This window comes from Arthrobacter sp. SIMBA_036, assembly GCF_046535135.1.
Lineage (GTDB): Bacteria > Actinomycetota > Actinomycetes > Actinomycetales > Micrococcaceae > Arthrobacter.
In genome coordinates, this window is sequence record NZ_JAWRXG010000002.1 from 115344 (window position 1) to 173014 (window position 57671).

General features: G+C 63.5%; 47 protein-coding genes and 1 tRNA gene (2 of these 48 cut by a window edge). 21 read left to right on the forward strand and 27 right to left on the reverse strand.

The annotated features are described in order from the left end of the window. Positions 1-680, forward strand: partial view of a LysM peptidoglycan-binding domain-containing protein gene (locus SB659_RS03260; RefSeq protein ID WP_410549467.1) — the 3' portion only. Its footprint begins 523 nt before the window's first position; the window shows 680 of its 1203 coding nt (coding positions 524-1203); the start codon falls outside the window, past its left edge; it ends in the stop codon at positions 678-680. Positions 681-693: 13 nt separating this feature from the next. Continuing rightward, positions 694-1155: a MepB family protein gene (locus SB659_RS03265; protein WP_410549468.1), complete on the forward strand. Its 462-nt coding sequence runs from the start codon at positions 694-696 to the stop codon at positions 1153-1155. Positions 1156-1216: 61 nt separating this feature from the next. Here SB659_RS03265 and SB659_RS03270 read toward each other — a convergent pair whose 3' ends face one another. From SB659_RS03270 to SB659_RS03300, 7 genes are all read right to left on the reverse strand, one after another. Then, entirely contained in the window at positions 1217-4018 is a 2802-nt protein-coding gene (locus SB659_RS03270) for a helix-turn-helix transcriptional regulator (RefSeq protein ID WP_410549469.1), read from the reverse strand. Between the two features lie 41 nt (positions 4019-4059). Then, positions 4060-6792, reverse strand: coding sequence for a LuxR C-terminal-related transcriptional regulator (locus SB659_RS03275; RefSeq protein ID WP_410549470.1), 2733 nt, complete (start codon positions 6790-6792; stop codon positions 4060-4062). Between the two features lie 172 nt (positions 6793-6964). Beyond that, positions 6965-7549, reverse strand: a complete 585-nt coding sequence (gene pth, locus SB659_RS03280) for an aminoacyl-tRNA hydrolase (RefSeq protein ID WP_410549471.1) — start codon at positions 7547-7549, stop codon at positions 6965-6967. A gap of 123 nt (positions 7550-7672) precedes the next feature. After that, positions 7673-8248: a 50S ribosomal protein L25/general stress protein Ctc gene (locus SB659_RS03285; protein ID WP_284977697.1), complete on the reverse strand. Its 576-nt coding sequence runs from the start codon at positions 8246-8248 to the stop codon at positions 7673-7675. Between the two features lie 332 nt (positions 8249-8580). Further along, positions 8581-9561: a ribose-phosphate diphosphokinase gene (locus tag SB659_RS03290; protein ID WP_011774071.1), complete on the reverse strand. Its 981-nt coding sequence runs from the start codon at positions 9559-9561 to the stop codon at positions 8581-8583. Further along, entirely contained in the window at positions 9558-11057 is a 1500-nt protein-coding gene (glmU, locus tag SB659_RS03295) for a bifunctional UDP-N-acetylglucosamine diphosphorylase/glucosamine-1-phosphate N-acetyltransferase GlmU (RefSeq protein ID WP_284977696.1), read from the reverse strand. The genes SB659_RS03290 and glmU overlap by 4 nt, the downstream gene beginning before the upstream one ends. A 121-nt stretch (positions 11058-11178) precedes the next feature. Continuing rightward, positions 11179-11250 (reverse strand) — tRNA-Gln (locus SB659_RS03300). A gap of 288 nt (positions 11251-11538) precedes the next feature. Here SB659_RS03300 and SB659_RS03305 point away from each other — a divergent pair. After that, complete coding sequence (locus tag SB659_RS03305; RefSeq protein WP_410549674.1) at positions 11539-12138, forward strand: TetR/AcrR family transcriptional regulator; 600 nt, start codon at positions 11539-11541, stop codon at positions 12136-12138. A 33-nt stretch (positions 12139-12171) separates the two neighbouring features. Here SB659_RS03305 and SB659_RS03310 read toward each other — a convergent pair whose 3' ends face one another. From SB659_RS03310 to SB659_RS03330, 5 genes are all read right to left on the reverse strand, one after another. Next, on the reverse strand, positions 12172-14010 hold the full coding sequence (locus tag SB659_RS03310; protein ID WP_284977695.1) for an ABC-F family ATP-binding cassette domain-containing protein: 1839 nt from the start codon (positions 14008-14010) through the stop codon (positions 12172-12174). Positions 14011-14045: 35 nt separating this feature from the next. Next, on the reverse strand, positions 14046-15038 hold the full coding sequence (locus tag SB659_RS03315; RefSeq protein WP_410549472.1) for a 4-(cytidine 5'-diphospho)-2-C-methyl-D-erythritol kinase: 993 nt from the start codon (positions 15036-15038) through the stop codon (positions 14046-14048). Continuing rightward, positions 15035-15916: a 16S rRNA (adenine(1518)-N(6)/adenine(1519)-N(6))-dimethyltransferase RsmA gene (gene rsmA / locus SB659_RS03320; RefSeq protein ID WP_410549473.1), complete on the reverse strand. Its 882-nt coding sequence runs from the start codon at positions 15914-15916 to the stop codon at positions 15035-15037. The genes SB659_RS03315 and rsmA overlap by 4 nt, the downstream gene beginning before the upstream one ends. A gap of 57 nt (positions 15917-15973) precedes the next feature. Beyond that, positions 15974-17137, reverse strand: a complete 1164-nt coding sequence (locus SB659_RS03325) for a transglycosylase family protein (protein ID WP_410549474.1) — start codon at positions 17135-17137, stop codon at positions 15974-15976. 304 nt (positions 17138-17441) lie between these two features. Then, complete coding sequence (locus SB659_RS03330; RefSeq protein WP_410549475.1) at positions 17442-18353, reverse strand: TatD family hydrolase; 912 nt, start codon at positions 18351-18353, stop codon at positions 17442-17444. 142 nt (positions 18354-18495) lie between these two features. Here SB659_RS03330 and SB659_RS03335 point away from each other — a divergent pair, with 142 nt between their 5' ends. Genes SB659_RS03335 through SB659_RS03345 form a run of 3 tightly spaced genes read left to right on the forward strand, consistent with a single transcriptional unit; the run spans position 18496 to position 23579 of the window. Further along, positions 18496-19599 carry an AAA family ATPase gene (locus tag SB659_RS03335; RefSeq protein WP_410549476.1) on the forward strand — a complete coding sequence of 368 codons (1104 nt, stop codon included), beginning with the start codon at positions 18496-18498 and terminating at the stop codon, positions 19597-19599. Between the two features lie 12 nt (positions 19600-19611). After that, the gene (locus SB659_RS03340; RefSeq protein ID WP_410549477.1) at positions 19612-21033 is read left to right on the forward strand and encodes a DUF58 domain-containing protein; all 1422 of its coding nucleotides are present in this window, start codon (positions 19612-19614) and stop codon (positions 21031-21033) included. After that, positions 21030-23579, forward strand: a complete 2550-nt coding sequence (locus SB659_RS03345) for a transglutaminaseTgpA domain-containing protein (protein ID WP_410549478.1) — start codon at positions 21030-21032, stop codon at positions 23577-23579. The genes SB659_RS03340 and SB659_RS03345 overlap by 4 nt, the downstream gene beginning before the upstream one ends. Before the next feature lie 139 nt (positions 23580-23718). On the opposite strand, the gene SB659_RS03350 is transcribed toward SB659_RS03345, so the two are convergent. After that, on the reverse strand, positions 23719-25200 hold the full coding sequence (locus SB659_RS03350; protein WP_410549479.1) for an NAD-dependent succinate-semialdehyde dehydrogenase: 1482 nt from the start codon (positions 25198-25200) through the stop codon (positions 23719-23721). Between the two features lie 161 nt (positions 25201-25361). Further along, positions 25362-26192 (reverse strand): 16S rRNA (cytidine(1402)-2'-O)-methyltransferase, encoded by an 831-nt coding sequence (rsmI, locus tag SB659_RS03355; protein ID WP_350224858.1) that lies wholly within the window; start codon positions 26190-26192, stop codon positions 25362-25364. Between the two features lie 195 nt (positions 26193-26387). Here rsmI and SB659_RS03360 point away from each other — a divergent pair, with 195 nt between their 5' ends. Together SB659_RS03360 and SB659_RS03365 are read left to right on the forward strand one after the other, a co-directional pair. After that, on the forward strand, positions 26388-28133 hold the full coding sequence (locus tag SB659_RS03360) for a dolichyl-phosphate-mannose--protein mannosyltransferase (RefSeq protein WP_410549480.1): 1746 nt from the start codon (positions 26388-26390) through the stop codon (positions 28131-28133). Positions 28134-28143: 10 nt separating this feature from the next. After that, entirely contained in the window at positions 28144-29976 is a 1833-nt protein-coding gene (locus SB659_RS03365) for an AMP-dependent synthetase/ligase (protein ID WP_410549481.1), read from the forward strand. A gap of 4 nt (positions 29977-29980) precedes the next feature. Here SB659_RS03365 and SB659_RS03370 read toward each other — a convergent pair whose 3' ends face one another. The 4 genes from SB659_RS03370 to SB659_RS03385 form a co-directional block, all read right to left on the reverse strand. Next, positions 29981-31366, reverse strand: coding sequence for a TIGR01906 family membrane protein (locus tag SB659_RS03370; RefSeq protein ID WP_410549482.1), 1386 nt, complete (start codon positions 31364-31366; stop codon positions 29981-29983). Positions 31367-31581: 215 nt separating this feature from the next. Beyond that, positions 31582-33060: an adenosylhomocysteinase gene (ahcY, locus tag SB659_RS03375; RefSeq protein WP_410549483.1), complete on the reverse strand. Its 1479-nt coding sequence runs from the start codon at positions 33058-33060 to the stop codon at positions 31582-31584. Between the two features lie 50 nt (positions 33061-33110). After that, a complete protein-coding gene (locus SB659_RS03380; protein WP_284977682.1) occupies positions 33111-33329 on the reverse strand; it encodes a Trm112 family protein in 219 nt (72 codons plus the stop codon). A 184-nt stretch (positions 33330-33513) separates the two neighbouring features. After that, a complete protein-coding gene (locus SB659_RS03385; RefSeq protein WP_284977681.1) occupies positions 33514-33891 on the reverse strand; it encodes a DUF3499 domain-containing protein in 378 nt (125 codons plus the stop codon). 142 nt (positions 33892-34033) lie between these two features. Here SB659_RS03385 and SB659_RS03390 point away from each other — a divergent pair, with 142 nt between their 5' ends. After that, positions 34034-34564 (forward strand): metallopeptidase family protein, encoded by a 531-nt coding sequence (locus SB659_RS03390; protein WP_284977680.1) that lies wholly within the window; start codon positions 34034-34036, stop codon positions 34562-34564. Here the strand turns inward: SB659_RS03390 and SB659_RS03395 are convergent. The 3 genes from SB659_RS03395 to SB659_RS03405 are packed head-to-tail and all read right to left on the reverse strand — an operon-like array spanning position 34558 to position 40206. Next, positions 34558-36315: a DUF5719 family protein gene (locus tag SB659_RS03395; protein WP_410549484.1), complete on the reverse strand. Its 1758-nt coding sequence runs from the start codon at positions 36313-36315 to the stop codon at positions 34558-34560. The genes SB659_RS03390 and SB659_RS03395 overlap by 7 nt on opposite strands. After that, on the reverse strand, positions 36308-39631 hold the full coding sequence (locus SB659_RS03400; protein WP_410549485.1) for a glycosyltransferase family 2 protein: 3324 nt from the start codon (positions 39629-39631) through the stop codon (positions 36308-36310). Before SB659_RS03400 ends, SB659_RS03395 begins: the two co-directional genes overlap by 8 nt. 29 nt (positions 39632-39660) lie before the next feature. Beyond that, the gene (locus tag SB659_RS03405; protein WP_284974398.1) at positions 39661-40206 is read right to left on the reverse strand and encodes a WhiB family transcriptional regulator; all 546 of its coding nucleotides are present in this window, start codon (positions 40204-40206) and stop codon (positions 39661-39663) included. Between the two features lie 452 nt (positions 40207-40658). On the opposite strand from SB659_RS03405, the gene SB659_RS03410 reads away from it, so the two are divergent. Further along, positions 40659-41351, forward strand: a complete 693-nt coding sequence (locus SB659_RS03410) for a TIGR03089 family protein (protein WP_410549486.1) — start codon at positions 40659-40661, stop codon at positions 41349-41351. A 60-nt stretch (positions 41352-41411) separates the two neighbouring features. Here the strand turns inward: SB659_RS03410 and SB659_RS03415 are convergent, their stop codons facing one another. Next, positions 41412-41957 carry a GtrA family protein gene (locus SB659_RS03415; RefSeq protein ID WP_284974396.1) on the reverse strand — a complete coding sequence of 182 codons (546 nt, stop codon included), beginning with the start codon at positions 41955-41957 and terminating at the stop codon, positions 41412-41414. A gap of 180 nt (positions 41958-42137) precedes the next feature. On the opposite strand from SB659_RS03415, the gene SB659_RS03420 reads away from it, so the two are divergent. The 5 genes from SB659_RS03420 to SB659_RS03440 all read left to right on the forward strand — a co-directional run bounded on the left by SB659_RS03420 (position 42138) and on the right by SB659_RS03440 (position 47804). Next, a complete protein-coding gene (locus tag SB659_RS03420; protein WP_410549487.1) occupies positions 42138-43325 on the forward strand; it encodes a 5-(carboxyamino)imidazole ribonucleotide synthase in 1188 nt (395 codons plus the stop codon). 35 nt (positions 43326-43360) lie between these two features. Beyond that, a complete protein-coding gene (purE, locus tag SB659_RS03425) occupies positions 43361-43885 on the forward strand; it encodes a 5-(carboxyamino)imidazole ribonucleotide mutase (protein WP_284977851.1) in 525 nt (174 codons plus the stop codon). A gap of 11 nt (positions 43886-43896) precedes the next feature. Next, complete coding sequence (locus SB659_RS03430; RefSeq protein WP_410549488.1) at positions 43897-45546, forward strand: LCP family protein; 1650 nt, start codon at positions 43897-43899, stop codon at positions 45544-45546. A gap of 66 nt (positions 45547-45612) precedes the next feature. Next, on the forward strand, positions 45613-46863 hold the full coding sequence (manA, locus tag SB659_RS03435) for a mannose-6-phosphate isomerase, class I (RefSeq protein ID WP_410549489.1): 1251 nt from the start codon (positions 45613-45615) through the stop codon (positions 46861-46863). 2 nt (positions 46864-46865) lie between these two features. Next, positions 46866-47804, forward strand: coding sequence for a lipid II:glycine glycyltransferase FemX (locus SB659_RS03440; RefSeq protein ID WP_284977674.1), 939 nt, complete (start codon positions 46866-46868; stop codon positions 47802-47804). A 160-nt stretch (positions 47805-47964) separates the two neighbouring features. On the opposite strand, the gene glpX is transcribed toward SB659_RS03440, so the two are convergent. After that, the gene (gene glpX, locus SB659_RS03445) at positions 47965-48987 is read right to left on the reverse strand and encodes a class II fructose-bisphosphatase (RefSeq protein WP_284974391.1); all 1023 of its coding nucleotides are present in this window, start codon (positions 48985-48987) and stop codon (positions 47965-47967) included. A gap of 199 nt (positions 48988-49186) precedes the next feature. Here glpX and SB659_RS03450 point away from each other — a divergent pair, with 199 nt between their 5' ends. From SB659_RS03450 to SB659_RS03460, 3 genes are all read left to right on the forward strand, one after another. Further along, complete coding sequence (locus tag SB659_RS03450) at positions 49187-49870, forward strand: DUF4245 domain-containing protein (RefSeq protein ID WP_284977673.1); 684 nt, start codon at positions 49187-49189, stop codon at positions 49868-49870. A 49-nt stretch (positions 49871-49919) separates the two neighbouring features. Further along, on the forward strand, positions 49920-50534 hold the full coding sequence (locus SB659_RS03455) for a carbonic anhydrase (RefSeq protein ID WP_284977672.1): 615 nt from the start codon (positions 49920-49922) through the stop codon (positions 50532-50534). A gap of 86 nt (positions 50535-50620) precedes the next feature. After that, positions 50621-52042, forward strand: a complete 1422-nt coding sequence (locus SB659_RS03460) for a class II fumarate hydratase (protein WP_284977671.1) — start codon at positions 50621-50623, stop codon at positions 52040-52042. A 93-nt stretch (positions 52043-52135) separates the two neighbouring features. On the opposite strand, the gene SB659_RS03465 is transcribed toward SB659_RS03460, so the two are convergent. Beyond that, on the reverse strand, positions 52136-52612 hold the full coding sequence (locus tag SB659_RS03465; protein WP_410549490.1) for an NUDIX hydrolase: 477 nt from the start codon (positions 52610-52612) through the stop codon (positions 52136-52138). Between the two features lie 66 nt (positions 52613-52678). Beyond that, the gene (locus SB659_RS03470) at positions 52679-53230 is read right to left on the reverse strand and encodes a prepilin peptidase (RefSeq protein WP_410549491.1); all 552 of its coding nucleotides are present in this window, start codon (positions 53228-53230) and stop codon (positions 52679-52681) included. Between the two features lie 62 nt (positions 53231-53292). Between SB659_RS03470 and SB659_RS03475 the strand changes: the two genes are divergently transcribed. Next, positions 53293-54072 carry a hypothetical protein gene (locus SB659_RS03475; RefSeq protein WP_410549492.1) on the forward strand — a complete coding sequence of 260 codons (780 nt, stop codon included), beginning with the start codon at positions 53293-53295 and terminating at the stop codon, positions 54070-54072. A 99-nt stretch (positions 54073-54171) separates the two neighbouring features. Continuing rightward, positions 54172-54816 carry a GNAT family N-acetyltransferase gene (locus SB659_RS03480; RefSeq protein WP_410549493.1) on the forward strand — a complete coding sequence of 215 codons (645 nt, stop codon included), beginning with the start codon at positions 54172-54174 and terminating at the stop codon, positions 54814-54816. 113 nt (positions 54817-54929) lie between these two features. On the opposite strand, the gene SB659_RS03485 is transcribed toward SB659_RS03480, so the two are convergent. Beyond that, positions 54930-56324, reverse strand: coding sequence for a PhoH family protein (locus tag SB659_RS03485; protein ID WP_410549494.1), 1395 nt, complete (start codon positions 56322-56324; stop codon positions 54930-54932). Between the two features lie 235 nt (positions 56325-56559). Then, positions 56560-57321 (reverse strand): isoprenyl transferase, encoded by a 762-nt coding sequence (locus SB659_RS03490; protein WP_284977666.1) that lies wholly within the window; start codon positions 57319-57321, stop codon positions 56560-56562. 178 nt (positions 57322-57499) lie between these two features. On the opposite strand from SB659_RS03490, the gene trhA reads away from it, so the two are divergent. Then, positions 57500-57671, forward strand: partial view of a PAQR family membrane homeostasis protein TrhA gene (trhA, locus tag SB659_RS03495; protein ID WP_284977665.1) — the beginning only. Its footprint extends 470 nt past the window's final position; the window shows 172 of its 642 coding nt (coding positions 1-172); the start codon lies at positions 57500-57502; its stop codon lies off the right edge, out of view.

Here is a 57671-nt window from a genome sequence, read left to right on the forward strand (position 1 = left end):
GTCCGATCAAGGGCGCAAAAGGGACGGCTAACGTCGACGGGAACGGCATCCCCACCAGTTACACCATTGAACCTGACGATACCCTCGACGGGATCACATACCGCTTCGGAATTACCGCCGAGCAACTGGCCGAAGCAAACAAAGTCCCGTACGTGTACACAAAGGGAACCACCTACTTTGTCCGTGCAGGGAACCATATCCAACTACAGAAAAATCCCGTCGACAGTACATCCGGTACCGGAACAGCGGTCAACAATTCGTTCGGCCGGACCATCTTCTACACCACGGTCGCCGGCGATTCATTCGACAGCATCGGTTACAAATTCAGGAGTACGACCGCGCAGCTGCTGCAGTACAACCCGTCCCTGGCCGCGGACCGGCCCATCCCAGTTGGAACCAAGGTCAACCTGATACCCGGACAGCTGAAGATCGACGGCGCCCAAGGCACCTTCACCGCAGACACCGACGGGATCCCCCAGACCTACACCACCGCGCCCGGAGACACCGAAGCCCAGATCACCTTCCGGTTCGGCCTATCAGACGAGGCAAATCTCGAATGGGCGAACCACCCCCTCACAGGAACAGACCGCGTCTGGTACGCCTTCACAGACATGCGCACCGGGGAATTGGCCCCGGGCCAGACCATCAGCCTCAACGTAACCAAACCCCTCCACAAGTAAGGGCAGTTTGAGGGTGAATTTCCACGCATTCGAGCGCTTCATCGCCCTTGCGCCCGCTCCTGCCGATGCACACCCTGTCATCCAGGTTGAAGAACAGAACAGCGACTACGAATCTGGGGTCGCGCGCATCGGGAAGGAGCAGTGGCGAATCCGCACCGCCCGAATCACACCGACAAAGCCTGGCGCCTTCGTCGCTGTCTGGAAGCGTGACGAAGGCGGATCAACCAGGCCCTTCACGGCTGACGAATCGATGTCTGGACTGCTCGTCTTCGTACAGGAGCACGAAAGGTTCGGGGTGTTCCAATTCACCACGGCGCACCTGCTCTCACTCGGATACGTCAGCTCCGACCTGATTCCCGGCAAACGCGGATTCCGCGTCTATCCGGCGTGGTGCACCGACCTTAATCCTCAAGCGTCACGCACTCAGCGCGCGCAGGGCGCTGCATTCGACGAACTTTTCCAGGCACGCGAGTAGCTGAACAGGATCGCGACGTCCGAAAATGACGAGTGCAGCAGACTTCCAAACACCAACGCTGTCACTCGTGGACTGCAGCTCCGAGGTCTTCCCGGCGGCGGATGCCCAGCTTGGCATAGCTGCGGTACAAGTGGCCCTCGACGGTACGCACCGAAACCATGAGCTTCTGGGCGATCTGCCGGTCCGTCAGGCCAGCAACGGCCAGGGCAATGATGTCCCGTTCACGCCGCGTCAACGGCACCGTTCGGTCGACGTCGGAATGGGCGTTTGGAAGCAGAGCAGTACCCAGGTTAGCCTCGCTGACATCGCGCAGCACCGCTGCTTGGCGTGCCTCCGGGCGTTTGCCTTCGGCGTCGAACGTCACGGCCGCCTTTTCGAAGGCAAGGGCAGCGGGCCCGGGCATTCCTGCGGCCGCGAGCTCGTTCCCTGCGCTGACGAATCCTTGGCCCGCCCCTGACAGATGCGCATCCGCCAAGGAGCGCCAGCCTGCTACCCATGCGCCCTCGACAGTTCGCGCGGTTTCCCGGACCGACTCCATGGCAGCCTGGTCCCCCAATTCGACACGAAGGACAACGTTCTGGAATTTCACTCCCGGCAGCCGGTCCAACCGTCCGGAACTCTCCAGTTCCTGCAGTTGCCGCAGTCCGGAAGTCCCTTCCGCGCCGCGCCTCGAGGATACCCCGCTTTGGGACGGCGCGCGGTCGTCGGAGTACATGGAGCTTGCCGACTTGGCACGGTGCTCCAAATGCGCCTGGCCCGCGATCCGAAAAAGCCCGGCTAGTGCCTCGACATAGGCGCTCCCGCCAGTCGTGAATTCCCGAGTGGGTCCTTCACCTGCGAGTCGTTCAGCGACGGCGGTGTCCCCGGAAGCGGCAGCCGCATAGAACGCAAGAGCGTCTCCAAAGCCGCCGAGCCGGAGCGGGTCAGCGACGCGAAGAGCCTCCACAGCTGGCGTCAATACCTTGCTGGCTTGCTCCACGCGGCCCTGCCGCAGGAGGGAAAGACCGGTGAGCGCATGCGTGCCGCCACCGAAAACAACTGGTCCCGCTACTGAGCCGGGCGCAAAGTCTGCCATGGCCGCCTCCGCGGAGTCCCAGTCCCCCGATTCCAGTGCGGCAAGGGCATACCGGATCAGGACAAAGTCACCGAGGAACAGGACGTCATCCTGGCGTTCCTCTACCATGGACAAAGCCTCCCGTCCGGCTTCCTGCGCAGCCACGGGCCGGCCCTGCGCTATCAAGGCTTCACAGCGCATGGCCAGCAGGAAAAGCCCCTCCGCCCCGCGGTCGGTTGACTCCGTTTCGGCGTTGCCTTGGAACGTCTCCAGGCTGGCCGCGAGGTCCTCAAACCTGCCTTCACGGGCAAGCTCGGCCAACTCGAGCGCCTCGATGCACTTCCGGAGGCGCCGCACGACGGGATCCGACTCTGCCCGTCCGGCTACGAGGTTGCCCACGGTAGCCCGTGCGTCGGCCAGTATGTCCTTCGAGGCATGGCCCAAAGCTGCCCTGGATGCCGCCCAGAGGAGGCAAACATCCAAGAGCCCGGCGTGTAAGCCCACCCCCACAGCATCAGCAGCAGCGCCGTCGACGTCGTCCGCAGCGTCGCCCTGGAGGAAACCGCAGTCCGCCCCCAGCACGTCAACGGCACTGCGGTAATCACCGTCGTTGTAATGGACCATGGCCATCACTGCGCGTGCGCGGGGCTGAAGGGCCTCCGAGCGGACTTGGCGCGCGGCCGCCAGTGCCAACGGATTCTCCAGCCGTTTGGCAGCGTGGAAGGCTGCTTGGAGCAGCGTATCGTCGTCGACGTCGGCACCACAGTCCAACGCCCAGCTCACCCTACGGAGCAATCCTTCCATAGGGAGTTCCCCGGCAAGGTCTGGGGCCAGGCGTTCGCGGATGTGAAGGCTCCGCGGCGGCGAGATGAAGTGTCGGAGGGCCTCGCCGTACAGCGGATGCCAGATGCGGAGGGGCCCGCCGGCGCCGTCCGTGGCAAGCACGAGTCGGTTCTCCGTCAGGGAACGGATGGTGTCCTTGCCCACGTATGGTTCCAGCATCCCTGCGGGTACGGGCTCGGCGAGGGCAATCGCGAACATTGCGTCACGTTCGGACTGGCTGGCGCGTAATACCAGGTTGCGGGCTGCCTCCGCGAGCAACTCACCGCCTCCCGTAAGTGGCCGGGCCAGGAGCCAGACACCGTTGCGGCGCACCAACTGACCCTCAGCGCGCGAGTCAGCCAACAGGCACTGGAGCAACAGAGGATTGCCCTCAGAGACGGCATGGAGCACGTCTACGACGCTGGCCATGACCGTTCCGCCGAGCTTCTTGGCAGCCAACTCCGCCACGCCGTCTTTGTCCAACGGGCGGAGCTCCAAGCGCTCAGCCAATCCGTCGTACCACAGCTGCACCAAGGCCGCGGGCAAGCCGGGCCTGGGCCGGCTGGTGGCGACCAGCCGGGCCCACCCGGCAGTCACAAGCTCTGCAACGATCTGTGTACTGTGGTCGTCCAGCTCATGGGCATCGTCTATCACCAGGACCAGGCGCGATCCAGCTTCCCCCCGGCGCTTTTCGAACTGGGACCAAAACTCGCGGAGGATCGAGACTGGCGAAGTCGCCTGCCCAACGGGCAGGTCCTCGAGGTACGGCGCTAGTACGCCGTAAGGTACCCCGGACAGCGCAGGACTTCCGTGGATTTGCATCACCACCATGTCCGGCTCCAGGCGCGCGGCTATCTCAGCAGCCATGGCTGACTTGCCGACGCCGGACTCGCCCAGCAGGAGAACGGCAGTGGCACCGTCCTGCCGCAATATGTCAAGGGCCAGCCCCAGCTCCCCGTCCCTGCCAACAAGGTACTCAGCCCGCATGGGCGCCCAGGCACGTGAGAATTGAAACTACTCCGTAGGCCTCATAACAGCTCTTGGAGTTCGCCGCGGGATGTAACGCCGAGCTTGGTAAACACTTGGTATAGGTGACCCTCCACCGTCCGCACTGATACCCCAATATCCATGGCGATTTCACGGTTGCTGACACCTTTCCCTGCGAGTTTGGCAATCTGGCGTTCACGCTCGGTCAGAACAGGAGCGTCGCTGCGTGGATGGATCGGCAGCGCGGAGACCAAATGTTCCAGCCGCTCAAGCCTCAACTGTGCCGTCCGGGCTGTGGTACTTTCGCCGGCGTCGCGGGCATAGTCCAGAGCCATAGCGACGCATCGTGCCTCTACCACCAACAGGTCCATGCTGGCCGCGGCATTTGCCGCAGCAAGCAACGCATTGGCGTTCTTGTGGAGGGCTCCCCGGGCCAAATCTCCTGAAATTCGAGCCAGTGGACCCTGCCTGCGCGCAGCAATGTCTTCAAGCAGGCGATATTCGTCGTCGCTTCCTTCTACCGTGGCGCCGAACAGACAGATGCCTGCCGGCGTCAAGCGCTGATTGTCGACGTCGTCATGGACCCTCATGAGAAGCCGCTGCTTGACGTCGGGGTCACCCATCCAACGTCCGGCCATCTCAGCGCAAAACTCCGCTATGGATTCGGCGATGTAAGTGCCCACACCACGGGATGTCCTATAGAGGTCGAGGTAGCGGCCTGCTTCTGCGGAGTTCCCTATTTGGGCATAGGCGAACGCAGTGGCCGCGTAAGCGACTTTGATCAGGTTCATGCTGGGCCGAAGTTCCAGATGGGCAACCGCGGAGCGAAGGGGCTCGATGGCGCTGGCCGGCTTCCCGGCATACGTGAAGGCAAGCCCCCGGCCCAGTTCGGGCAGGGCGCCACGGTACTGCAAGCGTGCCGGGTGGGAAGGAGTCCGGCTCAGGAGCCCCACGCATTTGCGCCATTGGCCGGACATCAGCAACGTCAGGAAAAGCGGTAATACAAAAGCCTCTTCAAGCTGCGGCGACCGGGCCATGCCTTCCACATGGCGGGACATTGTGCGTGCAAGCTCTTGCGCCTCCAACTCCCGGCCCAAGATGCATCGCGCTTCCATCAGGTAGAAGCACGCCCTCATCCAATAGTCATAGTCCTCGCCAGGCCCGTTCGCGAACTCGTCTTCCAAGGACTCCACCACGGACGCATAATCGCCAATGAAGGTCCTGTACTCGTAGCGACTCAGCTGTAGCCGGTGACGGGCCTTGGCGATGTTTGTCGCTGGATGGCCCTCCGACCGGTTCTCCAGGACAGCGACCGCTTGGTCGAGAACGTCCGGAATCGTGCCACAGCGGCCGTCTATCCAGAGCATGGCCTGGCATTGTGCCGCAACAAGGTGGGCAAACTCCAGTGGGTCCAGCGCCGCAGCCCTGTCCGGGGGCACCTCGTCCAACGTCCGGGCTGCGTGCAGCGGCAGATCCAACATCAAGTAAGCGGCCGCTTTGACACGTTGGCCCGGCACCCACTCGTCGTCCTTGGGATCCAGTGACTCGATGGACGTGATGGCGAAGGCGGGGTCGAAGGCGTCCAGTGCCGCGCGTCCGGCAGCCAGTGCGTAGGCGGCCGAGGGAGCAGTATCATCCTCACAGGCTTGGATCCACCTGGCGTAGGCCAGGACATCCTGCGAAGCCAGACCCTCCAGGCTAGGTTCCTTGGGTCCGAGGAGCATTAACCGCAACTCGCGACGACGACGGGTGCTCAGCCATCCGCCGACGACTTCCCCGATAAAGGAGTCCCTGAGACAGACCCAGTGCTCGGCGCAGCGATCAACAGTGAGTAGGCCAGCGTCCTCCATTTCCACCACGACCTCGGTACCTACGATGGCGGCCAACTCAACGAGCCTGACCCGCTTCGCGCAGGACAAGAGCTCGACGACGGTTCGATGGGCTTGGGATTCCCGGGCCAACTTTGACCGAACGAAATCCTCCACCACCGGAGCACCGACGAGCTTGATCTGCTCCCGCAACGTCCACACCGAATCGTTGAGCACCAGGTTGCCGGAATGCCGCTGCTCCTCAAGGAGGGCATGCAGCAACATCGGGTTTCCACCCACGGCCGAGTGCAGCGAACCAACCAGCGTTGCGGAAACATAATGGCCTAAAACCGAACCGAGTACCTGTTTGGTCTGCTCTTCGCTCAGCATTTCGAGGTGGACTTCGCCCAACTGTCCTTCCAGGACCAAGCGGTGGAAGTCGGGAGGAAGATCACTGGCATGTTGGACCGTGGCGATCACTTTGGCGGTGCCTGTTGCCATAAGGTTCAACAGCACTCCCGCGCTCATGGGGTCCATGCCCCCGGCACTATCCACGATCACCACCGTGTCCCGGCCCGCGGCTTCAGATTGAATCAGCCTCGTGATGCCGTGGAGGATGCCCGTAGGGGTGGCCACCGCGTCGGAAGGCAGGCGGGCCAACAAGAAACCCAAGCACCCGTACGGTGTTTCCGAACCAGCTACCGTGTTCCGTAGTTGAAGGCTCTGGACCTTAGGGCCAAGCGAGGACACCAGTGCCCTGGCCAATCCAGATTTACCGATGCCACGTTGCCCGGTCAGGACCACTCCATAGGAGCCCGGTGATTCAAGCTGCATGGCGGCCTTGGATAAATCGCGGCTCCTGGCCAAGAGGGACCACGTTTGCCGGTCTGCCGCGCTGCCAACGAGATCCGGAGCCGCAGCACTAGCTGCGCCTCGCCCACCGCTGCTTAGCAACTCCGCCGACATCTGCATCCTTAGCTACACATCCGCGGTGGTCCCCTGCCTCGTACCGCGTACCATGCACACTACCGTTGGGCGCCGACACTGTGTAGGGCTTGAACTGCTCCGAACTGTCAGGCTTTGATCAGGCTTCCCTCAAGATTGGCTCAAGGTTCGGCGTCGCTACAGCCCGCGTCGCTCACGTTTTGGCGGGGTGGTGCTTCTGTTGTGCAGCCAGAAGGCCTTCGGCCATGAGAAGCTCCACCGCATCGGCGGCCTCATCCACGAGGAAGGGCAACTCCTTCTTTTCCGTCGTGGCAAAATCGCGCAGGACATAATCGGCGGTCTCCATCCGGCCCGGCGGGCGCCCCACCCCAACCCGGACCCGGAGGTAATCCTTGGTTGCGAGTGCTTTGGAGATGTCGCGCAGCCCGTTGTGGCCGCCCTCGCCCCCACCGAGTTTTAACTTCACTGTGTTAAAAGCTATGTCGATTTCGTCATGAACAGCAATGACATGATCGGGAGCAATGTCGAAGAACTGGGCCAAGCCGGACACTGGTCCGCCTGAAGTGTTCATGTACGTCATGGGCTTGGCCAACACCACGCGCGGGCCGCCAATGCCCAGCCGCCCCTCCACTACCTGGGCGCGGGACTTGTGAACCTTGAATTTCCCGCCCATGCGGGAGGCCAACTCGTCCAACACCATCTGGCCCACGTTGTGCCTGTTGTTGCTGTACTCTGCGCCGGGATTGCCAAGGCCGACAATCAGCCACGTCTCTGTCATGGTTTCATCCTAGGAAATGGTCTGGTCATCGTCAGGCGGGCATCGCCGGGCCGGGCAAAGCAAGTGGCCGGGACCCAAAGGTACCCGGCCACTCAACGGCATGCGACTCAAGCAGTTAAACGACTACTCTGCAGCTGCTTCGCCGGACTCTTCTTCTTCCGAACCTGCAGCTTCAGCGATGCGGACCACGAGGGTGTCGCCTTCGGTGAGCAACGTGGAACCCTTGGGAAGGTCGAGGTCTGCGGCGTGGATGTTCTGGCCGGCCTTGAGGCCCTCAATGCTGACCTCGACGGCGGTGGGAACGTGGGTTGCCTCGGACTCGAGGGAAACCGTGGTTGCTTCGAGGCTGGCAACAGCACCGGGAGCAACTTCGCCGCTCACGTGGATGGCGATGTCAACCGTAACCTTTTCGCCGGCCTGGACGGTCTGCAGGTCAACGTGCTCGATGATCTGCTTTACGGGATCGCGCTGGATGTCCTTGACGAGCGTGAGGTGCTGCTGGCCGTCGACGTCGATCGCCAAGAGGGCGTTGGAGACGCGGACTGCCAGCGTGGTGGCGCGGCCCGGCAGGTTGATGTGGATGGGCTCTGCACCGTGGCCGTAGATGACAGCCGGGATCTGGCCGGCCATGCGTGCACGGCGGGCAAAACCCTTGCCGAATTCGGTGCGCAGTTCTGCGGTGAGCTTCTGCTCAGACATGAGTACTCCTTGATTACTGTGGCGTCCGGAATGTTCCGGACTGGTCTATCAGCAAGGGCGGAGGTCTGGAGACCTTCTACGCCCGGCCGAGACCAGCTGCAGTGCAGCCGTTCCGCCTGTGTTGAAGGAGGTGCAGACCCAGTCGATAACGGAGACCCGCAACCCAGGTCCACTAACGCGAACCGGATGTGCTCTCCCTCGCCAAGGTATCCCCGAGAGTTTATCAGTGGACCGCCTGATTACTGAAAACGGACAAACGAAACGGGCCAGCCGCACACCCGAAGGCGGCGACTGACCCGTCCTGCTTCAGCGGTTGTTTCAGTACGCCAAGGCTACGCTTTGCCGTCGAACAGGCTGGTGACCGAACCGTCGTCGAACACTTCGCGGATGGCGCGGGCAATCAGCGGCGCGATGGACAACACCGTCAGGGACGGGAAACGCTTCTCGGCCGGGATGGGCAACGTGTTGGTGACGACGACTTCGCGGGCACCGGAATCAGCCAGGCGCTGGGCTGCGGGATCGGAGAACACGGCGTGCGTGCAGGCGATGATGACGTCCTTGGCACCGGCGTTCTTCAACACCTGGACGGCGCCGGAGATGGTTCCACCGGTGTCGATCATGTCATCGATCAGCACGCATGTCCGGCCTTCAACCTGGCCAACAACGGTCTTGGAGACGGCCTGGTTGGGGACCGTGAGGTCACGGCTCTTGTGGACGAACGCCAGCGGGGCACCGCCCAAGCGCTCGGCCCACTGCTCTGCGACGCGGACGCGGCCGGTGTCAGGGGAAACAACGGTGATGTTGTCCGCTTCGACCTTGGTGCGAATGTAATCGGCAAGCAACGGAATCGCCATCAGGTGGTCCACCGGGCCATCGAAGAAGCCCTGGATCTGCGAGGTGTGCAGGTCCACGGACATGATGCGGTCCGCGCCGGCCGTCTTGTAGAGGTCAGCCACGAGGCGGGCCGAGATGGGCTCGCGGCCACGGCCCTTCTTGTCCTGGCGGGAGTACGGGTAGAACGGCGAAACAACAGTGATCCTCTTGGCAGAGGCGCGCTTCAGGGAGTCGATCATGATCAACTGCTCCATGAGCCAGTTGTTCAGTGGAGCCGGGTGGGCCTGGATGACGAAGGCATCGGTGCCTCGAACGCTCTCGGCCGAACGGACGTAAATTTCCCCATTGGCGAAGTCATAAGCGTCGATAGGAAGGAGTTCCGTCTCCAGCTCCTTCGCGATTTCCTGCGCCAGTTCCGGATGCGCCCGTCCGGCGGCGAGAATCAGTTTCTTCTCGCCGTGTGCGGTAATTTCGCTCATGCCTGTGTGCCCTCTTCTGTTGTTGCCGGAGATTCTGGGGAAGTGGAGGCGGAGGCGGTTGCCTGCGCATTCTGTGCCAAGTCGGCCGACGCCGTGCCCGGTCGGTTGGCGATGACCCAACCCTCTGCGTTGCGCTGCGAGGCGACGCTCAAGGCCAGGGCGCCGGCGGGGACGTCCTTCCGGATGATGGCTCCGGCCCCGCTGTAGGCACCATCGCCAACTGTCACGGGGGCAACGAATACCGTGTTGGATCCGGTACGGACCCCCGAGCCGATGACCGTACGGTGCTTCTTCTCGCCGTCGTAATTTGCCGTGATGTTCCCGCAGCCGATGTTGGTGTCCTCGCCGATCTCGGCGTCGCCGGCGTAGCCAAGGTGGGAAAGCTTGGAGCCACGGCCGATCGTCACGTTCTTGGTCTCATAGAACGCACCGATCTTGCCCGTCTCCCCCAGCACCGTTCCGGGGCGGAGGTATGTGAACGGTCCAACGCTTGCCTTGGCACCAATCGTCGAACCGGAGCCGTGCGTGCGGGTCACCTTGGCGCCCTCGCCCACCTTGACATCGGTCAGCGTGGTATCGGGGCCGACGACGGCGTCGCGCGCCACCGTGGTGGTGCCGTGAAGTTGCGTGTTGGGCAACAGCCGGACGTCCTCGTCCAGTGTGACGGTGGAGTCGATCCACGTGGTGGAAGGGTCCACCACGGTGACGCCCGCCCGCATCCAGGACTCGACGATGCGGCGATTGTGCTCCGCACCAAGGGCCGAGAGCTGAATGCGATCGTTGGCGCCCTCAACCTGCCAGCGGTCTTCGGTCACGACGGCGGCAACCCGGCCGCCGGCGTCGCGCGCCAGGCCCAAGACGTCAGTCAAGTACATCTCGCCTTGGGCATTATCGGTGGTCACTTTGGCCAACGCAGTCCGGAGCACTGCGGCGTCGAAAGCGTAAATTCCGGAGTTGATCTCACGGATGCTGCGCTCAGCGTCGCTTGCATCCTTGTGCTCCCGGATGCCTGTCACTGTTCCGTCCTCGGCGCGGAGGATGCGGCCATAACCCGTGGCGTCATCCAGGACAGCGGTGAGGACGGTAACAGCGTTGCCTTCGTCCTCGTGCGCGGCCACGAGCTCGCCGAGAAGTTCGCCAGTGAGAAGGGGGACATCGCCATAGGTCACTACCACGGTGCCGGTGACATCGGCTTGGGCGTCAAGGGCGCTGAGGGCAACTTCCACCGCGCGTCCGGTGCCGGGAACCTCGTCTTGGTCAACAATCAGGGCATCCGCGTCCAAAGCTGCGACATGCTCGGCCACGCGGTCCCGCTCATGGCGGACCACCAGGGCAAGCTTCCGCGGTTCGATGGATCGGGCCGCCAAGAGCGCGTGCCCGACCATGGAGCGGCCGCCGATTTCGTGGAGAATTTTGGGAGTCCGCGACTTCATGCGGGTTCCTGCACCTGCGGCCAAGACGATAACCGCTGCGGGACCGGTGGTTTCGGGGCTCACGTACTGGCTCTCCTTGCTCGGTATGTCCCGGGTGACCCGGCTTCGGAATGCCACATCCAACAATGGACCCAGGCACCGTTCGAGCCGTTCCAGGTACAGAGAGGAGCGCGTTTTCCGACCGTTCCGCCCATAGGATTCGAACCTATACTCCACGGCTCCAAAGGCCGGGGTGCTGCCATTACACCAGAGCGGACTGTGCGTGTTTCCGCAGCCAGGGCGGCAGCCCGGACAGCTTCCCGGATGACCGGGATGCACACACAAGAATCTAGTTTGCCATGACCATTGCGTGCTTCGCGACTTGACCGGTTTTTACTCCCTGCCGGACATGCCCTTCCCACAGCCGTTGCCCGTGTTCAACAGGCCCTTGCGGCATGATGGACACGTGAGCAAGCCCACCAACCTGCCCCAGGCCCCAACGGGTTCTGTTGGCTTGGAACCCGCTACCGAGGCCTCCCTAGGGGAGCCGGCGGCCCGCGTTCGGATGACAGGGCACCAGCGAAAGGCGCAACTGATCGGCATTGGCCGCTCCCTCTTCGCTGCGCGGGGACTCGACGCGACAACCATTGAGGAGATCGCCGCCAAGGCCGGAGTCTCCAAACCTGTGATCTACGAACACTTCGGGTCCAAGGAGGGCCTCTACCGGGAGGTGGTGGAGCACGAATTCCGTATCTTGCTCGACTCCATCACTCAAGCGCTCAGCACCGATGCCGACCCCAGGGTTCTTGTGGAGCGCGCGGCACTGGCACTGCTTGGCTACATCGAACAGCGCACTGACGGATTCCGGATCCTCATCCGCGATGCACCGCCGTCACAGCCCGAAGGCGCGTTCTCGACGCTCCTATCGCATGTCACCGTCCGGGTGGAACATCTGTTGTCCGATGAGTTCACCCGCAGGGGATTCAGTTCCGCCGACGGTGCCATGTACGCACAGATGCTCGTTGGCATGGTGGCCATGACGGGCCAATGGTGGCTCGATAGCCGCACGCCGGATAAACGCGCAGTGGCCGCGCACTTGGTGAACATGGCGTGGAACGGGCTGACCGGGTTGCAAAAGGAACCCGAGCTGCGCTCCGGGGCCTAGCCAGCTCCGGGGCCTAACTACGGGCACGCCGGGTTACTCTCCGAGCACCTCCGCGGCCTCCAGCCATTCGAGCTCGAGGCCTTCCTTCTCGTCCAGCAACTCCTGCAGCTTGGCATTCAGTTCGCCGAGCGCATCGAAATCCCCCGCTTCGGATTTCGCCGCCATTTGGGTGTGAAGCTTTTCTTCCTGTTGGGCGATTTTGCCGAGCTGCCGGTCGATCCGGTTGAGGTCCTTGCGCGCTTCACGCTTTTCGGATTCGCTGGCCCCGGACGGCGCGGCGGACGACGCCGATGCAGAAGAACCGCTCGTGGCCGTGGGGGCGCCCGATCCCCCGCCCATGCCACCGGAAGCCAAGGCGGCCTCGCGGAGTTCGAGGTACTGATCCACACCACCAGGCAAACCACGGAGTTTTGCATCGCCAAGCAGCGCCATCTGATGGTCCGTGACGCGTTCGAGCAGGTATCGGTCGTGGCTGACAACCACCAGCGTCCCCGGCCAGCCGTCCAGGACATCTTCGACGGCGGCGAGCGTGTCGGTGTCGAGGTCGTTAGTGGGTTCGTCGAGCATGAGCACATTGGGCTCCCCCACCAACAACCGCAGGAGCTGCAGCCGGCGTCGTTCACCACCGGAGAGATCCGATACGGGAGTCCATTGCTTTTCCTTGGTGAAACCGAGCTGCTCCACCAGCTGTCCGGCCGTGAATTCCTTGCCGCCCACGCTGAAGGAGCGTTTCTCCCGCTCGATGACCTCGATGACGCGCAGGTCCGAGACGTCGTCGAGCTCTTTCACCTCTTGGGTGAGGACGGCAGTAACCACGGTTTTTCCGCGCTTGACCTTGCCCGTGGTGGGTTGGATTTCACCGTTGAGCAGCTTCAGCAAGGTGGATTTGCCTGCGCCGTTCACGCCCACCAAACCAAGCCGTTCGCCCGGGGCAAGCCGGAGGGTGATGTTGTCGAACAGTTTCTGCCCCTCCTCGCCGTCGAGGAAGTCCAGCGTCACGTTCTCGAGGTCGAGGACGTCCTTGCCCTGGCGCGCGGTGGCCATCTTGCTGAGGGCCACGGAGTCGCGCGGGTCCGGCACGTCGGCTATGAGATCGTTGGCTGCTTCGATCCGGAACTTCGGCTTGGCCGTCCGGGCCGGGGCGCCGCGCCTCAACCATGCCAGTTCCTTCTTGACCAACTGCTGGCGCTTGCCCTCGACGACGGCGGCCATGCGGTCGCGCTCGGCGCGCGCCAAAACGTAGGCGGCGTATCCGCCGTCGAACATGTCCACCATGGCGTCGTGGACTTCCCAGGTGTAGTTGCACACTTCATCCAGGAACCAGCGATCGTGCGTGACCACCAGGAACGCGCCCTGGTTGGCGCGCCAGCGCGTCTTGAGGTGCCTGGCGAGCCAAGCGACGCCTTCGACGTCGAGGTGGTTGGTAGGTTCGTCCAGCATGATGACGTCGTGGTCTCCGATGAGGAGCTTGGCCAGCGCAACGCGCCGCTTCTGGCCGCCGGAGAGCGCGTGGACGTTGGCGTGCCAATCGACGTCGCCCACCAGCCCACCCATGATTTCGCGGATCTTCGGGTTCGCTGCCCATTCGTGATCGGCTTGGTCACCGACGATCGCGGCGCCGACTGTCAGGTCACCGTCCAGCACGTCGCTTTGGTCGAGGTAGCCGACGGTGACGTCGCCGCGTTTGGTCACCCGGCCCGAATCCGGGGTTGCCCGAGCCGCGAGCAGACGCATGAGCGTGGACTTTCCGTCACCATTGCGCCCCACCATGCCGATGCGGTCGCCATCCTCCAAACCGAGGGTGACGCCGTCGAGGACAGTGCGGGTCGCGAACGAAACGGTGAGGTTTTCGCCGCCGAGCAGGTGGGCCAATGGGTACTACTTTCTACAGCTGGAACGCGGAGGTACTAAAGGAGGGTATCGGAGATGATCCGTGCCCCGGGTACAGGGCCGTGGACTGCGACGGTGGTGTGCCCGCGGTGCGTCAGTTCCTCGGCCAGGACACTCGCGGAAACGGAGTCCCTCGCGAGCAATGCGATGGTGGGCCCGGACCCGGACACCATCCCCGCCAAGGCACCGCGGGCTTCACCGAGGCCTATGGCATCGCGAAGTTGCGGTGCCAAGGCAATGGATGCCCGCTGCAAATCATTAATGAGGACCCGGCTCAACTGTTCGGGATCCCCGTGCCGGAGGGCCTGCAGGATGGTGGGGTCCACCTCCACGGGCTCGGGTATGTCCAGGCCTTCGGAGTCCCTGAGCCCGTCAAGGGTGCGAAAAACATCCGGCGTGGAGAGCCCGTAATCGGCAAAAACCAAGACCCAATCCATCTGCGCCTTGGCCAGCGCCGGTGACAACTTATCGCCCACACCAAGCCCGACGGCGGTGCCGCCGAGGAGCGCGAAAGGCACGTCCGCGCCCAACTCTGAAGCCAGGTGGGCCAGTTCTTCCCGGGAAAGTCCGCTGTTCCACAAGGCGTCGCAGGCAAGCAACGTGGCTGCGGCGTCCGCAGATCCGCCGCCCATCCCGCCAGCCACAGGCACCCGCTTGGTGATTTCCAGGTGCACCCCGGTGGGCTTCTCGGACACCTCCGCCATGATTGCTGCGGCCTTGTAGGCGAGGTTCCGCTCGTCCAGCGGAATGTCGACGCCGTCGAGGTCCAGCGTGCTGTCCGGGCTGATGCCCACTGTGATCCCGCCGGACTCCGTACTGGTGGCCGCCACTTCCTCGTACAGGGAGACCGCGAGGTACACGCTGGCCACCGAGTGGTAACCATCAGGACGCAGGGGGCCCACGCTGAGCGAGACGTTTACCTTTCCCGGCGCCTTGACGCGCACGGTACGGGCATGGAAGCGGTCACCCGCGTATGGCAGGCCGGCTGGTTTTCGGGTACCCGGGTTCATGCTTCCACGGGGTGGCGGGCTTCGGCGATCCTGACATAGGCCGAGATATCGAGCACCTCGCCGCGGGCAGTGAGGTCGACGCCGGCCGTGACCAGGAAACGCTCAGCTTCTGCTGCGCTTCCGGCCCAGCCTGCCAACGCTGCACGCATGGTTTTACGCCGTTGCGCAAAGGCTGCGTCGATGACGGCGAACACTTGTTCGCGGGTGGCGTGGGTGGCTGGCGGGTCATGCCGGGTGAAGGACACCAAGCCGGAATGGATCTTGGGCGCGGGCCAAAAGACGTTCATGCCAATAACGCCGGCTTTGCGCATGCGGCCATACCAAGCGGCCTTGACCGAAGGAACGCCGTAGACCTTGGACCCGGGGCCGGCGGCTAAGCGATCGGCCACCTCGTCCTGGACCATCACCAGACCGTGCTGGAGGCTCGGAAAATGCTGCAACAGGTGGAGCACCACCGGGACGGCAACGTTATAGGGCAAGTTCGCCACCAGCGCCGTGGGCTGCACGGGCAGTTCGGTGACCTTCATGGCATCGGACACCACGAGGTGGAAATTGCCTTCCGCCCCCGGGCGCCACGCACTGACCGTCTCTGGGAGTTTGGCGGCGAGCACGGGATCGATCTCCACGGCAACCACCGCACTCGCGGCATCCAGTAATCCAAGGGTGAGCGAGCCCAGCCCCGGGCCTACCTCCAGTACCGTTTCGTCAGGCCCGATGCCGGCAGTGGACACAATCCGTCGGATCGTGTTTCCGTCGATCACGAAGTTCTGGCCCAAGGTCTTGGTGGGACGGACCCCGATTTCCTCGGCAAGTCGCCGGATGTCGGAGGCGCCAAGCAAAGGCGCGACGGCGGCGGGCTGGGAATTCGGTTCAGTCACCTAGATATCGTATCGTCTGCGCCGGACATCCCCTGTGCCGGATGTCCGGCGAACGGGTCAGGCTGCGTGCGCGCAGCCCCAGTCGCTGAGGCCGTTGCGGGCGTAGAGACGGTTGGCGATCTCGATTTGCTGTGCCTTGCTGGCAAGGTTTGCGGTGGGAGCGTAGGCGCCACCACCGTTGGCCAGCCACGTCGAACCAGAGAACTGGAGGCCACCGTAGTATCCGTTGCCGCTGTTGATGGCCCAGTTTCCACCGGACTCACACTGGGCGATCCTGTCCCACATGGCTTCGTTCGGGGCGCCGGTGGGTCCGCTCGAAACAGGGGCTGAGGCAGCCGCGGCAGGCGCCGGGGTGGGGGCCGGGCGGTCCTTGGTGCCGACGCTGATCTTCTCGGTAACAGGCTGGGTGGTCACATTGCTGGACACGAGTTCACGGGATGCCTCCTGGCCATCAACAAGGACCAGCTTGAACGTCTTGACCAAAGAACCGGCCACACCGGCCTGGGTAACCTTTTGCTCGCCCTTGAACAGGTCGGCACTGTCCGATTTCACACTGTCGAAGGGGACATCTTCGGTAGCCTGAGCGGTCTTGCTGGTGTCCACGCGGGAGACCTTGATCACCATGTCCTGGATGATCGGCGCGTTGCCCGGCTGGGAGACCCGGTCATCAGCGCCCACCTTAACACCGGCGTCCTTCAATACCGTGGCGACGTCGGCCGCCGTCGTGGTGGTGTTGGTGTCCTTGCCGTCAGCGACGATGCTGATGGTCTTGGGCGTGGAGATGGAGACGAACGAACCGTTGACTGCCAGCGAGGCATCCTTGGGCTGGGAGACCTTGGACGTGCTGGCAACGCCGAGCTCGGAGACCAGTCCGGCAACGTCCGGGGACGTGGTGGTGACCGTCTTGCGGGCGCCGTCCAGGTCAATGGACACCGCCTTAGCGAGGTTCACGTTCACCACAGAGCCGTTATCCACCTTGGCATTCAGTGCCGGTGAGACGCGGTCCGTGTTCTTCAGCTCGACCTTTGCAGCCTTGACGACTTCGTCAACAGTGCCACCGAAGGTCTGGATGGAGCTCACCTTGCCGTCAACGTTGAGGGTTACGGTCTTGTTGTTGCCGACGAAGGCGACAACTCCGACCACCAGTGCTGCGACAACCAACACTTGGACACCGACTTTGAGAAAGCTGAACTTGCCATCCGTTGTGAAGAACTTGATCACGATTGCCCATTACTCTTAGACCATCCAGGCACGGGGAAGAGCACAAAAACGAGCGTGGCCGCAAAACGTTGGGGCCAGGCATATAAGCCTGGTCCCGCCTTTTACTGCCGGCCGTTTTGGGCCGTTTCACATCGTTGAACTGAGGGCCTGCATCAGCACGCCAGCTGTCCGAAGGCCTTCCCCGACCCCGGCTACTTGTTTAACACAGTAACCGATCCGTTATAAAGCATCCAAGCCTTCTGCATACCGGGTATCCCCTAAGGAACCTGCGAGGACGTCCCGAAGACGGGCTAAAAAGCGCGGATTAGGCCCAAGATCCATAAGCATCCACGGTATTTTTCGCCAGCCGCGAACAAAGTTCCGCGAGGTCACTTCCTGTCACGTCGGCCATGGCCCGGACAGTGTAGGGAACCATGTAACTGGCGTTCGGACGTCCACGATGCGGGTGGGGCGTCAGGAACGGCGAGTCGGTCTCCACCAGGATCCTCCCCGGTTCTGCCACGGCCAACGCCGCGCGGAGGTTCCCTGCATTCTTGAATGTCATGGTGCCGGCGAAGGACATGTACCAGCCGTGCTCGTTGCACGTCCTGGCCAGCTCTTCATCGCCGGAAAAACAGTGGAAGACCACGCGGTCGGGTGCACCTTCCTCACGGAGGACCTGCACCACGTCATCATGGGCGTCCCGGTCATGGATCTGCAACGTCAGGTCCAGTCTCTTGGCAATGTCGATGTGCCTGCGGAATGAATACCGCTGATGGGCCAACCCTTCGCCCTGCGTTCGGAAGAAGTCCAAACCAGTCTCGCCGATGGCGCGGATCCTCGGGTGGCCAGCCAGTTGCTCGATCTCGGCGAGCGCTGTTTCCAATTCGCCCCTCTCGGCGTATTCCGGTGCGTCGTTCGGGTGGATGGCGACGGCCCCGAGGAGGCGGGGATCGGCGTCGACCGCTTTGACAGTGAATCGGGACGATTCGAGGTCGCAGCCAACCTGCACGGCACCCTGCACCCCCACGCTCTCCGCAGCGTCCAGGGCATCGCGGACCGATACCTCGATCACGCCGTGCCGGAAATCCAGGTGGGTGTGGTTGTCCATCACTGGTACCGGCAGGGGTTCTGGAGCTGGTGGGTAATCCTTGCGGGACGTACCTGTTTCCGCAGGGAGGGCCTCGTGCTCGTCGTCACGAGCACGGTAGGGAGCAGGAGCGAGGGAATTGCACATGCTCCCACCTTAATCCGGCTGCGCAGAAATTCCGCGGGCACTCTGTCTGCCAAAGCCATTGTCTAGGTAGGCTGGACGGAAAGCCCGCATTGGCAGCGCTCCAGGAGGATTGCCAAAGGCGGCCACGGCTGAAGGGCAATCCATGGAGTCCAAGCGACCAGTCGCCATCGAGCATTCACAGCGGCTTGAGCAGTCACAGCGTGAGGCCGCAGTCCAACCTGCCCAGCCACGGGACGCGGCACTCAACGGCCACGGTCAGCACCCGATGGACGCCGAGCGCTTCCACGAGGCCAGTGAGCACATCCTGGGTTCCATCAACCGGGTCATCGACGGAAAGGCCGACGCCGCCAAGCTCGCCCTGACGGTGCTCCTCGCCCAGGGCCACCTGCTGCTCGAAGATGTGCCGGGGGTTGGGAAAACCCTGTTGGCCAAAACCTTGGCGAGGACGGTCGATTGCACAGTTTCCCGCATTCAGTTCACCCCGGACCTGTTGCCCTCCGATGTCACGGGGGTGTCCATTTACAACCAGTCCTCCCGGCAGTTCGAGTTCCGTCCCGGTGCCGTGTTCGCCAACATCGTCATCGGTGACGAGATCAACAGGGCCTCAGCCAAGACCCAGTCCGCCCTCCTTGAGTGCATGGAGGAGCACCAGGTGACGGTGGACGGGAAGTCATATCAGTTGGGGCTGCCTTTCATGGTGGTGGCAACCCAAAACCCCATCGAAATGGAAGGTACCTACCCGTTGCCCGAGGCCCAGCGTGATCGCTTCATGGCGCGGATCTCCATGGGCTACCCGGACAAGGACGCAGAGATCCAGATGCTGGAAACACATCAATCGTCCTCCCCTTTGGTCAAAGTCACTCCGGTGGTTACCGCCAACGACGTCGCTGCCATGATCGCCATGGTCCAGCAGGTCTACGTGTCCACTGCCATCAAGGAATACACGGTGGCAATCGGCCGTGCCACCCGGGACAGCGCGAACCTGCGCCTGGGGGCCAGCCCGCGATCCTTGCTACAGCTCCTGCGGGCTGCCAAAGCCACCGCTGCCCTTGACGGCCGTGACTTCGTACTGCCCGACGACGTGCTGGACGTGGCCGAGTCCGTATTGGCCCACCGGATCATCCTCGAGCGCAAAGCTGCAAGTTCCGGTGACACCCCGCAGAGCATTCTCCACAGCATCCTGACGTCCGTTCCCGTTGCGAAAGAACCCGCCGGGGCGTGGGCCAGGGAACGCCGCGCCGGTTAGGAGGCACGGAAGATGTCGGTAGCAGGGTGGCTCCCCAGGCATTTGTTCACCAACCGTGGGTGGGGCCTGCTGGGCAGCGGTGCGGTGTCCCTCGGTTGCGCAGCCGTGATGGGCAGGCGGGACCTGCTGACCTTGGCGGTGCTGCTGTTCCTCTTGCCTTTACTCTCCTTGGCAGGGGTACGGATGCTCAAGCCCTCCTTTCAGGTGTACAGGGAGTTCAACCCATCCACTGTGGAAACCTCCGCTGCCACCACCGTTCGCTTAGCCGTTGCCCGCTCCGGGTTCGACTCGGGCCACGTGACCATGGAGGAGCAACTACCTCCGCGGTTTGGCAGCCCTCCCGCCTTTCGTTTTCCCGCGAGATCCGCCTCAGGCGGGACCAGCCGCTACGAATACCAGTTGCGGTCCGGCAAGCGCGGTCAGTTCCGGATCGGTCCGGTGACCGCGGAATTCAGCGACCCTTTCGGCTTGTCCTTGCGCCGACACTCCATCGGCGACGGCGACATCCTCACGGTGACGCCGGCCGCCGTCGAACTTCCGGTGACGGGCCTGGCCGGGGCCAGAGGCAACGACGGCGTCACCGCCACCCGGGTCCGGGCCAACCCGAGTGATGACGACATCATGACCCGGGAGTACCGGCACGGGGACCCGCTGCGGCGCGTGCACTGGGCGGCGACCGCGCGGCACGGGCAACTCATGGTGCGGCAAGAGGAATCGGTGACCACTCCGGAGGCCACGGTTATCCTCGATCATCGGTTCACCGCCTTCGCTGCCGGGCTCGGCACCGGCTTCAGCGGCCATGACGAAGACTCGGACCTCATCACCGGGCCGGGATTTGAGTGGATGGTCACAGCGGCCATGTCCATCGCGGCCCACTTGGCAGAGCGGAACTACTCACTGCGCCTCCTCGACGCGTTCGGAAACCCTGCATTCCTGCATTCACGATCGGCACCGGACCCCGAAGCAGAGGAATTCTCCGGGCTCGGCGGCCTGCATGCCATCGCGGAGGGGCTTGCCGCGATCGAACTGACCGGCCCCAGGCACGCCCGCCCCGAGCACCATGACGGAGCCGCCGGAACGGTAGGCGCTGATTTCTCCGACGCCCCTTTCGATGACGGGTTGATGGACAAACTTGCCATGCACCGGCTACGGGGCCCGCTCTTGGCCCTCCTTGGAAACCTGACCGTAGCCGAAGCCCGGGCCCTCGCACCGGCGGCAGGCTATGGTGCCAACGCCTTTGCCTTGGTGATGACCGACGGGGTGCACCCCCGGGACGAGGCTGTGGAGATTCTCTCGAGGGCCGGGTGGCGTGCCGCTGCCGTGACAGCCCGGACACCATTGGCCCAGGCATGGTCGGCCTTCGAGGAAGGCGGCATCGTGGCGGCGGCCGGAGCAGCCATGGACGTTCGACGCGGAGCAGCGGTGCCACGATGAGCGCGGGACAGGAACATCGGATACGTCCGAACCCGGGCGGGGATGGCGCCTCGCCAGACTCCCCAACAGCAGACCCCACAGCGGGCTCCCCCACGTCCGGATCCCTCACACGCGAGCCCCGCACGGCCGGCGCGGGCCCCTACCCGTGGCTCATGGCGGGTTCCATCGCCGTGGCCGTCCTGGGTTCGTCGTTGTCCCTCAATGGGGTTTTCCGGGGCTGGGCTTGGCTGCTGCCACTGATCACTACGGTGACCGTGGCGGCGCTGAGCCTGGCTGCCCTCCGTTCACTCAGGGCGCGTCCGTTGCTGGCCACCGCCGGCTCGCTGGGCATGCTGGCGACCATCTTGAGTTTCATCTTTTGCAGGCAAGAAAGCCTGCTCGGGTTCATCCCCACCCCGGCTACCTTGGCCGCCGTCGGCAAGCTGATGCAGCGGGCCGCAGAAACCGTAGTCTCCGAGACCGCGCCAGTTCCTCCCAACGCGGGAATCGTTTTCGTTATGTGTGCCTGCCTGGGCCTGTTGGTCATCCTGATGGATGCGCTGGCCGTTCCGCTGTCCATGCCCGCCGTCAGCGGTCTGGGGCTACTTGCTGTCATGGTGGTTCCAGCCACCGTCAAACCGCAGAGTGTGGGCGTGGCCGGGTTCCTCGGGGCCGGGATCGGCTACCTGCTCATCCTCGGTACCAGCCAGTGGTTTGCCCATGACCCCCGACTGCAGTCCGGCTCCACCCGCGGTTCTTCGCAGTTCAAACGTTCCATGGTGGCCGGCGGGCTGGCTCTTGGCCTGGCTTTGGTGGTCCCCCTGGCGATTCCGGGCTTCGACTCCGGTACTTTCCCCCAAGGCTCGCGATTGAGTCCTTGGGGGACGGCGAACGGATTGAACCCGATGATCACCTTGGGCAACAGCCTGCGCAGCCCTACGGGTGCTGGACGGATCACCTATGCCACGAGCTCCGGAAGCGCCGAGTACCTGAGGTCGGTGACCATAGACAGCTTCGACGGCGAAACGTGGTCGCCCGACGATCGGGCCGGTCAACGCCGTCCCGGTACGGACAAGATCGACGCCGGCTACACCCTGCAGGGCCCCACCGTCCCCGCCGTCACTTCCATCGACGCCGGCCAGTTCACCAGCCCGTACCTTCCAGCGCCGTTCGCCCCCGCGTCGGTCAACGGGCTCAGCGGGAGTTGGACGTGGGACCCGGCCACTTTGAGCATCATGAGCACGGACAGCAGTACCCGCGGGCAGCGGTACGTGGTTTTCTCGGCGTCGCCCAAAATAACCGCCCAAGCCATGGCGCTGGCCAACGCCGCTCCCCGCGGCATCTCCAACGACTTTCTCCGGATCCCGGCAAACCTCCCGGACATCGTGCGGAAGACCGCCAACACAGTGACGGCGTCCGCTGGCAACAACTACGACAAGGCGCTGGCCATCCAAAAGTACCTGCGCTCCAGCGAGTTCACGTATTCGCTCCAGGCTCCCGTCCAGAACGGCTATGACGGCAACGGACTGTCCGTCCTGGCCGACTTCCTTACGGTCAAGAGCGGCTACTGCGTGCACTTCTCCTCCGCCATGGCGGTCATGGCGCGTGTTGAGGGTATCCCCAGCCGCGTTGCTGTGGGCTACGCCCCCGGGCATCCCACCGGACAGTCCGTCGCGCTGGTTGGCCAAGGGTCATTCCCTGAATATGAGGTGGACGCCCGCGACGCACATGCTTGGCCCGAGCTTTACTTCGAAGGCCTTGGATGGGTTCCGTTCGAGCCCACACCTTCCCGCGGGGTTGTTCCCGATTACGCGACCGATCCCGCGGTACCCGGCAGCATCACCTCAAACACCGATGAAAAGAACAGCGCTGCGACCCCCGAGGCGCCAGCGCCCACCGCCACCCCGACGGCGGGAGCTTCCGCTGCCGTTGCCGGTCCCGCCGAGGTCCGCACGCTTCCCGTGATCAGTGTTGGGGCTGCCGGCTTCCTGCTGCTGGTTGCCTTCCTCTGCTCTCCCCGGCTGGCCCGGACAGCGCAGCGCCGTCGACGGCTCGCTGTTCGCCCACCAGCGCGTGCCGGCACCCCGCCTCCCGGATACCGGGACCCTGCTCCCGGGCTTGCGTGGGCGGAGTTGCAGGACTTGGCCACCGATTACGGCATGCCCTCCGCGCCCAGTGAAACGCCGCGCCACTTTTCCGCACGGCTACGTGCCAGCGCCGCCTTGGGTCAGGCAGGAGGCATCGACGACGCCGCCCACGTGGCAGTCATATCCCTTACCTCCGAGTTCGAACGCGATCGGTACGGCCAGCCTGCGGGTCGAGGTGGCGTACCACCAGCGGCAACACCGGCTGCGCCGCGCATCGCCGTCGTTCGCGAATCGCTTCGCAGCAACGCCCGCTGGTCCGTGCGCTTCCGCGCGGAGTGGGTCCCGCCGTCGTTGATGCATCGGTGGTCCCGCGGTTTGGGGGCGCCGCTCCGGTCGCTGCGCACGGCGGGTAAGTCCGCGGGGTGGGCCCTTGCCCGGAGCTGGCGAAAGCTGGGCAGGTTGTTACCCGAGAGGCGATAGGGCGCCGGTGAGACTGACCCGCTACAGCAAAGGCCCGCTACAGCAAAGAGCCCGGCGCCGGAACTTGTGGTTCCGGGGCCGGGCCCTTTACGTGCGTCAACCGTTCTTGTTGCGAGAGCGGTGGACTGGATCCTGCAACCTAGTCGGCGTAGGGATCCGCGATACCTACGTACTGGGTGTAGAGGTACTCTTCGATGCCTTCGGAACCGCCTTCGCGGCCCAGGCCGGACTGCTTGACGCCGCCGAACGGTGCCGCCGCGTTGGAGATGACGCCGGCGTTGAGACCGAGCATGCCGGTCTCCAGGCGTTCGCTGATGCGCAGGCCGCGGTTGAGATCCTTGGTGAAGACGTATGCCACCAGGCCGTATTCGGTGTTGTTGGCCAGGCGAACGGCGTCATCCTCGGTGGAGAACGTGACGATCGGGGCTACCGGACCGAAGATTTCTTCCTGGAGGATGCGGGAATCGGCCGGGACGTTCTTCAGGACCGTGGGCTGGTAGAAGTAACCGGGACCGTCGACGGCGGAGCCACCGGTAACTGCCTCGGCGCCGGCTGCCACGGCCTCGGTGACCAAGGCGTGGACGCCGTCGCGGGCTTTGCCGTCGATCAACGGACCCACCTTGGACTCGGGCTCGGTGCCACGGGCCGTGGTGAGTGCACCGATCTTGGCGGCGAACTTCTCAGCGAAGGAGTCTGCGATGGACTCGTGCACAATGAAGCGGTTGGCAGCCGTACAGGCCTCGCCCATGTTGCGCATCTTCGCAGCGATGGCACCTTCAACGGCCTTGTCCAGGTCGGCGTCTTCGAAGACGACGAACGGGGCGTTGCCACCGAGTTCCATGGAGGTGCGCAGGACCTTGTCCGCAGCTTCACGGATCAAGGCCTGGCCAACGGGCGTGGAGCCGGTGAAGGAGATCTTGCGTAGGCGGTCGTCCTTGATCAGCGGGCCGGTCACGGCGCCCGCGGTGGAGGTCTGGATGACGTTCAGGACACCTGCCGGAAGACCGGCCTCTTGCATGACCTGTGCGAACAGCAGGCTGGTCAGGGGGGTCAGGTTGGCGGGCTTGAGCACCATGGTGCAACCGGCGGCGACGGCGGGGGCTACCTTGCGGGTGGCCATGGCCAAGGGGAAGTTCCACGGCGTGATCAGCAGGCAGGGGCCAACGGGCTTCTTCTGCACCAGGAGGCGGTTCTTGCCGTCAGGGGCTGCGGAATAGCGGCCGGAGACGCGAACAGCTTCCTCGGAGAACCAGCGGAGGAACTCAGCGCCGTAGGTGACCTCGCCACGGGCTTCGGCCAACGGCTTGCCCATTTCCAGGGTCATCAGCAGGGCAAAGTCCTCGGCCCGCTCGGTGACCAGTTCAAATGCGCGGCGCAGGATCTCGCCGCGTTCGCGCGGGGGGGTGCGGGCCCAGTCTGCCTGGGCGGCAGCGGCGGCGCCGAGGGCGGCCGCGCCGTCTTCGGCACCGGCATCGGAGATGCTGAGCAGGACCTTGCCCGTGGCCGGGTCCTCTACATCAAAGGTCTTACCGGATCCCGCCGGGCGCCACTGACCGTTGATCAGCAGGCCAGTAGGGACAGAAGCCAGCAGTTCGCTTTCGCGTTCAACCGTGACAGTCATGGCGACTCCTTCGTCTTGGGTGCCTTTGGAGAAGTGCACCGCTTGGGTTCCTTGCCAGAAGTGGCTTGAATTACTGCCACCGTACTGCCCGGCAAGAAGCAGTGTCTACGCCGTCGCGCACTGCCTGGGCATCGCCGATTTGTGCAGGTGCACAGCTCTGATCAGCGTGCTGCCAGGACCGCCGAGTAGAGTTCCCGTTTGCTGATCCGGGCGTCCTCGGCCACAGCCGCTACGGCCTCTTTGAGGCGCATACCTTGGGAAATAAGCTCGTTCACGGCCGCCACATGGTCCTCGGGCTTGCCAGGTTCCTGTTCGGGCGCACCAGCGACCACCACGGCAATTTCGCCGCGGACTTCATTGTTTTCAGCCCACTCCAGGAGCTCGCGCAACGTTCCGCGGAGGACTTCTTCGTACGTCTTGGTCAGTTCACGGCAGACGGCGACGCGGCGTTCCGCGCCGAAGCGCTCGTGCAGGGCACGCAGCATCACTTCAAGGCGGTGCGGCGCTTCGAAAAACACCATGGTCCGTCGCTCGTCAGCCAGATCGGCTAGGCGGGAGTTTCGCTCCCCCGACTTGCGCGGCAGGAAGCCTTCAAAGCAAAAGCGGTCGGTCGGTAGGCCGGACAGGGCCAACGCAGTGAGCACAGCAGACGGCCCGGGAACGGCCGTGACGGTCAGCCCGGCAGCAACTGCTCCTTCGACCAGGCGGAAACCGGGATCGGAGACCGCGGGCATGCCGGCATCGCTGACCATGAGGATGGTCTTTCCGGCGCGTACGTGATCCAGCAACTCGCCCGTCTTGGCTACTTCATTGTGTTCGTGATAGCTGATTACGCGGCCGGTTACTTCCACGCCCAGCGCGGTGACCAAGCGATGCAGCCTGCGCGTGTCCTCGGCTGCCACGATGTCGGAAGTGGCAAGCAACTCGACCAACCGCGACGACGCATCGCCGACGTTGCCAATGGGGGTGGCTGCCAGGACGATCCTGCCCACACCCGGGGCTCCGGCCGGGCCCGCAGCCGCGGAACCCAGACCAACCAGTTCGTCGCTGAAGTCCTCGCCCACCTCGGCATGAGCGTCGTCACTGAAATCGGCGTTATCCGGGGTTGCCTGTTGTTCGTCCACCTGCCAAGCCTAATGCCGCGCGGGGTCAACCCTGCAGCGGGAATCGAAAGGTAGCATGGGCGGGTGAACCAGACGCTCGTTTCCGACGCTACGTCCAGCACCCCTGCGGCGTCATCCGTCAGCGGCCAAGGCGGCCCCGGCCGCACGTCAGGGCGGGCGCTTGGCCGGGGGCTTGAACGCGGACTCGACCGCCACCGCTGGATAGCACGCCCCGCGGAGGCATTCACCGAGGCGGCCCTGCGGGAACGGCTGATCGGGACAATCCAGAGCTGGCGGGACTATCCGGCGTCGTTGCGCTTGTGGTTTTGGCTGATTCCCACGATCTCGGCCGTCTTGGCCGGCATCCTGCGCTTCTTCCGGCTTGATACGCCGCATAGCTTGGTCTTTGATGAGACCTATTACGTCAAGGATGCTTACTCCTACCTGGTCAGCGGCTACGAGCGGAGCTGGCCGGCGCAAGCCAACGACTCGTTCAACGCAGGAAATCCCAATGTCCTCCTGGACACGCCCGAATACGTAGTCCACCCTCCCGTGGGCAAATGGATGATCGCTTTCGGGATGTGGCTGTTCGGCGGCGACAACCCGTTCGGCTGGCGTTTCAGTGCGGCGTTGACGGGCACGTTGACGGTCTTCCTGGTTTCGCTCATTGCCTTGAAGCTTTTCCGTTCACACACGTTGGCTGCCATAGCGGGGCTGCTGCTTGCGATCGACGGGCACCACTTGGTGCTCTCCCGCACCTCTCTTTTGGACATCTTCCTGACTTTTTGGCTCCTGGCCGCTTTTGGCGCCCTGCTGTTGGACCGCGACGACGGCCGCCGTCGTCTGGCCTCCCGGCTGGCCGCCCAAGCGGCTGGTTCGGGCGGTTCCCGGCCTTCCGCCACGCAATTGGTGACCGGCCCATGGCTTGGCATGCGGTGGTGGCGCCTCGTTGCCGGAATCTGCATGGGCTTGGCGGTGGGGACCAAATGGTCGGCCCTGTTCTTCGTGGCTGCCTTTGGAATCATGACTGTCCTGTGGGACATGAATGCTCGGCGCGTCGCCGGAATCCGGACCTGGTTCAGCACGGGCATCATCAGGGACGGATTACCAGCGTTCGTGACCCTCATTCCCGCTGCCGCCGTGACCTACGCTGCGACCTGGACAGGATGGTTCCTCTCCAAGGACGCCTACTACCGGCAATGGGCTGCGACGAACCCGACGCCGGGTTGGGATTGGCTCCCCGCTTCCGTGCGATCACTGGTGCACTACCACATTGAGGCGTTCAACTTCCATCAAGGCCTGACCGCCGATCACCCCTACGAATCCAGTCCCTGGACCTGGCTTGTGATGGGTCGGCCTACATCGTTCTTCTATGAAACGCCCAAGCAGGGCACGCCCGGCTGCGACGTGCAGGCCTGTTCGTCGGCCATCCTGCCGCTGGGAAACCTCGTAGTGTGGTGGGGCGGAACCATTGCCCTGGTGATCCTGCTCTTCTGGTGGGCCGGCCGCCGCGACTGGCGCGCCGGAGCGATCTTGGCCGGGGTAGCAGCCGGATACCTGCCCTGGTTCATGTATCCCGAACGCACCATGTTCATCTTCTACGCAGTCTCCTTCGAACCCTTCTTGGTCCTGGGACTCACCTACGTACTCGGCCTTGTCCTGGGGCGCAGCAATGATCCGCCCTGGCGCCGCCGGTCGGGGCTCTACGCAGTAACCCTGGTACTGGTGGTGGCGGTGCTGTTAACAGCGTTCTTCTACCCGGTACTGACTGCGGAAGTGATCAGTTACCAGCAATGGCACATGAGGATGTGGATGCCGTCGTGGATCTAGGGACACGCTCGTGAGGGAAGCTAGTACGGAGCTCCTGGTCGAGGCAGATGAAAGCACCAACGTCACGGACCTTCTTCTGGAACGTTGCCGTAAGGATCCTTTTGGCATCTTGTACGCGCACAAGACCCCTAACGGCTGGCTCAATGTTTCTGCTGCCCGTTTCCTGGCGGACGTCACCGATCTGGCCAAGGGGTTGATCGCCGGCGGCCTGAACCCTGGCGATCCCGTAGCGGTGTTGTCCCATTCAAGCTTCGAATGGACACTGGTGGATTTCGCCATCTGGATGGCGGGCGGGGTTACCGTCCCCATCTACGAGACGTCCTCTGCGAGCCAAATTGAGTGGATCCTCGCTGATTCCGGAGCTCGCCGCGTCTTCGTGGAGGACTTGGCGAAGGCGGGCATGGTCCGTTCCCTGGTAGACAAATCAACTGCGCTGGGCGAGGATCCGGTCACCATCATCCGCATGGATCACGACGGCGACGCCCCGAACCTCACCAGCCTGGCCGCCGTCGGCATGGGCATCTCGGATACCGAGGTGGAGCGCCAACGCAGCGCGGCCACGCTGTCCGACGTCGCCTCCATCGTGTACACCTCCGGCACTACAGGCAAGCCAAAGGGTTGCGAAATCACCCACGGCAACTTCGTCCGGGTAGCCCGCAACGTCATACCGTTCCTCCCTGAACTGCTCATGCAGCCCGGCGCCCGCACACTGATGTTCCTCCCCTTGGCGCATGTCCTTGCTCGCGCCGTCCAGGTTGTCTGCCTCACTGCGGGAATCACCTTGGGGCACAGCGCCGGCGCTGCCGGGCTGATGGCGGATCTCGGTTCCTTCAAACCCACGTTCCTGCTGGCCGTCCCCCGGATCTTCGAGAAGGTGTACGCCGGGGCCAGCCACGCCGCCGCCATGAGCGGCCGATCCGCTTTGTTCGCCGCGGCATCTGCCACAGCTGTGGAGTATTCGACGGCGGTGGACCTCGCCACCCGCGGTGAAGGGGCAGGTCCAGGGTGGCTCCTGGGGCTCAAGCATTCAACGTTCAACCGCCTCCTGTATCCCAAAGTCCGCCAAGCCTTCGGTGGAAATGTTGGTTTCACGGTTTCCGGTGCGAGCCCGCTCAGCCTGCGGGATAACCACTTCTTCCATGGCGCCGGCGTTCCGGTCCTCGAAGGGTACGGCCTGACCGAAACCACAGCCCCCTGCACGGTCAACACGCCCGACATGAGCCGCATTGGATCGGTCGGCATACCACTGCCCGGAACCACCATCCGTGTGGCGCCCGACGGTGAGATCCTGGTCAAAGGCATCGGCGTTTTCAAGGGCTATCACGGCAATCCCGAGGCCACCGATGCCACGTTCGTGGATGGTTTCTTCCGGACCGGGGATTTAGGTGAACTCGACGAGGACGGATTCCTGACCATCACCGGCCGCAAAAAAGACCTGTTGGTCACCGCTGGTGGTAAGAACGTGGCCCCGGCGCCTCTGGAGGAGAAGCTCCGGGAACACCCGTTGATCGCCCATGCCGTGGTAGTTGGCGAGGGCCGACCATTCATCGCAGCCTTGCTGAGCCTTGATCCCGAAGGGCTGGCCCAGTGGTGCTCTCAACAGAAGATAAAGCCCCTGTCCGTGGCTGAAGCAGTTGAGGATCAGCGCGTACGGGCAGCCGTCCAACCCGCCGTGGACGAGGCCAACAAGCTCGTTTCGGCAGCTGAGTCCATCCGGAAGTTTGAATTCATCACTGCCGATTTAAGCGTTGAATCGGGCCATCTCACGCCGTCGCTCAAGCTCAAGCGCTCGGCTGTGATCCACGATTTCCAAGGAGTCGTGGACAAGCTCTACCGAAAATAAGCGCCTACCGCTTGGCTCTGGTTTTCGCTTCCCGGTGAGCATCGTCTTCAGCGTCTACCGAAGCGTTGCTGGCGTGTGCGCCCGCGCGGGTTCCGGCGTCGAGCGTTTCCGCTTCCTCGCCACCCCCGTCGACGTCGGCAAGTTCGCCCGCGCTGGAGTCACCATGGTTGGAGCCTTCTACCGTTGCGTCCTGGCTGGCGGCCTTGCGCTGTTTGCGCGGCGGAAGTCCCCTTCGACGACGGGTGGGCCAGGTGAAGATGAAGGTCAGCACGGCCGCGATGAAGACCAGGGCACCGATTACGATGCCGGCGTCCACCCAGAACTGGCCCGGGAAGAGGCGGATCAGGGTGTCATCCAGTGAGAAGGTCCAGGTCCCGTTGGCGAAGAAAACGTGGTGGAAATCGGTGAAGAACTGCTCCCAGTTCAGCGTGCCCAGGACGCCCAAGGCGATGATGATGACCAGCGTGACGATCGAGCCGGCGAAGAGGCCGCGACGGACCCCGCCCTTGCTGCGCTTACGAAGATACAGAATGGCGATGATGCTCAGCAGCACCAGCAAGAGACCACCAAGGAACGTGGACAGGATCACGACCTTGACGTCGGCCATGTGGGCAACTTCGCCGTCGCGGAAAAGCTTGGTGCCGTCTTGGGTGACCAAGCCTCCCAAGTAGCGGGGACCGGCCCAGTTGCTCAAATAGTCCACAGCATACGAGCCGTAGGTCGTGCGGTCATCGGTGCTGAAGCCGTACCCGTCTCCGGGGAAGCCAGGACGGTTGTACTCCACCCAGAGGAACAGCGGGCTGGTCACGGCGCGGACGGCAAGGACCAAAAGGATGATCGGGTAGAAGACAGCCAGCAGGACCTGGAAAACACGGGGGCCAACGGGCTTGACCTTGGCTGCTTGTTCACGCTCGGCGTTGCGGCGGGCCACCTCCTCTTCCGGCGGACGGACCTGGAGGGCCGACGTCGGCAGCGGCTCCGAATAGGTGGACTGCTCGGAGTACGCGGACGGTTGCTTGTCCGCCGGCGTGTGGGCCAAGGTATCCGCGAACACGGGAGTCTCGGCCACTGGCTGGTCGGCGCCGGCGGTCCCCGCTTCGGCGGCTTTCCGGTCGGCACGCGAGCCAGGCTGCTCGGTGAGGCCAGGCTGCTCGGTGAGGCCGGGCTGCTCGGTGGGGCTGGGCTGCTCGGTGGGGCCGGCTGCGCCGGCGGTAGCTCCGGCGGCGGCGCCCTGCACCTCGTCGGTGGGCGCCGCTGCGGAAGAACCGCTGGACGAAGCTGGCTTCATCCAGTCAAAAGCCGGCTCGTCCGGGTCCTCATGGGAACCGGTGTCGGGCTCTTGCGGTGTCTGGCTCTTGTCGCTCACAGCGGGTTTCACTTCCGTAGGCATCCACCGGCAATATCCTGCCGCCGGCTCTCTTGTCTGCAGTCGAGCCTACCGTCCGGCTTTGGGCCGACACGAGGATCAACCCCGGCCGCGGCCAGATTGAAATGCAACTGTAAGCTCGCTGTCATTATGCGGCGCCGACGGACGGACCGTCGACGCCGCATGATTCGTCAAGCGAATAAGGCACAGGAACAATGCACAGCCGGACCGCCGCGGTCCTAGTAGCGGTAGTGCTCCGCCTTGTAGGGGCCAGCGACGTCCAAGTCGAGGTAGTCTGCCTGGTCCTTGCTCAATTCGGTCAGTTCCACGCCCAGGGCGTCCAAATGCAGGCGCGCCACCTTCTCGTCCAGGATCTTCGGCAGGACGTAAACCTGCTTTTGGTATTCACGTTCGCCCGCAGGCTGGTTCCTCTTGGTCCACAGCTCAATCTGCGCAATGGTCTGGTTCGCGAACGAGTTGCTCATCACGAAGGACGGGTGACCGGTGGCGTTACCCAAGTTGAGGAGGCGTCCCTCGGACAGGACGATGATGGAACGTTCGTCATCTGAACCGGCGTCGAAGACCCACTCGTGGACCTGCGGCTTGATTTCCACCTTCTTCACACCGGGCAGCTTGGCCAATCCGGCCATATCGATTTCATTGTCGAAGTGGCCGATGTTGCCCACGATCGCCTTGTTCTTCATGCCGAGCATGTGCTCGGCCATGATGACATCCTTGTTGCCCGTGGTGGTGATGAAAATGTCGCCCTGCGCCAGGACGGATTCCAGTTTGGCAACCTGGTAGCCGTCCATGGCGGCCTGCAGGGCACAGATGGGGTCGATTTCCGTGACAATCACCCGCGATCCCTGTCCGCGCAGCGCCTCTGCGGCACCCTTGCCGACGTCGCCATAGCCGCAGACGACGGCGACCTTACCGCCCATGAGGACGTCGGTGGCGCGGTTGATCCCGTCCGGCAAGGAGTGGCGTATGCCGTACTTGTTATCGAACTTGCTCTTAGTGACGGAATCGTTCACGTTGATGGCCGGGAAAAGCAGCTTGCCCTGCTCGGCAAGCTGGTACAGGCGGTGTACGCCGGTGGTGGTTTCTTCCGTGACGCCTTCGATGCGGGCCGCCAGCCGGGTCCACTTTTGCGGGTCGGTGGCCAATGTGCGGCGTAGGAGGTCAAGGATGAGTATGTATTCCTCAGGATCTTCCTCGGTGGCTGCCGGCACTGCACCGGCGGCTTCGAATTCCACGCCCTTGTGCAGCAGCATCGTGGCGTCACCGCCGTCGTCGAGAATCATGTTGGGAACGAGTTCGGGATTGGTCTCCGCGCCGGGCCACGTCAGGATCTGCTCCGCGGTCCACCAGTACTCTTCGAGGGTTTCGCCCTTCCAAGCGAAGACCGGGACACCCTGCGGGTCTTCCGGCGTACCGTTACCGACAACGACGGCGGCCGCGGCCTCGTCCTGCGTGGAGAAGATGTTGCAGGAAGCCCAACGGACCTCGGCACCCAAGGCTGTGAGGGTCTCGATGAGGACCGCAGTCTGCACTGTCATGTGCAACGATCCGGCGATCCGGGCACCCTTCAGCGGCTGCTCCGCTCCGAATTCCGCCCGGAGTGACATCAGGCCGGGCATTTCGTGCTCAGCAAGGCGGATCTGGTGGCGGCCCGCCTCCGCGAGGGAAATGTCAGCCACTTTGAAGTCGAAAGTCATGGAAGTTCCTTAGGGATTAACCGGACGTGCGGATGTGGAGGGGAAGCCGTTCAGGCCTGGGAATCGGTGTGGCTGGAGCCGGCAGCGTTCGCGGCTGCCAAAAGTTCCGGGGGAAGCAGCAACGGAATGCCGTCCTCCATCGTGTAGCGGAGCTTTTCGCCGTCGGCTCCCGGCTCGGTGGAGACCAATTCTTCCCCCTCCTGGACCAGTGGGGAACCGGTCACGGGGCAGCGCAGGATGGACAACAGTTCAGGACTGACCTTTGGCATAAATGATGCTCCCTGGATGGCGCCGTGGTGGCACGCTAGGTGGACTTATCTGCTGATCCCAGCCTACCGCGCAGTCCCTCCCCTGGTCCGCGGACGACGAATTGCGTCCCAGGCTCGCGGCCCTCCCTCCACCTGCAGCGACGCGGTGACGACGCCTCGCGTGACTTGCCTCAGTGGGTAAGAACTACGAAGGTTCGCGGAGTACGCGCAGGTGGGCGCGGCGGGTTCCTTCCGCGGCAGCCGGCGGCTCAATCTGCGGGTGGCTGTGCCGCGCGGCGGTCTCCGGAGCTGCCGAGGCGGCCTCCCTGACAGCATTTGCTAAAGCAAGCAAGTCATCCGGACCAGGCTCAGGCCTGGTGGCCGGCATCGCCAAACGCAGGACCTCCCAGCCACGAGGAACCGTGAGGCTGCCGGCGTGCTGGGAGCAAAGGTCATAGGCATGCGGCTCGGCGTAGGTGGCCAGGGGGCCCAAAACGGCCGTGGAGTCTGCGTACACGTACGTCAAAGTGGCCACCGCAGACTGGCGGCAGGCTGATCTTGAACACTGACGGATAGCACCCACAACACCCCAGATTAGCGCTTATGGAGACCTACCTTGTGCATTGGGGGCTGTGACCCGCGCAAGAATTTCCGCGGGGACGGCACTCTTGCCGTTCCGGCCTGATGATGTCGCGTTGCCGGTCCCTCCGGACTAAAGTCGATACATGCAGTCACAGCCACACGTTCCCGGATTCACCCTCCGGTGGACTGACGCAGAGGGGACTGACGCCAGTGGCGATCAGGCGGAGCAAAGCGCTGGCCCGGGCCGCAGTTTCCGGAGGCGCAGGCGAAACCGCCATGGCCGGGGACTGCGCGGCGAGTTGATGCTCCCGAACCTTCCCGGTTTCCGTTCGCGCTCCGAGCGCTTTGATGACATGGTGCTGGACTCAGCGGAACGGCTGCAGGACATGTGGGGAAAGCAACTCGACGGCGTACTCTTCGCCGTCGACGAGATCCCACCTGACCTTGAGGTGCTGGTCGCAAAAGGCGGCCCCGCACCCATGGGGTCCTACACGCCCGGAGGCCGCGGCCAAGCACCGATGATCACTGTGTACCGGCGGGTTGTCGAGCAGGGCTCAACCAATCGCGAGGAACTCCAGGACCTGGTGCATGACGTGGTGGTGGAGTACACGGCAGAAATGCTCGGCGTCCCGCCGGAGACGCTTGACCCTGTCTACCGCCGTCGTTATCAGTAACCGACTGAAACCGGCACCTTCTCAAGTCCAGCGGCTGCGTCCGGGATGGCAACCACCGAAACATCGTTTCGGCCGTCCTTACCAAGGAGGAGCGCGCCATAGACCGGATCGCCCGAGGCTGAAACGACGTATCCCGCCACGGCAGACGCTCCGGACTTCGCCGGCAGATCGATCGACGACGTCGTCCCTCCGGACATATCCACGGAAATGGCCTTGCCGATCTTCCCGTCCGTTGTCACCGGAGCGTAGCTGACCGTTCCACGACCTACGGGAACGCCGAAGGTCAACGACGCGTTGCCGTCCCGAGGGACCGCCACGAGATGCTGGCTGCCGAGCCGTGCGGAGGCCGGCGACCAAGCGAAGTCGCTTGGATCATTCACTGTTGCGCCCCGTGTCACCCGGGCTGAGGCAGCAAAAGCCACATCCGAGCTGGCGCCCACCGAGTACGTCCCGGCCGGCAGTCCGTCCAGGTTCAGTGTCGCTACGGTGCCGCCCTTCACCGTCACTACTCCCCCGTTGGGAATCTGACGCTCGCCGTTGGCGCCGTAGACGTGAACCTGGATGACCGCGTCAGCGGATCCGGGAACGGCCAGCTGCAATGCGGGGAGGGCATCCGCGAAGTCGGATTTGCCGCCGAGCGCCTTGATCGCCGCGGTGTCCTGGATATTGACCCCGGACATCACCTGGAGGTTGGAGGGCGCAGCGCCTGGGGACAAGTACTCGACGCCGCCAGGAACCAACCCCCGCAGGACGCTCTGTTGAATGGTTCCGGCAACCGGGCCGCCCGTACTGAGGAGATGGACCGCAAGTTGGGTCTGCCCAGGGGCCAGTCCCCCGAGATTGATGGATCGGGTTGTTCCTGGGGCCACCAAGAGGCCGCGAGCATTAGCAGCCTGAATCTGCCCTTGGCTCCCGAACAGATCAAGGTTCACCGTGGCCGGGGTTGAGGAGGCATTGCTGACATTCAGCACAGCGGTGCGGCCAACTGACGTGCTCGCTCCAAGGATCCAAGCATCGTTGCCGGGCTGTTGGCACTGCGCTGAGGCAAGCCCGCGCAGATCACCGTCCGTGGCGGAGTACGTGACGTTTGCGGCCATGGATGCCTGCTCATTGCCGATGGGATCAGCGCCCACCACGGTTGCGGACGTCACCGGACTGATGGAGGCCAAAGCTGCCGCCAGGACCGGAGGGCCGGTGGTCGGCGTCGGACTGGCCGTGGGTGCCTTAGCGATCTCCGCCACCGCACCGCCGGACAGGGCGGTCACTTTACTTCCCGGAATGACGCCGGCCGCATTGCTCAGCACCACGGCGTTGAGCGCACTGGTTGCCGTGGTCGATACGGGGCTGAACGCGGCATCGGTGCCGACGACGCTCCCATTGAGCAGCCGCGCCGGTTCCGGGCAAACTCCGAGCGCTTGGCCTGCCGGGACATCCGCCTGCGGTACATTCAGCGTTTTACCACCGGACGGGCCGGGCAACACCGACGCAGCAGCAACCGCCGCTCCCCCTGCAGCAAGGATCACGACGCCGGAGAGCACCCCAACGATTACGCCCTTGCGGGACGTACGGGATCCTTTCTTGCGCGAGCCTGAGTCTTTCGCGCGACTGGACCCGCTGGACTCCGTTTTGCCCGGCCCCTTGGCGCTGCTGGCCTTGGCATTTTCAGCCTTGGCGCTGCTGGCCTTGGCGCTGCTGGCCTTGGCGCCCGGCACGTCACCGGCGTCGTTGGCGCTGTTCAGCTCGTCAGACATTGCTGTACTCCTTACGGAGGGAAACTTCATCCCTCGACATGCCGGTCCGCGTGCGTCGAGCGGGCACTGGAACGGCAAGCAATACGGTCAGTCCGATCACGGCGACTTGGAGGATGCCCAACCACAACGCCCAGGGGTTGGTATAGCGGACCTCGAGGTGTCCACCGCCAGCGGGAAGTTCAAATGCTTGTGACCATCCCGAGGTGGTGGCCTTCAGCTGGTGACCGTCAATCGAGGCACTCCAACCGGGATCTGACCTCTCAGCCAAAACCACCATGCGGCCGGCGTCGCCGGCAGGCACTGGAGCGTTGACGGCAACATCCTCGGACGGGAGGAAGCCCGCAGTTGCGCCTTTTGAGTCCACGATGCGGGCCCGGTGGGCTGTATCGGCGGCCGTGGAAGCGGCTTGGTTCCGCGAGACAACACGCCACAGCCAACCGGCGTCGGTCTGGCCTACGGCGACGAGCCCTGGGACTGCGTCGATCCTGCTGGCGGTCAACTGCGCGGCATTATCGGCGGCCTTCAGCACCACAAAGCCAACGCCGAGCTGCTCAAGATCGGCTCGGGGGTCCACACCCGTACTTGCAACGATGGTGGCCACCGCCCTGCGCAAGGAAGTGGTGGCGGGATCGTCCGCGGCAGCTTCCTCACGCCCCGGAGGGCCGATGATCGTGCGGGCTGATGCAATGGTGGAGAGGCTATCCATCGTGGTGCCTTCACCCCTCATCAGCGACGACGTGAAGGTGCCCTGTTCGCCGCTGGTGATGACCAGAGTACGGGCCTTCTCGGGTCCGTGGCCAAGGTCGACGGCGGTGGCCGGCAAGGTGGCGTGGTCCACGGGCCACACCTGGCGGGCAACACCGAGAGATGCACGGGTCGTGGGGACGGCTCCGGAGCCCGGAGAGGGCATCAACACAGCCTGGGCAGCCCAAACAGTCATGGATGCCAAGGGCCCGGCAACCATGAGTGCCACTATCAAGCCGGAAGCTACACGGCGTAAGGCCGGCTTCCGCCCGGACCTGGTGGTGCTGGCTCCACCGGTTGCGAAGAGTTTTTCGGCACCCAGCAACGCCGCGCACAGCAGCAGAATGCCAGCCGCAGAGATAGCCGGGCCCGTGAATGGGCCCACCATCACGGAATTGTTCATCCCGGTCGCCAGGTGGCCTACCAGCCAGCTGCTCGCCAGCGTGGCCAAGGCTGCCAACCAGAACACGCGGACAAGCGCGGTGCGCCGCCCCGGGAGGAAAAGGGCGATAACAGCCAGGAGCAACACCGGCACGCCAATGAGGCAGGCCAACACCAAGGCCCAGGGGAAAGAACCGGGTCCGAAGACGGACAGGCCCGTCAGGCCGCCGTCGACGTCGAACGCCAATGGTTGGCCAAGAAGCTGCTGCCACAAAGGCGCAGCGTTGAAAGCGAGAGGCAGGCCGGGATCGGCCAGCAAAGCCCGGGGCCGGTCGAGGACGGAGATCGCGTAAGGCAGGAACAAGACAATAGTCGGAAGGAGGGACCACCACAGGGTCTTACCCCGCTGGCCCAATATCACAGCACCGAGTACCACCGAAACCACGATGGGCGCTATGAGGGAGGGCGCTGACGCGGTGACTACTGCCATGGCGAGCCCCGCCGCCGCAGCAGCAGTCCATGACGGTACTCCGTTGATTCCCGGTTTCTTGACTCGGACTGTCCGCTGGCCCAGCTGGCGCTGTCCCGGGGAGTGCCGCTGATCAATCGCGGCACCGCAGGCCCGCAGCAGTGCCAGCAGCAGCAACGGCATCAACAGGTGGGCAAGCAGCGCACCCACACGGCCCTCATTGACCGCCACCAGGAGTGACGGGGCTCCGGACCAGGCCAAGGCCGCAATGACCCGGAAGCGCCGCAACCTGGTGAGGGCACCCGCGGCGAACCATGCGGCCACCGCTGAAAGAGGAAGCGCCAGAACAAAGAGCCACACCATGGCTCCATTCCCGGCCCCGCCGCCGGCCAAAGACAGGAGCCACAGGACGTAACCAAACGGATCCCCGTGGCCAGGCAATCCGGCTCCCAATGAAATCCACCATGCGGAGGCGTTGGCCCAAACAGATCCGGCGGCGGAGGACAGCGGGAGCAATGCCCCGCCCGCCACGGAACCGGATCCAACAAGTCCCAGGAGGCCCACGAGTGCGGCGGCCAGGGCAAGCAACGCCGCAGCTACTGCGCCCGTTCCCACCCATCCGCGCTCATTGGTGGCCAGGGCTGCGAAGTCGTCAGCGGCGTCGCCACTGGGCTCCGGCGCCAAGAGGTCCGAAACAGGCGAATCATCCGCGGGCCGGATAGCTTCCAGCAGGGATCGCCTGTTGGCACGGACTTCACGTGTTGGTTTCTGCAACTTCCGGACAAGGGACCGTGGCACCCGCCGCGTCTTTGCGGCGACACGACGGGCGCGGAGTACAGCTGCCGGCCGCATCAAAGCTGCGACCGTGGCGGTGAACTGCGAGAAGCCATAGCCCGGTTCCTTGACCAGGATGCTCAGCAGGAGTCGGATCATCGCGCCAAGGAGGGCGCCCAAGGCCTGGAAGGGGACGTTCCACCATGGCGCGTGCTTAAGCCGCATGTGGATTTGGGCTTTCCGCGCGGCGGAGGAGGTGCCCAAGCCGTTGGGCCGGTGCTCCACATGGAACATATGCGCGCTGGGGACCACAATCACGCGGTTTCCGGCCAGCCAGTTCCGCCAGCCAAAGTCGACGTCGTCGCCGCTTCCTGGCAGTGCCGGATCAAAGCCTTGGAACTGTTCCCATACGTCCCTGCGGACCAGCATTCCGGCGGAGTTAACAGCGAAGGTGTCCGTGCGGTTATCGTGCTGGCCTTGGTCGACTTCATCGGCGTCGATCAGCGTGAGGCGCTCAGCCCAGCGGCTCGTAGACAAGCCCACGTCCACCAAATGCCGTTCGTTGTCCCAACCGAGCTGCTTGCAGCCTGCCACGGTAACCGACGGCGCGCGTTCCACGGCATGCAGCAGCTCAGCCAAGGCGTCCGCCGCCGGTGCGGCGTCATCGTGCAGCAACCACACCCAGTGGACGACGCCGGCTGGTTGGCCGCCGCTGTCCGGGGCCGGGGCGAGGTCCTGAAGTCCAGCCATCACGGCGGCGCCGAATCCGGACTTCGCCGGCGGGTGGAATGACATGACGTGGCCCGGGCCCAAAGCTTCGCGGAGCAATGCCAGCGAGTTGTCCGAGGATCCTGCGTCAACACCAATGGCGGCATCCGGCGTACGTGTTTGGTTCGACAGTGCCGCCAGTGTCCTGGGGAGATAGTTGCCGCCGTCGTGGGAAACCACGACGGCGGTAACGTGAACTTCCTTGAGAATCAGACCGCTCGCTTCCTAAGCCGACGACGCTCCCGCTCAGAGAGGCCGCCCCAAATACCAAACCGCTCGTCATTGGTGAGCGCGTACTCCAAGCACTGGGAACGGACGTTGCACGCCCCGCAGACTTTCTTGGCGTCCCTCGTGGAGCCACCCTTTTCAGGGAAGAAGGCCTCGGGGTCGGTCTGTGCACACAGCGCGTCGGTTTGCCAGCCCAGTTCACCTTCGTCATCGAAGTCACCTTGGCCGGGAAGCCCGATCCACACAGCTTGGGAGGGGGTTTCGGTGGGACGGCGCACCTCCATGGGAGGATCGTCGACGTCATCATCGGGACCCGCAGGCAGGTCTCCGATCAACGCCTCATGTTCAGCCAAGAGGGCAGTTGCCTGGTCCTCGAGTGACTGCTGCACGTTCTGGTTGTAACGGCTTGCCGCCTCCGGATCTGCCGGGTCCACGTACCAATCCCCCGGTACTTCCCGCGAACGGTACTTCACCGACGCATGTCCTGCGACGACTGCATCTTCCTGGATACGCAACGCTTGCCCCATGGCGTCCCTCCTGATTTTGCAGCTGCTGCGTGGATGGATTCCGATTCCCGGCAGTGACCCGGTCCTCTGTGCAGCGGCGTTGATTACTAATTACACGCGTGTAACTAGCGGCAGTCAAGCCGCGACGGGATAATAATCAAGATTCCGGACAAACGTGGGATGCGCCACGCCCGAGTTTTTGAACGACGCCGCCCTTGCAACTTCGCGGGAAATGGAAGTCTTGCATCAGATCCCATGAACTTCCGTTGAATTATCGGGGAATTTGCAAGTCGACGCCGCGGCCCATCTCCGCCTCGAAACAAGGGGTGTGGGGCAAATCACAGTACCCCTAAGGAGACTGACTTTCCCGATTCGGGGTCTCGCTGCAGAATGCGCCGTGCGCGCGGCATGTCCTGCAGCTTCGCATCGAATTGGAGCGTGAAGGGTGAAGTGGAGCGTGGCAAGATGGGCGCATGAGTATCCCGGCAGTTGACCTGATGACAACCCTGAGGTCGGGCCAGTCCACCTCCCCGAGGCTCACCTGGTACGGCCCTGATTCCGAACGCGTTGAGCTCTCCGGCCGCGTCCTGGACAACTGGGTAGCAAAAACCAGCAACCTCCTGCAGGACGAGCTGGATGCCGAACCGGGGATGGCACTTCGTCTCGACGTCCCGGCGCACTGGAAGTCTTTTGTATGGGCTTTGGCGGCATGGCAAGTTGGCATGGAAGTCGTCATGGACGGGACTTCCGCGGATATCCTCGTTACCGACACGCCCGACGACGCCGGGGCCGGCTTTGATGCGGTAGTGGCGGTACCCCTTGCCGCCTTGGCAATGCGTTGGCCCGGAAATCTGCCGACCGGCGTCGTCGACTACGCAGCGGAGGTCCGCTCACACGGTGACGTGTTCATGGCGCACAACGAGCCGACGCCGGACCTGCCGGCAGTGCGCGGAACGGTCAGCCACTTACACAACGGCCTACTGACGGACTTCGCCACCGTGGACGAACCCGGTGTGCGGCTCCTGGTCCGGGCCTCCGAGGGCTTGGAATCAGGGCTCGCAGCGTCCCTCGGGGCATGGACTGTGAATGGTTCGGTCGTGCTCGTCCACCCGGGGACGGATGTCACGGACCACCTGATCGCGAACGAGCGCGTCAGCCGCTCCTGAACAGCCGTTCCTGAACAGCCGCTCCTGAACAGCCACTCCTGGACAGCCGGCCTGCGGTCCTTAGCGTTTCTCGACGGAGGGCACTTCACCCGTGGCGGGGTTGCCCGTTTTGTGGTGCAGGTCGATGAGTTCGTGGTCCTTGGAGAACTCGGGCTCGGAATCCAGCTCCTCGTTGAACACCCAGAAGCGGTAGGCGAAGAAGCGGAAAATGGTGCCCAGGATGAGGCCCACTACGCTTCCTGCGATGAAGAGCGAAGGCTTGTCGTTCAAGTTCAGGATGTACTTGGCGACCCACACGCAGCCGGAGGCAATGAACAAACCGACGAGGTTCATGACGGCGAACAACACCGCCTCACGCATCACGTTGGCTTGCTTGCGGTGGCGGAAGGTCCAGAACCGGTTGGCCACCCAGGAGAACACACTTGCCACGATCGTCGCAATGGCCTTGGCCCATACTTCGCTGCCGTGCATCGGACCGGAAAAGAGCCAGATGTAGATGGCCGAGTCAATGACAAAAGCAACACCGCCAACGGCGCCGAACTTTGCGACTTCGCGCCAAAAAAGCGAAGCCAGTCCGCGGATGCGATCTGCAAGTGTGGTGATCATGACCCTCCATGGCCGTTGAAAAGTGGGCCGATGGGCCAAACCCATTTTAGCGCCCATTTCCAAGAGCTACCCGGGAGTGGACTGTGAGAAGCCCGATAGGGGGCGGTCCCGGGTGTGTAAACGGTGTCACCGGGGCGGCAGAATCAGGGATCCTGCCGCGGGTTCGGTAGGCTGAACCTTGTGACTTTTCCAGTGATTGGCGTAGTTGGCGGCGGCCAGCTCGCACGAATGATGGCTCCCCCCGCTACCGCATTGGGCTTCGAACTCCGGGTATTGGCCGAGGGCGAGGACGTTTCAGCGGTCGCGGCCGTGGCAACTGCCCCTGTCGGTGACTACAAAAACCTTGATGCGCTCCTCGAGTTCTCCAAGGGGGTGGATGTTCTCACGTTCGACCACGAACACGTCCCCACCGAGCACCTGCGTGCCCTCATCGAAGCAGGGGTCAACGTCCAGCCCGGCCCTGATGCTTTGGTCAACGCCCAGGACAAGCTGGTCATGCGGGCAGCCATAGATCGCCTTGGGCTGCCCAACCCGGAGTGGTCCGCGGTACACACCGTTGATGAGCTAGTGGAGTTCGGCAACAGGATTGGCTGGCCCGTGGTGCTGAAGACACCCCGAGGCGGATACGACGGCAAGGGTGTCAGGATCATCGACACCGCCGACGACGCCGCGGACAGCGCCGCCTGGTTCGACGCCATGAGCCCCCTGCTGGCCGAAGCCAAAGTGGACTTCAGCCGCGAGCTCTCAGCCCTCGTTGCCCGCACTCCCGGTGGGGAGTCCCGAGCTTGGCCCGTGGTTCACACTATCCAGGTAGACGGGGTCTGCGATGAAGTCATTGCACCGGCCCAAAACATCCCGGTTGAAGTGGCTGCCGCGGCCGAAGAGGCGGCCTTGCGCATCGCAAACGACCTCGGTGTCACTGGCGTCATGGCCGCGGAGTTGTTCGAGACGCCGGGCGTCGGGGCAGGCTTCCTCATCAACGAGTTGGCCATGCGCCCGCACAATACCGGGCACTGGACCCAGGACGGTTCCGTCACCAGCCAGTTCGAACAGCACCTCCGCGCAGTCCTGGACCTCCCCCTCGGCGCTACGGATGCTTTGGCACCGGTGACTGTCATGAAGAACTTCCTCGGTGGCGACAACCAGGACCTGTTCGGAGCTTTCCCCATGGCACTGGCGTTTGAGCCTGCCGCCAAAGTCCACTGCTACGGCAAGTCGGTCCGCCCTGGCCGCAAGATCGGACACGTCAACTTGGTGGGCACTTCGGTCGCCGACGTCGATTCCGTTCGGGAACGCGCCACCGCGGTGGCCAACATCATCCGCAACGGCCATATGCCGGCCCAAGCGTCCCCTGAGGAGACATTGTGACATCTGATCAAACAGCACCTCTCGTCGGCTTGGTGATGGGATCGGACTCAGACTGGCCCGTCATGGAAGCGGCCGCTGAAGCCCTTGCGGAATTTGGCATCCCTTTTGAAGCGGACGTGGTCTCAGCCCATCGCATGCCAACGGAGATGATCCGGTACGGCCAGACCGCCCACGAACGTGGGTTGCGGGTGATCATTGCCGGTGCCGGTGGCGCCGCGCACCTCCCCGGAATGCTGGCGTCAGTGACTCCCCTTCCCGTCATCGGTGTTCCCGTGCCTCTGAAGACTTTGGACGGCATGGATTCGTTGTTGTCGATTGTCCAGATGCCTGCGGGTGTTCCGGTGGCTACCGTTTCCATCGGGGGCGCGCGCAACGCCGGACTCCTTGCCGTCCGTATGTTGGCTTCCGGCACGGACGAGCTCGCGGAGAAACTCCGCGCTGACCTGCTCGCCTTCGCGCAGGAACTCAATGACGTGGCCACGAAGAAGGGTGGAAACCTGCGCCAAAAAGTCGCGGAGGTCTTCTCCCCCGCCAACGGATCTGCGCGGAGTTCCGCCTAGGAAGGCAGAGGATGACTACGGTGCACAAGACCTCGGATCGGCCTGCCCCCAAGCTGACTGATCCGCTTCGCTTTCCTTCCGGGGCTAGCGCCCCGGTTCGGACAAAGCGGGCCTTCGTGCTGGTCCTCCTCACTCTCTTCATACCCGGAAGCGCGCAGATAGTCGCCGGTAACCGCCAGCTTGGCCGCTTGGCACTGCGCGTCACCCTGGCGGTTTGGGCTGTGGCCGTACTTGCGATCTTCCTGGCTTTGGTGGATCGATCCGCGGTGCTCAGCATCGTTACGCACCCGGTCGCCTCCCTTGTGGTCATCGTGGTCCTGGTGGCGTTGGCCGTGGGCTGGGGCCTGCTTTTCCTGAACACTTTGCGCATCATCAGGCCCACCCTGCTCGCGCCAGGCATGCGGCCCATCGTCGCCGTCGTCGTGGTGTGCTCAACTGTCCTTGCCAGCGGTTCGCTGGGGTACATGGCGTACGTCCTGAACGTGAGCCGCAACGCAATTGGCAGTATTTTCGACGCCGGTCCGGCAATGACTCCCGTGGATGGCCGCTACAACTTCCTCATGATGGGTGGTGACGCAGGAAGTGATCGAACCGGTCGGCGGCCTGACAGCCTGTCCGTCATCAGCGTCGACGCGAAAACGGGCGCCAGCGCCATCATCTCAGTACCGCGCAACCTCCAGAACGCCCAGTTCAGCGAGCAGTCGCCCATGCGCAAGATCTACCCTGACGGCTACAACTGCGGTGACGAATGCCTGATAAACGCCGTCAACACCGAGGTCACCAACAAATACCAAGACCTGTACCCCGGAGTTGCTGATCCGGGCGCCCAAGCTACCCTCGAGGCTGTGTCGGGCACCTTGGGTATCAGCGTGCAAGCCTACGTATTGGTTGATATGGACGGTTTCGCCAAACTCATCGATGCCATGGGCGGAATCCGCATCAAAGCCGGCGGCTGGGTTCCCATCAGCGGCCCCACCATTGACGAGGCCAACGGGATCCACGGAATGCCTGACGGCTGGATCGCGGCCGGGGACCAGCACCTCAACGGGTTCCAGGCCCTCTGGTACGGGCGTTCCCGCGAATTCGTGGACGACTACGCCCGCATTTCCCGGCAGCAGTGCGTCCAGCAAGCCATGCTTAAGCAGCTGGACCCTGCCACGTTGTTGACCAAGTTCGAGGACATAGCCAACGCGGGTACCAAGGTTGTTGAGTCCAACATTTCCTCCGGCCAGCTCGGAAGCTTCGTGGATCTGGCATTGAAATCGAAGAACAAGGCGGTGAAACGGATGACAATCGGACCTCCCGACTTTGATGCCGCCTTCTCGACGACGCCGGACTTCGACGTGATCCACTCCAAGGTCCACGACCTGCTGGGCTCCGCAGGCGCCGCCCCTCAGGCCGCAGCCACCCCTCATGCCGATGGCGCCGTCACTGCGTCTGCTGCGTCTCCGCAGACGCTCCGGGTCGCACTGGCAAACGCGCCGGCAAACGCGCCCAAGCAGGCAGTGCCCAAGCAAGTGGCATCGGATTTCACCCCGGTGACCACCACGCCCGATGGGACGCCCATTACGGTGGAGCTGCTCAACGGACTCAAAGCCCAAGGCGACGAGCAAGGCATCCGGAACCTTGTGGCCACCAACGGACAATGCGCCCCGCTATAACGGGTACGTCCCTCTTTCCCGTCGTTCTTTCCCGCCGTTCACCGCAAACGATAAGGACCCTCTGTCGTGTATCAGATCGAAAATGTTTTGCGCCCCTACGCATGGGGTTCGACGACGGCGATCGCCGGGTTGCTGGGCCGGCCGGCCTCGGGTGATCCTGAGGCTGAATTATGGATCGGAGCACACCCTGACTCCCCCTCCACAGCTATCCACCCGAATGGTGTCACACAACCGCTCGACGCTCTCATAGCCTCGGACCCCGTACATTTCCTTGGGCCCGAAAGCCTGGCGGAGTTCGGCCCACGCCTGCCCTTTCTGACCAAGCTCCTGGCCGCTGAACAGCCGCTGTCATTGCAGGTCCACCCAAGCCTTCAGCAGGCCAGGGAAGGTTTCGCGCGGGAGAACGCAGAGGGCATTGCTGCCGACGCGGCCCACCGCAATTACCGCGATGACAACCACAAGCCGGAGATGATCTTCGCGCTCACCCCTTTCGAGGCCTTGTGTGGCTTCCGGCCGGCCGCCGAATCCAAGGCCACATTTGAGCACTTGGCGCAGGTCCTTGATTCCGCCGCCGCAAGAGTTCCGGACATCATCACCGAGGTCATTGCCGATCTTGGCCAGCCGGACGAGTCGGCAGCATTGAGGGCCGCGTTCCAGCGGCTGCTCCAAGCAGGTGCCGACGCCGCCCAGCCCATCGAGGAGATCGTTGCAGTCCTCTCCTCCGGGGCACCGCAGGAGCCCCACGCTGATACGTTGACGGCAATGCTGGAGATCAACCAAGCGTTTCCCGGCGACCCCGGCGTCCTTGTCTCACTGCTCCTGAACCACGTCAGCCTGGAACCCGGTGAGGTTGTCTACCTGCCGGCCGGGAACGTCCACGCGTACCTCCGTGGCTTGGGCGTGGAGGTCATGGCATCCTCTGACAATGTGCTGCGCGGTGGGCTCACACCGAAGCACGTCGACGTTCCGGAACTCCTCAAGACAGTCCGCTTCGAGGCCCTCGGCGTACCACGTGTGGACGTCAGCGGGACCGAATTCGGGCAGGAACTGTATCGTCCACCCTTCAAGGAATTCCAGCTCCAGCGCATCGAACTCGAGCCAGGCGCAGTGCCGGTGCCGTTGGCACAAAACGGGCCGGCCGTCGTCGTGGTTGTTGCCGGCGCCATGGTCCTCGATTCGCCCAAGAGCGATCTCAGGCTGGAGCGCGGCGCCGCGGCGTTCATCCCGGACATCGAGGCTCCCGTCAATGTCCACCCGGTGCAGGGCGCGACCGAGACCAGCATCGCCTTCGCCGTGACCACAGGTTTGGGGAACTGACTATGGAATTTTTCCTGCAAACGCCCGCGTGGGCCGCCGTCCAGCGTTCACTGGGCCGCCGTGTCCACGAGCAATCAGGCCCTGGCTGGAGTTTCCTCGCCATTGAAGAGAAGAATCCCGCGGGCAAGGTCATCTATGCGCCCTACGGCCCGGTTGCCGAGTCTTTGGAGGCTTTCGACGCCGCCACCGCCGCCTTGGTCCGGTTGGCGAAAGCCGAGCACGCCGTCTTTATCCGCATGGAGCCTGTCCAAGCCGGCTTTACGGCGGCCGACGCCGGGCCGATCCTGCGTGGGCGTGGCATGCGGCCCGCGCCGGTCAACCAGCAACCCGAGCTCAGCTGGATCGTGGACCTGGAAGGTGACTTCAAGGACGTGTTGGCCGGGATGAAGCCAACCAACCGGAACCTCTACAGGAACATCCACAAAAAGGGTGTTACCTTCCGTGCGTCCCAAGACCCTGCAGAGATCTCGGTGCTCCTGCACTTCCTCCACCTGACAGCTGCCCGCAACGGCTTCAAGCCCCAGAGCGATGAGTACCTCACCCAAGTGGCAGCTTCGTTGCTGCCGGCCGGTGCTGGAACGCTTTTCATCGCCGAGTTGGAGGGCGAACCTATTGCCGCTGCGTTTGCCTACGATTCCGCTGACACCAGGGTTTACGCCCATGCGGCGTTGGATGACACCCATCGGAAGCTCAGCGCCGGAATCCCGCTCCTGGTCACGCTGATGGCCGATGCCAAGGAAAAGGGCCTCAAGCACGTTGACCTGTGGGGCGTGGCGCCCGAGGACCAGCCGGACCACAAATGGGCGGGCTTCACAGCTTTCAAGAAGTCCTTCGGCGGCCGTGAAGTCTCCTACCCCGGCACCTGGGACCTCCCAGTGAACAAACTCCGCTACGGCGCCTACCAACTGGCAAGAGCCCTCCGGGACAAGGTCCGCCGCTGATCCCCTCCCCCAAATCGCACCAAGCCGTAACCGCGGCACAAACGCAACACCACAACGAAAAGCGCCCCATCGCGTCAGCGGCATCAAATCGACGAGGTACGAGGAGATAGCCGCAGTGCAACGGGGCGCTTTCGCGCCTAAGACGCGCTACAGGGGGAAGTTACGCCTTGCGCGCGTACGTCTCCCACTTGGATGCGTGGTGCTCGGCGTCGACGAAGCGCACGGTGCCGGACTTTGAACGCATCACGATGGACTGTGTCAGAACACGGTCCTTCTGGTAGCGCACTCCACGCAGGAGGTCGCCGTCGGTAATGCCGGTCGCTGCGAAGTAGCAGTTGTCGGAGGTGACGAGGTCGTTGGTGGAGAGGACCCGGTCAAGGTCGTGTCCGGCGTCGATCGCTTTTTGCTTTTCATCGTCGGAGGTCGGCCACAGGCGGCCCTGGATCACGCCGCCCAAGGACTTGATGGCGCATGCCGTCACGATGCCCTCCGGGGTGCCGCCGATGCCCATCAAAGCGTCGACGCCGGTGCCTGAACGGGCTGCAGCAATGGCGCCGGCAACGTCGCCGTCCATGATGAACTTGGTGCGCGCACCTGCTTCGCGGATTTCCTCCACAAGCGGGCGGTGCCGGTCACGATCGAGGATCATGACGTTGAGCTGGTTGACCTTGACGCCCTTGGCTTTGGCGATCAAGTGCAGGTTCTGCTTGACCGGAAGTCGAAGGTCCACCATGTCGGCGGCCTCGGGACCGGTGACCAGCTTTTCCATGTAGAACACAGCTGAAGGATCAAACATGGAGCCGCGCTCAGCAACGGCCAGGACCGCGAGGGCGTTGTTGATGCCCAGTGCGGTCAGGCGGGTTCCGTCAATGGGATCGACGGCGACGTCGCACTCGGGACCGGTGCCGTCACCAACCTGCTCGCCGTTGAAAAGCATGGGGGCTTCATCTTTTTCGCCTTCACCGATGACCACGACGCCATTGAAGTGGACGGTCTGAAGGAATGAACGCATGGCATCGACGGCGGCGCCGTCTGCCTTGTTCTTATCACCGAAACCTACCCAGTGCCCACCGGCAATGGCTGCGGCTTCGGTAACGCGGACGAGTTCCAGCGCAAGGTTGCGGTCGGGTTCGTCGATGCCGACGGCAAGCGACGGCGAAATCGTGGAATACTGCTGGGTCATTGGCGCAGGAGACACATGAACCTCTTCTTCGAGTGACGATGCAGGGACCGGACATGGTTGCTCGTAGCAACCCGGGGGTCCTCTACCAACGATCATAGTCGCCGCCTGCCTTGCCGGTCATTGGATGACCACGAGCTGAGCCGTGGGTCCGGACAGGCGCGGTTGTGTGTTCCGGTCCGCGATAAGGGATCATGGAAGGGTGAACGAAACGCAGGACAAGTCCGTGGCAGGGAGTGAACCTCCCGTCGCCGGTAACGGCCAGGGCAACACCCCGGAAGCCCCCTACAAGCCCGTGATTGCAGCAAAGGCAGCCAAGCGGGCCAACGCCTCCGTCATCGGCATGATCATTGCCCTGCTGCTGTGCGTGCTCGCTTTCCTCCCCGTGGTGTTGATGAACCCGGCACCCAAAGGTGACAACTTCCGGCCCCCTGTAGATGTCACAGCCATTGCCCATGATGCCGCAGATGTGGCGGGATTCACACCGGTAACGCCGAACACCGGCGACACATTCAAGCCGAACTACGCCCGCTGGGACTCCGGCAGCGGCACAGGTGTGCCCACTTGGGAGATCGGCTTCGTGACTCCGAAGACGGCCTTTATCGGCCTGACGCAGACCAACCAAGCCAACCCCACTTGGGTATTGCAGCAAGCCGGAAACCTTCCTGTCACAGGGACACGGAACGCCGGCGGCCAGGACTGGGTACTACGGGACTCGGGCAAGGGTACACGCAGCATGGTCCTGGATTATCGTGGCACCACGCTGATCTTGAACGGCACGGCCAGCCTTGACGAATTCGCAACGCTCGCCGCCGCCGTCGTTAAGTCCGCGGACCAAGCACCGATCGCCTCCGCCCGGCCGTCGCCCACGGCGTCAGCCAAATAAGGCGCAACAGTTTCACGGTCTGCAGGGGCTGCGCCGTAAAGTAAGGCTCATGCCTACTAATCTGACCCCAGCCCTGGCGTGGCGCCGTCTCCGTGAGGGCAACGAACGTTTTGTTTCCGGTGAATCCCTGCACCCCAACCAGAATTCCTCCCATCGAACCTCGTTGGTGGAGGGCCAGAATCCATTCGCCGTCATCTTCGGCTGCTCGGACTCCCGCCTCGCCGCCGAGATCATTTTCGATCTCGGCCTGGGTGACGCCTTCGTGGTTCGCACGGCAGGCCAAGTGATAGACGATGCTGTGCTTGGCTCCCTCGAATACAGCATCAGCGAACTCCGTGTGCCACTGATCGTGATTCTCGGCCACGACAACTGTGGAGCCGTGACAGCCACCAAAGCCGCAGTCGAAACCGGCCAGATGCCCGGTGGCTTCATCCGGGACCTGGTGGAACGCATTACGCCCTCTGTACTGACTGCCCTGCGCAATGACCAAACGGAGGTCAATGACATGGTGGTGGAAAACGTCAAGCAGACAGCTGCGCGGTTGGCCGACAGTTCACGTGTGATTTCCGACGCCATCCAGGACGGCCGCGTAGCCGTGGTGGGCCTGTCCTACAAGCTCCGTGAGGGCCGTGCAGACCTGGTTTCAGGGATCGGCGAGTTTTAGGAGGACGTGCTCCGGCCTCCGTGCCGGAGCACGTAGCACTCCTTTCGGGTTTTCAGTGAAGCGTCCAATCGCCATAAGCTAGCCCCATGACTTCCACCACTGAGTTCCGTATTGAACACGACACCATGGGCGAGGTTCGCGTGCCCGTGAATGCCTTGTACCGCGCCCAGACGCAGCGCGCCGTGGAGAACTTCCCGATCTCGGGCAAGACCCTTGAGCGCGCCCACATCGAGGCCCTTGCCCGCGTCAAGAAGGCTGCCGCACTGGCCAACGCCGAGCTGGGGGTGCTCGACGGCGAGCTCGCCGAGGCGATCGCTGCGGCAGCCGATGAGGTCGCTGCCGGCAAGTACGACGGCGACTTTCCCATCGACGTCTTCCAGACCGGCTCCGGCACATCCTCCAACATGAACACCAACGAGGTCATCGCCGAGCTCGCGTCACGCGCGCTCTCGGCGGCCGGGAGCGACAAAGTTGTCCACCCGAACGATCACGTGAACGCGTCCCAGTCCTCCAACGACGTTTTCCCGACGTCGGTCCACGTTGCCGCCACTTCGGCCTTGATCAACGACCTGATTCCGGCCTTGGAGCACCTCGCCGCGTCACTGGACCGTAAGGCTGAAGAGTTCAAGGACGTCGTCAAGTCCGGCCGCACCCACCTCATGGACGCGACTCCGGTCATGTTGGGCCAGGAGTTCGGTGGCTATGCCGCCCAGGTCCGCTACGGCATCGAGCGCATCAACGCTGCGCTCCCCCGCGTCGCTGAAGTTCCCCTCGGCGGCACGGCAGTTGGCACAGGCATCAACACCCCGGCAGGATTCCCGGAGCGCGTCATCGAGTTGCTGGCAGCCGATACCGGGCTCCCCCTGACCGAAGCACGCGACCACTTTGAGGCACAGGCCAACCGCGACGGGTTGATCGAAGGCTCCAGCCAGCTGCGCAACATCGCGATCTCCTTCATGAAGATCAACAACGACCTCCGCTGGATGGGCTCTGGCCCCAACACGGGCCTCGGCGAAATCGCCATCCCGGACCTGCAGCCCGGCTCGTCCATCATGCCCGGCAAGGTCAACCCGGTCATCTGCGAAGCGTCCATCATGGTCTGCGCCCAGGTCATCGGCAACGACACCGCCATTGCCTGGTCCGGCACCAACGGCGCCTTCGAACTGAACGTCGGCATCCCCGTCATGGCCGCGAACCTGCTCGAATCCATCCGCCTGCTGGCCAACACCAGCCGCGTCATGGCTGACAAGATGATCGACGGCATCACGGCGAACGTGGAGCGCGCCCGCTTCCTGGCTGAGGCTTCGCCGTCCATCGTGACGCCGTTGAACAAGTTCATCGGGTACGAGGCCGCGGCAAAGATCGCCAAGAAGGCCGTAGCGGAAGGGCTCACCGTCCGTGAGGCAGTGGTCTCCCTCGGTTACCTCGAGCGCGGCGAACTAACCGAGGAGCAGCTGGATAAGGCGCTGGATGTCACCACCATGACGCGCCCGGCACACAAGGCCTAGAAAGCCCCGCTGGTGCCGTAAAGCTCGTGCCGTAAAGCTCGACGACGGCCGCGGCACGGAACGTACACACGCGGACACTGGTACCACGCAGGTTCAGTCTTCTGTCTGGTATGCCACGGGGCCTTCGGGCTCCGTGGCAAGCTTTATTGCTTCAAGGTTGCCGGCGCTCATGTCCGGAAGGTCGTTCAGCTCGAACCACCCCACGGCGAGGGACTCGTCGTCGTTCACCCGAGCGTCTCCGGAGACGTATCGGCAGCGGAACGTGATGTCGAGGAAGTCGCACACGTCGCCGTTGGGGAAGGTTACCGGGCCAACCACTCCGATGGCGATGATCCGTTCAGTTTCCGCCACCACGGCCGTTTCCTCGAAGATCTCCCGCACCAAACCCGGCGCGGGGTGTTCGCCCGGCTCGAGCATGCCGGTGATAAGTGCCCAGTGCCCGTTGTCCGCACGCTGGCCCAGCAGCACCCTGCCGTCGTCATCGAAAACGACGCCCCGCACGGCCGGCAGCCATAGCGGGTCATGACCGATCTTTTCCCGCAGCTTGAGCACAAATTCCGGTGCACCCATGATGTCAGTTTCCTTATGGCCGAAGTCCCGTCGCAGGGCAGGCTTGCCCTTGCAGACAGGCTATCCCTACGCCGGGAGCACCACCATGGCGAGCGCGGCTCCCGCGAGCATGAAGGGGCCGAAAGGAATGGCTGAACGCAGGGTGCCACGCCGGGCGGCAAGTATCGCCAAGCTCCAGAGGCCACCGAGCAGGAAAGCAGCGAATGTGGCCGCCATCACGTGGTTCCATCCGAGGTAGCCCAAGTAGAGGCCCAGGACGCCGGCAAGCTTGACATCGCCAAAGCCCATGCCCGGTGGATGGATGACCCTGAGGACGAAGTAGAAGAGCCATAACGCGGCTCCTCCTGCCAAAACACGAAGCCCGGGAACGCCGAACAACGCCACACCCAGTCTGCTCGTTCCGTCCGTACCGCCAAAGAATCCAACAACTGCGGCCGCGAGCAGGAGCGCTCCCGCCACGGCGTAGGAGGGGAACACGATGCGGTTAGGCAGCAGGTGGCTCCGAACATCGATCACCGTGAGCCGGACAGCCATCGCTAGGAAGTACAGGCACGCGGCAGCCACCAGCCAGAAGCCCAGCGGGCTGGCATCCCAGAGGTCGGAGAGTCGTCGGATCACCTTTGGATGCTATCCCCCTATGTGCCTTCTTCGCCGACTTCGACCCTAGGTAAACTGTGGATATGGGCCAATATGGTGCAGGCGGACCCGCTTTCGACTTATCCTCCACATTCCGGAACCTTTGCCGATCTTCGCCGTGGAGATGGACTACCCTCAGGTTCGAGTACCTTGAGCGTCCCAGAAACCACGAGCGGCCCGGAAACGGCTCCACCATGGTGCGTGCTTGGCTAAGGAGGCCCGGAGCTCTCCGGCTCGAAACGCCCGATGGCCAGTTGCTTCACAGCACCACCGGCATCAACGACTCCCGGGATGATCTTTATGTCAGCGCCACCCGCCGCTCCTGGTTGCTTCCCGCGCACTTGGTGACACCGGTGTACGACGACGCCGGGCTGGTCCGGCGTCGCCCGGAGGCGGCCTATGGCGAGCCCTCCTTCGGGAACGGTAGGCTCGCGGCCGCGCTGGATCCTGTGGAACTCGCCGGCAATGCACCTGTACCCATCGAATTTCCCGACACCAACCGGGTCTTCCTGGAACCGCCCCGCGAGGTGGACCATGAAGGCCGTCCCGCACTCGAAACTGTGGTCACTCCCAGCCGGACATACGTCCCATCGGACCCTGCCGAACCTTTGGTCCACCCCGAACGGACCCTGGTAAGAGTCGACGTCGGCACGGGAGTCTGTGTAGCCAGCGAGAGCTTGGACGGCGATTCCGCGGGCAAGGGGCACTGGCTGAACATCCTCGGCGTCGATGAGTACATGTTGGATGACCTGTTCTTGGCCGAGTCCATGAACCTCACCGATGTCCGCCGCCACATCCCTTGGGACATCGGCCCGGCGGCCTGATCCCGGTAGCTTCATCCCGGAAGCGTGACCCGGCAATCCAGCACAGCGTGGGCAGGCGCATGACTCGCACGGGGCCGCGCCACGGGCTAGGCTACGGCGATGACCTCGCTGGCAGAACTCTGGCCCCCCTTCGGACTCACCCTGACGACGCCGAGGCTTAGCCTCCGCCCGATCCTTGACGAAGACATCCCTGCCGCCGTCGCTGCTGCCCGCTCGGGTGTCCACCAGCCCGGCAAAAGCCCCTTCAGTACCCCTTGGGCGGACCTTCCAAGCCATGAACTGGCGCCCAACATGGCCCAGTGGTACTGGCGTTGCCGCGCTAACTTCACGCCTGCGTCCTGGACGCTACTTCTGGGCATCTGGCACCATGACGAATTTCTCGGTGTCCAGGACATCGCCGCGAACAACTTTGCATCCCTCAAAACCGTTGGCACGGGCTCCTGGCTCAGGCAGCCGGCGCAAGGCCGCGGCTTCGGCAAGGAGATGCGCGCCGCCGTCGTGAGCTATGCCTTCGATTACCTGAACGCTGAAGCGGCGGAGTCTGAGGCAGCTGTATGGAACGAGCAGTCTTTGGGCGTTTCGGCAAGCCTCGGCTACAGGCCCAATGGCATCTTCCGCGACGATTGGGGCGGCAAAGTCCAAGAGGTGCAACGGGTTCGGCTGACCCCGAACACCTTCAAACGCCCGCAGTGGACCCTAAAAGTCCAAGGCCACGAAGAGCTGAAGAACTACCTGAAGCTCTGAGTCCGGCATCGCGAAGGCCAGGCATCCGGCAGCGTGCGTCAAAGTGAGGAACGAGCTAGCACGCAGAGGATGTCTGGCCTTCGCCGGACTGCGGAAGGTACCGGCCGCGAGCGTTAGATTTCAGCCCCTTCGAGCAGCTCCGTCACAAGGGCCGCAATCGGCGACCGCTCGGAGCGGGTCAGTGTGATGTGGCCGAACAGTGGATGCCCCTTGAGCGTCTCGACGACGGCGGCAACGCCGTCGTGCCGTCCCACGCGGAGGTTGTCGCGCTGGGCGACGTCGTGGGTGAGGACGATCTTGGAGTTCTGCCCAATGCGGCTCATCACGGTCAACAGGACGTTCTTCTCAAGTGACTGGGCCTCATCGACAATCACGAAGGCATCGTGGAGTGACCGCCCGCGGATATGGGTGAGGGGAAGGACTTCAAGCATGCCGCGGTCCATGACTTCTTCAACGACCTCTTGGCTGACCAACGCACCCAGGGTGTCGAAAACGGCCTGCGCCCAGGGGTTCATCTTTTCCGACTCGGACCCCGGGAGGTAGCCGAGTTCCTGGCCGCCCACTGCGTAGAGGGGCCGGAAGACCACTACCTTGCGGTGTTCGCGGCGCTCCAGCACGGCTTCAAGGCCGGCACACAGTGCCAGTGCGGACTTGCCGGTTCCAGCCCTGCCGCCAATGGAGACGATGCCCACCGACGGGTCCATGAGCAGGTCAATGGCGAGCCGTTGTTCCGCAGAGCGGCCATGGAGCCCAAACACATCCCGATCGCCTTTGACCAGACGGACCTGCTTGTCCGTCCCTACCCGTCCGAGGGCGGAGCCGCGGTTGGAGAGGAGGACGAGGCCAGTGTTGACCGGGAGCTCGGCCGCTGCGGGGATGAAGGCGGGTTCGTGGCCGTAAAGGGTGGTGATTTCTTCCTCGGTGGCCTCAACCTCGGCCATGCCTGTCCAGCCTGAGTCTTTGACAAGTTCGTTGCGGTACTCGTCGGCGTGCAATCCCATGGCGGAAGCCTTGACCCGCATAGGAAGATCCTTGGAAACCACTGTGACGTTGTGGCCTTCGTTGGCCAGGTTCTTGGCGACAGCCAGGATACGGCTGTCGTTATCTCCGCCGCGGAACCCTGCCGGCAGCACCTCAGGAGAGATGTGGTTCATTTCCACCCTGAGGAGTCCCCCGGCCGTTCCGATCGGTATGGCGTGGTCGAGTCCACCATGTTCGATCCTGAGATCGTCCAGGAGCCTGAGGGCTTTCCTGGCGAAATAGCCGAGTTCGGGGTCGTGGCGTTTCCCTTCGAGTTCTGTGATGACCACGATCGGAACGATGACTTCGTGCTCGGCGAAACGCAGGAGAGCGTGCGGGTCCGAGAGGAGGACTGATGTGTCGATCACATAGCTGCGTCCTGCGGCCGGCGTCGCGGTCCGCGCTTTGCCTGAAGTCCGCTTGGCGCGGGAGGGAGTTGCGCTTTTCGCGTCGGAATCCATCACGGGCAGTTGCTCTGAAATAGCCACATCGACTCCAGCCCCGGGCGGTCGCCCGGCCTAATGGTGAAGCGGCTCGGCCGGAAGGCCGGGCGTGGCCTCCCATGTAACTGGTGCGAAAGTTCGCTCCATGTACTGGCCTCCCCGATCAGCGGGCGGTTTTGCCTGCTGATGGGATTAACGTAATCCCACTCACAGGAATTTCCACCATCCGTCATCGGCAAGTCGGATGTCCGGAAGGAGAATTCCGGATTAACCGGAAATCCTAGGACCCGAAGCGGCGTTGCCGGCCGGCATAGTCCCGCAGTGCCCGCAGGAAGTCGACCTTACGGAAGGCAGGCCAGAGTGCCTCGCAGAAATAAAACTCGCTGTAGGCGCTTTGCCACATGAGGAAACCTGAAAGCCGCTGTTCCCCGGAGGTGCGGATCACCAGATCAGGGTCCGGCTGGCCCCTGGTGTAAAGGAACCGTGAGATGTCGTCCACGGAAAGTTCATCGGCGACGTCGGACATCGTGCGTCCGTTGGCGGCGGCCTCATGCAGAAGTTCCCGGACGGCGTCGACGATTTCGCGGCGCCCGCCGTAGCCGACCGCGACGTTCACATGGATTTTCTCGTGGGCGGGCGTTCGGGATGTCAGCTTGTTGAGGCGTTCGGCCAAATAGTCGGGCAGGATCTCGGGGGCGCCCATGGCATGAACGGATACGGCGTCGTCTTCGTCGAGGCGATCCATGGTGTTGGCAATGATGCCCATGAGCAGGTCAAGCTCTTCCCCTGAACGGTTCATGTTGTCCGTGGAGAGCATGTACAGGGTTACGACCTCGACGCCGAGCTCTTGGCACCAGCCCAGGAATTCGTGGATCTTGTCGGCGCCCGCCTGGTGTCCTTGGCTGGTGGGGGCATTGAATTGCCTGGCCCACCTGCGGTTACCGTCCACCATGACGCCGATGTGGCGCGGAATCTTGTCCTGCTTGAGTGAACGCAGGAGTTTGCGCTCATAGAAGCCATAGAAGAAACCGGGCAGTTCCACCGGACTCTCACCTGACTTCCTTACTTGTACGACTTCCCTGCGTGTACGACGACGCACATCCAAGGCTACCTTCCCGAGCTGGATAGCCGGTGCAGACGGCGCAAGCGCCTAGGTTACCGAGCACAAGCGCCTGAGTTACCCGCGAGTAACTTACCGAGGCTCAGGTTATTCTTGAACCATGGCCGAGATTCTTGAAACCAAGCCCCTGTGGCGCGGATGGATCCATGCGGTCGCTGCTCCTTTCGCCCTTGCGGCAGGGATCATACTCGTGTCAGTGGCCCCCACAGGGGACCGGAAAATAACGTCCGCCGTGTATGCCGTCACGGGCGTGATGCTCTTCGGCGTGAGCG

What these genes read in the sequence shown, in the direction of transcription:
- SB659_RS03270 (WP_410549469.1), bottom strand. Translation starts at nt 4,018, where the DNA reads ATGCGGGCTGAGTACCTTGTTGGCAGGGACGGGGAGCTGGGGCTGGCC.
- SB659_RS03275 (WP_410549470.1), bottom strand. Translation starts at nt 6,792, where the DNA reads ATGTCGGCGGAGTTGCTAAGCAGCGGTGGGCGAGGCGCAGCTAGTGCT.
- pth (WP_410549471.1), bottom strand. Translation starts at nt 7,549, where the DNA reads ATGACAGAGACGTGGCTGATTGTCGGCCTTGGCAATCCCGGCGCAGAG.
- SB659_RS03285 (WP_284977697.1), bottom strand. Translation starts at nt 8,248, where the DNA reads ATGTCTGAGCAGAAGCTCACCGCAGAACTGCGCACCGAATTCGGCAAG.
- SB659_RS03290 (WP_011774071.1), bottom strand. Translation starts at nt 9,561, where the DNA reads ATGAGCGAAATTACCGCACACGGCGAGAAGAAACTGATTCTCGCCGCC.
- SB659_RS03305 (WP_410549674.1), top strand. Translation starts at nt 11,539, where the DNA reads ATGACAGGGCACCAGCGAAAGGCGCAACTGATCGGCATTGGCCGCTCC.
- SB659_RS03315 (WP_410549472.1), bottom strand. Translation starts at nt 15,038, where the DNA reads ATGAACCCGGGTACCCGAAAACCAGCCGGCCTGCCATACGCGGGTGAC.
- SB659_RS03330 (WP_410549475.1), bottom strand. Translation starts at nt 18,353, where the DNA reads ATGTGCAATTCCCTCGCTCCTGCTCCCTACCGTGCTCGTGACGACGAG.
- SB659_RS03335 (WP_410549476.1), top strand. Translation starts at nt 18,496, where the DNA reads ATGGAGTCCAAGCGACCAGTCGCCATCGAGCATTCACAGCGGCTTGAG.
- SB659_RS03340 (WP_410549477.1), top strand. Translation starts at nt 19,612, where the DNA reads ATGTCGGTAGCAGGGTGGCTCCCCAGGCATTTGTTCACCAACCGTGGG.
- SB659_RS03345 (WP_410549478.1), top strand. Translation starts at nt 21,030, where the DNA reads ATGAGCGCGGGACAGGAACATCGGATACGTCCGAACCCGGGCGGGGAT.
- SB659_RS03350 (WP_410549479.1), bottom strand. Translation starts at nt 25,200, where the DNA reads ATGACTGTCACGGTTGAACGCGAAAGCGAACTGCTGGCTTCTGTCCCT.
- SB659_RS03370 (WP_410549482.1), bottom strand. Translation starts at nt 31,366, where the DNA reads ATGCCTACGGAAGTGAAACCCGCTGTGAGCGACAAGAGCCAGACACCG.
- ahcY (WP_410549483.1), bottom strand. Translation starts at nt 33,060, where the DNA reads ATGACTTTCGACTTCAAAGTGGCTGACATTTCCCTCGCGGAGGCGGGC.
- SB659_RS03380 (WP_284977682.1), bottom strand. Translation starts at nt 33,329, where the DNA reads ATGCCAAAGGTCAGTCCTGAACTGTTGTCCATCCTGCGCTGCCCCGTG.
- SB659_RS03390 (WP_284977680.1), top strand. Translation starts at nt 34,034, where the DNA reads ATGCAGTCACAGCCACACGTTCCCGGATTCACCCTCCGGTGGACTGAC.
- SB659_RS03395 (WP_410549484.1), bottom strand. Translation starts at nt 36,315, where the DNA reads ATGTCTGACGAGCTGAACAGCGCCAACGACGCCGGTGACGTGCCGGGC.
- SB659_RS03405 (WP_284974398.1), bottom strand. Translation starts at nt 40,206, where the DNA reads ATGGGGCAAGCGTTGCGTATCCAGGAAGATGCAGTCGTCGCAGGACAT.
- SB659_RS03410 (WP_410549486.1), top strand. Translation starts at nt 40,659, where the DNA reads ATGAGTATCCCGGCAGTTGACCTGATGACAACCCTGAGGTCGGGCCAG.
- SB659_RS03415 (WP_284974396.1), bottom strand. Translation starts at nt 41,957, where the DNA reads ATGATCACCACACTTGCAGATCGCATCCGCGGACTGGCTTCGCTTTTT.
- purE (WP_284977851.1), top strand. Translation starts at nt 43,361, where the DNA reads ATGGGATCGGACTCAGACTGGCCCGTCATGGAAGCGGCCGCTGAAGCC.
- SB659_RS03430 (WP_410549488.1), top strand. Translation starts at nt 43,897, where the DNA reads ATGACTACGGTGCACAAGACCTCGGATCGGCCTGCCCCCAAGCTGACT.
- SB659_RS03440 (WP_284977674.1), top strand. Translation starts at nt 46,866, where the DNA reads ATGGAATTTTTCCTGCAAACGCCCGCGTGGGCCGCCGTCCAGCGTTCA.
- glpX (WP_284974391.1), bottom strand. Translation starts at nt 48,987, where the DNA reads ATGACCCAGCAGTATTCCACGATTTCGCCGTCGCTTGCCGTCGGCATC.
- SB659_RS03455 (WP_284977672.1), top strand. Translation starts at nt 49,920, where the DNA reads ATGCCTACTAATCTGACCCCAGCCCTGGCGTGGCGCCGTCTCCGTGAG.
- SB659_RS03460 (WP_284977671.1), top strand. Translation starts at nt 50,621, where the DNA reads ATGACTTCCACCACTGAGTTCCGTATTGAACACGACACCATGGGCGAG.
- SB659_RS03465 (WP_410549490.1), bottom strand. Translation starts at nt 52,612, where the DNA reads ATGGGTGCACCGGAATTTGTGCTCAAGCTGCGGGAAAAGATCGGTCAT.
- SB659_RS03475 (WP_410549492.1), top strand. Translation starts at nt 53,293, where the DNA reads ATGGGCCAATATGGTGCAGGCGGACCCGCTTTCGACTTATCCTCCACA.
- SB659_RS03480 (WP_410549493.1), top strand. Translation starts at nt 54,172, where the DNA reads ATGACCTCGCTGGCAGAACTCTGGCCCCCCTTCGGACTCACCCTGACG.